Below are 57,671 nucleotides of genomic sequence, written 5' to 3' on the forward strand. Positions count from 1 at the left end.
GGGCAAGATCGATGCCGTTGGCCTCATTTTCCCCTTCACTTCACATCCGTTAAGCAATTCAGCCTTTGTCGAAATGGTGGGCTGTATCACCCGCGAACTCGCGAAATATGAAATTGATCTGCTGCTGGTGCCGGATGAACTGGGCACGTTTTCGTGGCGACGCCTGATTGAAAGTAAACGCGTGGACGCCATGCTGGTCGCCCATACGCTGGATGATGATCCGCGCCTGCTGGATTTGCAGCAGCGCAACTTTCCGTTTCTGGCGCTCGGGCGCAGCCGTTGCCTGACGCAGGATTACGCCTGGTTCGATTTCGATAACCGCGCAGGCATGCAAATGGCGGTCGATCACCTCGCCGCGCTTGGGCATCAGCGCATCGCGTTTCTCGGCGAAAATAATCAGCAGTCGTTTATCGGCCAGCGTCATCAGGGCTATCTCGACGGGCTTCTGGCCCACAAACTGCCGCTTTACGACGGGTACGTGAACAAAGTCAGCCCAAGCCGCCGGGCCGGGTATCAGGCAACGCAGGCGTTGCTGGCCCTGCCGCTGCCGCCGACGGCGATTGTCTGTGACTGCAATATGCACGGTGAAGGCGCGGCGCTGGCGTTGTACGAAGCCGGATTGCTGCTCAACGGCGGCGTATCACTGATTATTTATGACGGATTACCCTCTGACAGCCTGCCAGACGTGGCGGTCACCGCTATCCGTCAGGGCACGCGAGAAGCGGTCGGCCTGCAAATCGCCGGCATGACAATGGCCCTGATCCGTAACGAACCGGTGAGCGGTTTGCAGGTGCTCTGGCAACCAGAATTACAGGCGGGCGTCACCGCACATCCACCGCGTCAATAATTCCCCTTTCGGTTATTTTTCCACCCTATATCACAAATTTGCACCATCACATTTCCCATCCGAAACGTTTCGGATCAATAGTTACTCCACCAGATAGCGTTTTATCGCTGCAAATTACCCTGTGGAGTAGTGACACTATGGAAAACCCGATCGTCCATTTAACCAGCGAACACAGCAGCCTGATCGTCCGTTGTGCGCCGTTCGCTGAAATCCTCTACTGGGGAAACCGCCTGAGCCAGTTTTCGGCAGACGACGTCATTTCCCTCGCCCGCGCCGTACCCAATGGCCGTATTGATGTGGAAGCACCGGTGAATTTCAGCGCCGATTCAGGCCGGGGCTCGTTTGGTACGCCGGGCGTGGAAGGCCACCGCGACGGGCTGGACTGGTCGCCGGTATTCGATACCACGGACGTGAAACAGCAGGGAAATCAGCTGATCATTACCACCGAAGACGCCATCGCTGGTTTGCAATTTCGCAGCGAACTGCGCCTCGGTGACAGCGGCGTGTTGCAGATGCGCAATGCGCTGACCAGCCTGAAACCCGGCACCTATCAGGTGACGCGGCTGGCCGTCACGCTGCCGCTGCCGGAGCGCGCCGCCGAAGTGATGGCGTTTCATGGCCGCTGGATCAAAGAGTTCCAGCCGCACCGCACGCTGCTCGATCACGGCGGCATCATTCAGGAGAACCGCCGCGGGAAAACCTCTTCCGAATATTTCCCGGCGATGATGATCGGTCATCCGGGGTTTAGCGAGGAACAGGGCGAAGTCTGGGGAATGCATCTCGGCTGGAGCGGTAACCACCGCCTGCGTGCCGACATCAAAATCGACGGTCGCCGACTGGTTCAGGCCGAAGCGCTGTATCTGCCGGGCGAACAGCGTCTTGAACAGGGTGAAACGCTGGAAACGCCGTGGTTGTACGCCAGCTATTCTGCTGCCGGGCTGAACCGCATGAGTCAGCAGTTTCACCGCTTCGTGCGTGAAGATATTTTGCGTTTCCCCGGCGACAAACCGCGGCCGGTGCACCTCAATACCTGGGAAGGGATTTATTTCGATCACGATCCCGACTACATCATGCAGATGGCGACACAATCCGCCGCGTTGGGCGTTGAACGCTTCATTATCGACGACGGCTGGTTCAAAGGGCGTGACCACGACCGCGCCGCGCTGGGTGACTGGTATCTCGATGAGAAGAAATACCCGAACGGCCTGAAACCGGTGATCGACCACGTCAAACAACTCGGCATGGAATTTGGTATCTGGGTCGAGCCGGAGATGATTAACCCGGATTCCGATTTATACCGCGCCCATCCCGACTGGCTGCTGGCCTTGCCGGGGTATCAGCAACCGAGCGGACGCCATCAGTTCGTGCTCGATCTGAACAATCCGCAGGTCTTTGATTATCTGGTGGAACGCATGAGTTGGCTGCTCGGTGAACACGCTGTGGATTACGTGAAGTGGGATATGAACCGAGAAATCGTTCAGCCGGGCCACGAAGGCCGCGCAGCGCTGACCACGCAAACCCGGCAGTTCTACCGCCTGCTCGACGTGCTGGGCGAACGTTTCCCGCAGATTGAATTTGAATCCTGCGCGTCCGGCGGTGGCCGCATTGATTTTGAAGTGCTCAAACGCAGCCACCGTTTCTGGACATCCGACAACAACGATGCGCTGGAACGGCAGAAAATTCAGCGCGGCATGAGCTATTTCTTCCCGCCGGAAGTGATGGGCTCGCACATCGGCAACAAACTGTGCCATGCCACGTCGCGCCAGCACAGCATTGAATTCCGCGGCCTGACGGCGCTGTTTGGCCACATGGGCATTGAGCTGGATCCGGTGAAAGAAGGCGAAGCCGAACGCGCCGGTTTTGCGAAATACACCCGTCTTCATCAGCAGCTTCGCCCGTTACTGCACAGCGGCGACGTCTACCGCGTGGATACGCAGGATGAAACGGTGCTGATTAACGGCGTGGTCAGCGAAAACAAAGATCGCGCCGTGTTTCTGGTCAGCCAGCTGGCGATGCCGACCTGGTCATTACCCGGTGTGTTACGCGTGCCGGGGCTGAAAACCGATGCCCGCTATCGCGTGACGGTGCTGGACGAACCGGCGCTGCTGGCGGGTGGCGGCAGCGGTCACACCATGCGGGTGCAACCGGCGTGGTTGCATGCCTCTGTGGCATTGAGCGGTGAATGGCTGGCGAATGCCGGGCTGACGCTGCCGGTGCTGGATCCGGAAAGCGCCCTGCTTCTGGGCTTCGAAGAAATCAGATAACAACAAAAAAACGCCGGTACGACAGTGCCGGTTTTCATGGTTTCGGCAAGGAAATCACTATGAACCCTACACAAACTTCCGATCGTTGCTTCTATAAAAAAAATACTAACTTCTGGATATTTGGCAGCTATTTCTTCCTCTACTTCTTCATTATGGCGACCTGTTATCCGTTTTTACCGATCTGGCTGTCAGACGTTATCGGCCTGAGTAAAACGGAAACCGGCATCGTGTTTTCCAGCATGTCGCTGTTTGCCATTCTGTTTCAGCCGTTCTTCGGCATCATTTCTGACAAACTTGGCCTGAAAAAACATCTGTTGTGGATCATCGCCGTCCTGCTGTTTCTGTTTGCTCCGTTCTTCATTTACGTGTTTGCGCCTCTGCTGAAAATCAATATTGTGCTGGGCGCAATCCTGGGCGGTGCGTACATCGGCTTCGTCTTCGCGGGCGGTTCAGGGGCTACCGAGGCCTATATCGAAAGGGTCAGCCGCAGCAGTGCTTTCGAATATGGCAAAGCGCGTATGTTCGGTTGTTTCGGCTGGGGGATTTGCGCTTCCACCGCTGGCGTATTATTTAACATCAACCCGGATATCGTGTTCTGGATGGGCTCCGGCGCGGCAGTTATTCTGATGGTATTGCTGCTGATTTCCCGCCCGCAGGAAAACAAAAATGCGCAGGTGATGGACAAACTCGGGGCCAATCAGCCGCAATTCTCGCTGAAAACGGCGGCATTGCTGCTGAAAGAACGCAAACTGTGGATGTTGATTTTGTACGTGGTCGGTGTTGCCTGCGTTTACGACGTGTTTGATCAGCAGTTCGCCACCTTCTTCAAAACCTTCTTCTCCTCGCCGCAGCAGGGCACGGAAATGTTCGGCTACGTGACCACCGCCGGGGAATTGTGCAACGCGCTGATCATGTTCTGCTCACCCTGGATCATCAACCGCATTGGCGCGAAAAATACGCTGCTGCTGGCGGGGACGATCATGTCGATTCGCATCGTCGGCTCTTCGTTTGCCACCACGGCTGCCGAAGTGATTGTGCTGAAAATGCTGCATGCGCTGGAAGTGCCGTTCCTGCTGGTCGGCGTGTTCAAATACATCACCCAGATTTTTGATGTCCGGTTCTCGGCGACCATTTATCTGATTGGGTTTAACTTTGCCAAACAGCTGGCGGCGATTTTCCTTTCTGCTTTCGCAGGCAGCCTGTATGACCGCATCGGGTTCAGCGATACCTATCTGATCCTCGGCGGTATCGCCTTTGCGGTGACGATCATATCCGCCTTTACGCTCAGCAGCAGACCGAAGCCTCAGGCGGTTTCGGCCGTGCGCACGGCCGAAGGTTTGCGCTGACTTGCGGTTACAGCCTTTCGACACTCTGTGCTAGTCTCCGTGGAATATGCATGAGGGGAGAAAGGTTGTGAGCAAAAAACAGGAACCGGGCGCGGCGGTTCGCGCTACGATACGTGACGTTGCCAGTGCAGCAAAAACCGGTAAAACCAGCGTTTCACGTTATCTCAACGGTGAAAAACACCTGCTGTCCGATGATCTCAAAGAGCGCATCGGACGGGCGATCTCCCTGCTGGATTATCAGCCCAGCCAGATGGCCCGCAGCCTGAAAAGCGGCCATACACGTCTGATCGGGCTGATCCTCGCCGATATCACGAATCCATATTCTGTCGATGTGATGCGCGGCGTCGAAGCCGCCTGCCGTCAGGAAGGGCTGACGTTGCTGGTCTGCAACACCAATAACGAGCTCGATCAGGAAAAGCATTACCTGCAGTTACTCAGCAGTTACCGCGTGGATGGCATGGTGGTCAACGCCGTCGGTATGCGTGAAGCGGCGATCTCTACGCTGCAACAGGCCAATTTACCGATGGTGCTGATTGACCGCAAAGTCGCCGATTTTGCCTGTGACGTGATTGCATTGAACAACGTCGAAGCCACGCAGATGATGACCGATCATCTTCTGCAACAAGGCTTTGAAGCCGTGCTTTTCGTCACCGAACCCGCCAACGTCAATACCCGCCTGGATCGCCTGCGCGCCTTTTTGCAGCGCATGCAGCAATCGCCAGAATGTATCGCCGAACAGGGCGAAATCGAGCTGAGCAACACGGACGGGCTGGAGACGTTGCTGCGCGATTTTGTCGCACGCCATCCAGACAAACATAAAGCGGTGATGTGTGTGAACGGAGCGCTGACGTTACAGGTGGCACGCGCCCTGCGCAGGCTGGATATCACCTGGGGGCCGGACATCGGTCTGTCAGGTTTTGACGAACTGGTGTGGGCAGATCTTGCCGGCGTTGGGATCACCACGTTCAGGCAGCCGACCTATGAAATGGGCGTCGCAGCACTCGGCCAGCTGGTGACGCGCATTCAGGGCAGCACCGCACCGGTCAAAGACCTCGAATTCTCCGGCGAGCTGATTGCACGCGCCTCCACTGCACGCCGCTGATCGCTTTCTTCTCCCCTTTTCTCTCCCGTTCTTCGTGAGCGGGATCATGTTTCTGACCTTCGGGTCTTTTGATTGGAACCGGTTCCAATTAGGTTATATAAAGCGAAACAAATTATTAACAAGAACACGCAGCGCCATTTGTTCCACTAAGATAATGTCTTCTAAACGCTCGCTGGCACCGCATTCCGGTGCGTTTTAACAGGACAAAGAGTCATGCAAAGAGAGATCGTCATCGTTACTGCCGCTTACGGTAACAGCGTCGTCCGCGCCCTTGGCGGGCAGTCAGAACTGCTGCCGGTCATCGCTGCCGCGAAGGCCGACGGCGTGGAAATCCGCCGTGAACTCTTCACCGGCGAAGAGCTTAACGCCCTGGCGCAACTTGCTGAAAAGATTAAACAGAACGGGCTGTTCGCGGTGTATTCCGTGCCCTTCGCGCTGTTTAACACCGGCGGCAAGCTGAACCCTGACGCGGAACAGTATTTCGATGAGGCCCATACTTTAGGTGCCCGCACCATCAAGTTCTCACTCGGCGAGTTTGAGCCGGGCGCGGACCTGACGCCGCTGAAAGTGCTGCTGGCAGCGAAGCCCGTGAAGCTGGTGGTGGAAAATGACCAGTCTAGCGAATGCGGGATACTTTCGCGCATTAATGCCTTTATGTTTGCGGCTGAATCCCTGCACCTGCCGCTGGATATGACGTTCGACATGGCGAACTGGCTGTGGGTGGGACAGGATCCGGCAACGGCAGCTGAACGGCTGGCGCGTCACGTCGGTTACGTCCATGTCAAAGCGGCAGAAAAGCGTGGCGGAAAATGGCACGCCGTGGCGCTCGATGACAGCGATGGCAGCTGGATCCCGTTACTGAAAGCCCTGCCTCAGGATGTGCCGCGCGGCATTGAATTCCCGCTCGAAGGGGAAGATTTGGTCGCCGTGACACGGTATTACGTCGAGCTGTTGCGTAAAACTTACTGAGGATCCATCAGGAGAAACCGTTATGAACCAGTCCAGGATTGCACCGCGTCGCTGGTGGTACATCATGCCGATCGTGTTCATCACTTACAGTCTGGCTTATGTCGACCGCTCGAACTTCAGCTTCGCGTCGGCGGCCGGTATCAATGATGATCTCGGCATCACCAAAGGGATGTCGTCCCTGCTGGGCGCACTGTTTTTCCTGGGTTATTTCTTTTTCCAAATCCCCGGCACCATTTACGCCGAAAGGCGCAGCGTTAAGAAACTGATTTTCTGGTGCTTATTGCTGTGGGGCGGGTTTGCCTCTCTGACCGGCGTGGTGAACAACATTCCCATGCTGGCCGCCATCCGCTTTGCGCTCGGCGTGGTCGAAGCCGCGGTGATGCCCGCGATGCTGGTGTACATCAGCAACTGGTTCACCAAGTCAGAGCGCTCCCGCGCCAACACGTTTCTGATCCTGGGTAATCCGGTCACGGTGCTGTGGATGTCGGTACTTTCCGGCTATCTGATCGAATCGTTTGGCTGGCGGGAAATGTTTATCTTCGAAGGTATTCCGGCTGTGATCTGGGCGATTATCTGGTGGTTTACCGTCAAAGATAAACCCGAAGACGTCGGCTGGCTAAGCGCGCAGGAGAAAAAAGCCCTGAGCGAGCAGCTGGCAAAAGAGCAAAAAGAGATCCAGGCGGTGGGCGGTTATCGCGAAGCTTTCCGCTCGCGCAGCGTCATTCTTTTGTGTCTGCAGTATTTCTTCTGGAGCATTGGGGTCTACGGCTTTGTGCTGTGGCTGCCATCGATCCTGCACGACGGTAAAGAGATGGGCATGGTCGAGGCGGGCTGGTTATCCTCCGCCCCTTATCTGGCCGCCACGCTCGCCATGATCCTGGTGTCGTGGGCCTCGGACAAAATGCAAAACCGCAAACTGTTTGTCTGGCCGCTGCTGCTCGTCGGTGCGCTGGCGTTCTTCGGCTCCTGGGCGACCGGCAGCCACAACTTCTGGCTGTCTTACGGTTTACTGGTCATCGCCGCGGCCGCTATGTACGCACCTTACGGCCCGTTCTTCGCCATCATTCCTGAAATGCTGCCTAAAAACGTCGCCGGTGGCGCGATGGCGCTGATCAACAGCCTTGGCGCGCTGGGCTCTTTCTTTGGTTCGTGGTTTGTTGGTTATCTGAACGGGAATACCGGCAGCCCTTCCGCCTCTTTTATTTTTATGGCCGTGTCGTTGCTGGTCTCCGCAGGCCTGACCCTGCTGGTGAAACCGCAGCAGGCCGCAACAAAACCTGAAGATGTTTCCTTAACCCAAGGGAGTAATAATTGATGAAGCCGTCTATTGTCCTGTACAAAAAACTGCCCGCCGATCTGCATCAACGTCTCGAACAGCACTTTTCTATCACTGAGGTGGATGGCATCACCGATGAAAACCGCGCTGCGGTGTTTGATGCGCTGCAAAATGCCGAAGGGTTACTGGGGTCTGGCGGCAAGATTGATAAAGAGCTGTTTGACCACGCGCCGCGCCTGCGTGCGGTATCCACCATTTCCGTGGGATACGACAATTTCGACGTGGCAGAGCTGACCCGCCGCGAAATTCCGATGATGCATACCCCGACCGCACTGACCGACACCGTGGCAGATACGGTCATGGCGCTGGTGCTTTCCACTGCGCGCCGCGTGGTGAATGTCGCCGAACGCGTGAAAGCCGGTGAATGGACAGACAACGTCGGCCCTGACTGGTTCGGCACCGACGTACACCATAAAACCATGGGCATCGTCGGCATGGGCCGCATCGGCCTGGCTCTGGCGCAGCGCGCACATTTCGGCTTCGACATGCCGATTCTGTATAACGCCCGCAGTCAGCATAAAGAAGCGGAAGAGAAGTTTGGCGCGCGCAAATGCGAACTGGATGAGCTGCTGAAAACCGCTGATTTCGTCTGTATTCTGCTGCCGATGACCGAACAAACCTTCCATCTGATTGGCAAAGAAGAGCTGGGGAAAATGAAATCCAGCGCGATCCTGATCAGTGCCGGTCGCGGCCCGGTTATCGATGAACCAGCTCTGATTGAAGCCCTGAAAGCCGGGACGATTTATGGCGCAGGGATGGATGTGTTCGAGACAGAACCGCTGCCAAAAGACTCACCGTTGCTGAGCCTGCCAAACGTGGTGGCGCTGCCACACATCGGCTCTGCCACGCATGAAACTCGTTACGACATGGCCGCCTGTGCCGTCGATAACCTGATCGCCGCCCTGACCGGCGAGGTGAAAGAGTTCTGCGTTAACCCGGAAGTGTTGAAGAAGTAAGTTTCATCGCCCCGCAGTCATCCTCCCCTTCCGGCACGTCCGGGAGAGGAGGACATTTCAAAACCCGGTGGTCCGATTGCACTGCTTTGCCGCAGGCGTTATTGTGGACATCACATTTCGATAACATACAAAGCTTTCTATGACGTTTTCTGCTTTCGGTGACAAATTTACCCGTTTTTCAGGCATCACCCGCCTGATGGGCGACATGAATGACGGTTTACGCACGCCCGGCGCGGTGATGCTCGGCGGCGGTAATCCGGCGCAAATTCCTGAGATGCAGGATTATTTCCAGACGTTGCTCAGCGAAATGCTGGCCACTGGCAAGCTGACTGAAGCCTTGTGTAATTACGATGGCCCGCAGGGCAAAGACGTTCTGCGCCATGCGCTGGCAGAAATGTTACAGAAAGAGCTGGGCTGGCAGCTGGATGCGCAAAATATTGCGCTGACCAACGGCAGCCAGAGCGCCTTCTTCTATTTGTTCAATCTGTTCGCCGGACGTCGCGCCGACGGCAGCATGTCTAAAGTGTTGTTCCCGCTGGCACCGGAATATCTGGGATATGCCGATGCCGGGCTGGATGAAAACCTGTTTGTCTCGGCCAAGCCGAACATCGAATTGCTGCCGGAAGGCCAGTTCAAATATCACGTCGATTTCGATCATCTGAACATTTCCGATGACATTGGCCTTATCTGCGTCTCACGCCCGACCAACCCGACCGGCAACGTCATCACCGACGAAGAGCTGATCCGCCTCGACGCACTGGCACAGCAAAAGAATATTCCACTGTTAATCGATAACGCCTATGGCGTGCCGTTCCCCGGCATCGTCTTTACCGACGCCACGCCGCTGTGGAATCCAAACATCATTCTGTGCATGAGCCTGTCGAAACTCGGCCTGCCAGGATCGCGCTGCGGTATCGTGATCGCCGATGAGAAAATCATTAAAGCGATCAGCAACATGAACGGCATTATCAGCCTGTCTCCGGGCAGCGTCGGCCCGGCCATCGCTCATGAGATGATTGCGCGCGGTGATTTGCTGCGTCTTTCCGAAGAGGTGATCAAACCCTTCTATTCCCAGCGCGTGCAGGAAACTATTGCCACGCTGCGCCGTTATCTGCCGGAAGAACGTTGCCTGATCCATAAACCGGAAGGGGCGATTTTCCTGTGGCTATGGTTTAAAGATTTACCGATCACCACCGAAGTGCTGTATCAGCGCCTGAAACAGCGCGGCGTGCTGATGGTGCCAGGCGATTACTTCTTCCCCGGCCTTGAGCATCCGTGGGCGCATACGCATCAGTGCATGCGCATGAATTACGTGCCGGACGCCGAGCAAATCGAGCGCGGCGTGCAGATTCTGGCGGAAGAGGTGGAAAAAGCGCACGCGGAAACGCAGGCACTCTGAGCCGATTTGCAGGCATAAAAAAACCGGGGTTCATCACCCCGGTTTTCTGTTTACGCTCAATGTTCAGGTCTTATGACGGCTGGTTTTCCAGCGCAGGTTTTTCACTGCCGATCGCGATTTTCTGCGGTTGCAGCGCTTCCGGTACATCACGCACCAGGCTGATGTGCAGCAAACCGTTGACGAACTCGGCTGCTGACACATGCATATGCTCAGCCAGCGTGAAACTCAGGGTAAAAGGTTTGATGACCAGGCCCTGATGCAGGTATTCCACCTTCGTGTCCGCCTGTTCCGGCGTACCGCTGACGGTTAAACGCGGCCCTTCCACTTCTATATTCAGGTCACTTTGTTTAAAACCGGCCAGTGCCAGCGAGATGCGATAATGGTTATCGTCTGACTTCTCGATGTTATACGGCGGAAATGCCTGATCAGAACCCTGCATTGAACTGGCTAATTTATCGAAACCAATCCACTGACGCAGTAACGGGGAAATATCATAATTACGCATGGTGTAACTCCTTCTTTGAAGCGAGATTAACAATTCCGTCCTCCATTTTGGATGTGACGGTTCAGCTCCCTGACGGCGAGCCTAAACTTTTTCATTTTCTGACGGTCAATATCCTGATTAACGGGATAGCGACCGTTGAATTAACGAATGTCGATACGGCGCGGTTTTGATGATTCAGGAACAATACGTTCCAGATCGATATACAACAGGCCATTGGACAAATTAGCGGCTTTTATTTGGATATGCTCTGCCAGCTGGAATTTGCGTTCGAAATTACGCTCAGCAATGCCCTGATATAAATAAGTGCGGTCGGTTTCTGTCGGCGCATGCGCACCTTTAACCACCAGCATGTTGTCGTGAGCCGTGATGTCCAGCTCGGATTCTGCGAAACCGGCTACCGCGATAGCAATCCGGTAATGGTTTTCGTCAACCAGCTCGACATTATAAGGGGGATATCCGCCACCCTGATTCTGACCCGATTCGATGAGATTAAATAAACGGTCAAAACCAATGGCAGAACGGTACAACGGGGATAAATCAAAATTACGCATTCTTACTTCTCCTGATATTCAGCGAGTGTTTGTTTTTAGCCCTCCGGTCGGACAGGCTGCAACGCATTCCTTCATAACAAACGGTCATGAGAAAAGATCCCTTACGGCGTATCTTTCTGCGTCTCCCTTTAAAAATGGAGACGAAAGGAATATTTTCAAGCGGGGAAAAACAAAAAAATTTCGTTTTCGTTGAACCGGAATAGCCCAAATACAGCACAACGACAGGCGAAAAATCAGGGACAGCAGGCAGTTTCCTGCAGGATTTCAAATAGTAATTACACTTAATGGGATCGCAGCCACAGAGCTACAGCTTGCTTTGTTAATTTTTTGTGTTGAGTGTTATAAGTCACCTTGACTTAAAAGCTCAGCCTGACAGCATAAGATGAGTTCTAACATGATGAAATTTGCATTAACGCCGCTGATGACAGGATGTGTTTTTTTAGCGACGAGCGGTTGCTCCAGCGTGATGAGCCATACAGGGGGTGACACCGGATATTATTCGGGCGCCCGTGCTGATGTGAATATGATAAAAAGCGATGACACCAGCTGGGCCATGACGCCGCTGCTGTTGATCGATTTACCGTTCAGTGCCGCGCTGGATACGCTGCTGCTGCCTTATGATTATTATCGCAGCGGGAAAGTGACGACGCGCGATCGCGTCAAAGCCAGCGAAGAACGCAATATCGCGCTGAGTAACGGGGTCGATATCGATCACATCCCGCCAATGACCACCTCCGATCGCGGTCACAAATCTTCTGCACATAAAAAGTAAACCCATGAAACCGGCCAGAACAGGCCGGTTTTAACAAACGTTAATCACTGTCTGCCACGCAAATCTGCGCATATCCTTCGAACTGACGCATAAACGCCACTTTACGGCCATCCGGTGAATACACGACCGCGTCAGCGCACGGCGCAATATCCGATCGTGGCGTTAACCGCTGCATCTCTCCGCTTTGTACATCCAGACGCATCACGCTGTTATCGCAGATCAGCGCCAGGGATTTTCCGTCCGGGCGCCAGCTGAACGCAGACTGAATTCCCTGAACACCATGGCTGATTTGCACCGGCTCGCCGCCGTTAGGGGAAACCGTCCACACCTGTACCACCGCGTTATGATCTTTCATCAGAAAGGCTATCTGTGTGCCGTCCGGCGACGCACGCAGCCAGTGGCGCGGCTGGGTGGCGATGCCGTTTTCGGTAAACGTGATTCGCCGCTGCTTTACCCCCGCCGGTGGCGCTGGCAGCGTTTCCGGCGTGCCCTGCAAGGGTTTATCACCGGCCTTGCGGTAATCCGCATCATTTTCCGGCAAATCCACCACAAAGATTTCCGGGTGCTTTTCGCCCTCGGCTGAAAGCGTGTCGCCGATAAAAGCCAGTGCCCGGCGCTGACGGGAACCATCGGCTTTCACATAGCCTTCCTGTCCGATCCAGCCTTCTTCATAAGCGCGGTTGATGTCATCGCTGCCGGGCTGAGGAGCAGGCGTGGTGTTGCTGACCAGCACACTGAAATGGCTGCCGTCGTATTCGCGGGGATGCTGTTTTGCTGAGGTCACCGGAGAACCGGCAAGGGCGATGCCGACATTACGCAGATCAAGCACCGGATCGTGCTCATGCAAAACGTGGTCGTTATAGGTGAAACTCAGACGGGAGCCGTCCGGGCTGAAAACATGAACGTGCGTCCCCCCGCGCAACGCGCCGGGAGTGTAAGGCGCGGTGATGTCCAGGGCATCCAGCGTGACGGCCTGTTCACGCGCAGGTTCAGAGACGATGACTCCGCGACGATGATGGAAATCATACTGCCACAGGGCATCGGGATTTTCCGGGCCATGAATAAACGCGTAACGGGCGGGCTCATCCGGGCTGACCGTCACCACACCCACGTGTGCGCCGTCCTTCGCCTGATAAAGCACCTGAGTTTCACCGGTTTCAACATTCACCCGCTCAATGGTTGAGCCGGTAAAAGAACCGCCATGCGGACGCACGTCATACACCAGCCACTGGCTGTCCGGCGTCCAGACATTGATATTGGTGAGCTGATGCCCGCGGGCATCTGTAGTGAGTTGTTTTTCGGTCATGCGTTCAGGTGTGCCCTGCCGTTCAAGGAGTGCCTAAGAATAGGGGACTCAAACGGCAGTGGCAATCTTCAGCAATCGCCGACACCTTTCACTTCCCCGACCAGGAAGAGATAAGACAACGCGCCCATAATGCACCGGGGAAGAAAACAGGCCGCAACTATCAGAGAGGATCAGTGGCCCAGTACGAACTTATTCACGGCAAACGCCACACCGTCTTCGGTGTTGGTTTTAGTGACGAACTGGCTGACGGCTTTCACGCTGTCGAGCGCGTTCCCCATCGCGACGCCAATGCCCGCAAACTCCAGCATAGCAATGTCGTTTTCCTGATCGCCCAGCGTCATTACGTTTTCGCGCGCGATGCCCAGTTTTTCTGTCAGTGTCTTCACGCCTTCGCCTTTATTGACGCGCTTATCCAGGATTTCGAGGAAGTACGGCGAACTTTTCATGATGGTATAGCGCTCTTTGGCTTGCGCCGGAAGCTGGCTGATGGCGCGATCCAGCAGTTCAGGATCGTCAATCATCATGATTTTTGGGAAGGTCAGCGACGGATCCATTTCCTCAGCCGGACAGAATTGCAACGGTATACCGGTGGTGAACGACTCATGCACGGTATAGCGGCTGACGTGGCGGTTGGCAGTGAACAGATCGGTTTTGGTCAGCGCATGGAAATGCACGCCCAGCTCCCGCGCGAGTTTCTCAAAGTAGTGATAATCGTCAATTTCGAGGGCTATTTCGGCAATCACGCTGCCATCTTTCGCATTATGCACCAGCGCGCCATTGTTGGTGATGCAGTAACAACCGTCCTGCTGCAAATCCAGTTCCTGCAAATAACGCTGCACGCCAATGAAAGGACGCCCGGTCGCCAGAACGATTTGCACGCCTTTGGCACGCGCATCGGAGAGCGCTTTTTTTACCGCAGGCGTGACTTCGTGCTGCGGATTGAGCAAGGTTCCGTCCATATCAATTGCAATCAATTCAATAGCCATAGCATCCTCAGAGTTTGATTAATCTTTCTCAATGCTAACGCGATCACCCGCTGTAAAGCCAGTCAGAATGCGGGCTGCGTCAGACGAAAAAAAAGTCCGAAGCGGTTTCCCGGTTCGGACTCTTTATCAGCTTATGCCACTATCAGATATCGATATTGGCCGCTTTCAGGGCGTTCTCTTCGATGAAGGCACGGCGCGGTTCAACTGCATCGCCCATCAGAGTCGTGAACAACTGATCAGCCGCAATGGCATCTTTCACGGTCACGCGCAGCATGCGACGTTGTGTTGGATCCATTGTGGTTTCCCACAGTTGCTCAGGGTTCATTTCGCCCAGACCTTTATAACGCTGAATCGACAGACCGCGACGCGACTCTTTCACCAGCCATTCCAGCGCCTGCTCAAAGCTGGTCACTGGCTGACGGCGTTCGCCACGTTCGATGTAAGCGTCTTCTTCGATCAGGCCGCGCAGTTTTTCACCCAGCGTACAGATTTTGCGGTATTCGCCGCCCTGAATGAAGTCTGCATCCAGATCGTAATCGGTATCCACACCGTGAGTACGAATACGCAGGATTGGCTCGAACAGCTGGTGTTCAAGATTTTCACGCACAATCGCACTGTAGCTGCTGCCGTGCTGCTCTTTTTCGTTGAGCAGGGACACCAGCGTTTCGATCCATTCCTTCACTTTCGCTTCGTCAGCGAGCTCAGCACCGGCTAAGGTTGGCTGATAGATCAGGTTGTTCAGCAGAGCACGCGGATAACGACGTTCCATACGGCCAATCATTTTCTGCACGCTGTGATGTTCAGCGACCAGTTTCTCCAGCGGTTCACCCGCCAGGGCTGGTGCATGGGCATTGGCGTGTAACGTTGCCCCGTCCATCGCAATGGAGATCTGATACTGATCCATCGCTTCGTCATCTTTAATGTACTGTTCCTGCTTGCCTTTTTTCACTTTGTACAACGGCGGCTGTGCGATAAACACGTGACCACGTTCCACAATTTCAGGCATCTGACGGTAGAAGAAGGTCAGCAGCAGGGTACGGATGTGTGAACCATCGACGTCGGCATCGGTCATGATGATGATGCTGTGATAGCGCAGTTTGTCCGGGTTGTATTCGTCACGGCCAATGCCACAACCGAGCGCAGTAATCAGCGTCGCCACTTCCTGAGAAGAGAGCATTTTGTCGAAGCGCGCTTTCTCAACGTTGAGGATTTTACCTTTCAACGGCAGAATCGCCTGGTTCTTACGGTTACGGCCTTGTTTTGCAGAGCCGCCCGCTGAGTCCCCTTCCACTAAATACAGTTCGGAATGAGCCGGGTCACGTTCCTGACAGTCAGCCAGTTTGCCTGGCAAACCAGCCAGATCCAGCGCGCCCTTACGACGGGTCATTTCACGTGCTTTACGGGCTGCTTCACGCGCACGGGCTGCATCAATGATTTTCCCGACAACGATTTTCGCATCCGCCGGGTTTTCCATCAGATAATCCACCAGCTTCTCGTTCATCAGTGACTCAACGGCTGTCTTCACTTCGGAAGAAACCAGTTTGTCTTTGGTCTGAGAAGAGAACTTAGGATCCGGCACTTTCACCGAAACCACGGCAATCAGACCTTCACGGGCATCGTCGCCGGTGGCACTGATTTTGGATTTTTTGCTGTAGCCTTCTTTATCCATATACGCGTTCAGCGTACGGGTCATCGCAGAACGGAAGCCCACCAGATGGGTGCCGCCATCGCGCTGTGGGATATTGTTGGTAAAGCAGTAAATATTTTCCTGGAAACCGTCATTCCACTGCAACGCCACTTCCACACCGATATCGTCTTTCACGGTTGAGAAATAGAACACCGTCGGGTGAATTGGGGTTTTGTTTTTATTCAGGTATTCCACAAAGGCTTTGATACCGCCTTCATAATGGAAGTGATCGTTCTTGCCGTCGCGCTTATCCAGCAAGCGGATCGCCACACCCGAGTTCAGGAACGACAGTTCACGCAGGCGTTTCGCCAGAATGTCGTACTCGAATTCAGTATGATTGGTAAAGGTGTTAAAGCTCGGCCAGAAACGCACGGTGGTACCGGTGACGTCGGTATCGCCCACGACTTTCAAGGGTTCCTGTGGCTCACCGTGCACGTAAGTCTGGGTGTGCACTTTGCCTTCACGACGGATAACCAGCTCCAGTTTTTCCGACAGGGCGTTAACGACGGAAACACCCACGCCATGCAAACCGCCGGACACTTTGTACGAGTTATCGTCAAATTTACCACCGGCATGAAGTACGGTCATGATGACCTGAGCAGCTGAAACGCCCTCTTCTTCGTGAATGCCGGTTGGAATACCACGACCATCATCCTGCACGGAAACAGAGTTATCCGCATGGATCGTGACCTGAATCTCTTTACAGTGGCCCGCGAGGGCTTCGTCGATAGCGTTGTCCACAACCTCGAATACCATGTGGTGCAGACCAGTGCCGTCATCGGTATCGCCGATATACATGCCCGGGCGCTTACGCACCGCGTCCAGCCCTTTTAATACCTTGATACTTGAGGAGTCATAAGAATTCGACATCAACGTTTCTCGCTCATTTTTAGTCCTGTGATAGAACGGCTATTTTACCTTGTTCCACGCGGAACATCTTGCCCTTTTCACCCATCATGTCGGTCACTTGCTCAGCGCTTATCGCACTGACAAAAACCTGTGCCTGGGTGGCTTTCAGGCGATCGGCCAGCAACCGACGTCGGTCGGCGTCCAGCTCGGAGGCAAAATCGTCAAGAAGATACAGGCAACGCCGCCCGCTCTGTCGGGTGAGAAACTCACCCTGCGCTAATCGGAGCGCACACATCAGTAATTTCAGCTGCCCACGGGACAGCAAATCTTCCACCGGCGTGCCGTCGGCACGAATGCGGAAATCCGCTTTGTGCGGACCTGACGCGGTATACGTTAAGGCTCTGTCGCGTTCAAAATTACGCTCCAGCAACTCGCCGTACTCGGTTTCCTTGTCCCATCCACGCTGGAAAGAAAAACTGAGGGCGAATTCGGGCAGGAATTGCGCGCAGGTCGCGCTGATATCAGCCGCGATCGCTTCGCTGTATGCTGCCCGCCATTCGCTAATGCGCTCGGCTAACGGGATCAATTCCTGATCCCAGGCACGAATTTGCGCATAACGACTCACCTGTCGCAGCGCGGCGTTGCGCTGCTTGAGTAACCGTCGCAGGTTGCTCCAGGCGATAAAAAAACCGGGATCGTGGTGGAAACAACCCCAGTCGATAAAGGCCCGCCGGTACTTCGGCCCGCCATTAAGCAGGGTGAAACCTTCGGGGGTGATAAGTTGCATGGGCAGCATCTGGGCCAGTTCAGACACTTTGTGCCCGTCCGTGCCATCAATGCGCACTTTGCTGTCGCCCTGACGGCTTTTACTCAGACCGATCGACACTTCGCGATCACCGCCATCATCCACACGCGCATGGAGAACAAACTCCGGCTGATCGTGACGGATAACGCGCCCGGCCTGCAAACTGCGAAAAGCGCGGCCATGCCCCAGGGTATACACCGCTTCGAGCACACTGGTTTTACCGCTGCCGTTGGGACCGACCAGAAAGTTAAAACCAGGCGACGGATCTAAATCCGCCGCCTCAATGTTGCGGAAATCTTTTATCAGTAAGCGCGTTAAGGCCATTAATTCAGACTAGAGCCTCATAGGCATGACAACATACGCGGCCGACTGGCTGGCAGCGTCTTCGATCTGCACGCTGGAGACGGAGTCCGTCAGCAGCAGATTAACGTCTTCGCACTTGAGCGCATTCAGCACATCGAGCACGTAACTGACGTTAAAGCCGATTTCCATTTCGGTACCTTCGTAACCGACATCCAGAATTTCTTCTGCTTCTTCCTGTTCCGGGTTATTCGCGGTGATTTTCAGCTGGTTATGGCTGACATACAAACGCACACCGCGGAATTTTTCATTGGACAGGATCGCTGCACGGGCAAACGCCTGTTTCAGCAAATCGCACCCGGCCTGCAGCGTTTTGTCCGGATTTTTCGGCAATACGCGGCGATAGTCAGGGAAACGACCGTCGACCAGTTTAGACGTAAAGATAAAGTCGCCGACGTGAGCACGGATATTGTTGCTGCCAATTTGCAGCTGCAATGTCGTGTCACCGCCGTCGAGCAGACGCACCAGTTCCATCACACCTTTACGAGGCACGATCACCGAATGCGACGGCAAAGACTGGCCGATAGGCATTGAACACACGGCCAGACGGTGGCCGTCGGTCGCGACGGTACGCAGTTCTTCACCTTCGGTTTCGAACAGCATGCCGTTTAAATAGTAACGAACGTCCTGATGCGCCATAGAGAACTGCGTGGCTTCGATCAGACGTTTCAACGTGGCCTGCGGCAGGGTGAATTCTACTTCGCTTTGCCAGTCGTCGAGATTAGGGAAATCTGTGGCCGGCAAGGTCGACAGCGAGAAACGGCTGCGGCCTGATTTTACCAGCATGCGGTCGCCGTCGAGAGCGACGGAAATTTCCGCGCCTTCCGGCAATCCACGGCAGATATCAAAGAATTTACGCGCCGGTACCGTGGTGGCACCCGCTTCATGTGGCTGAGACAGCGCGACTTTCGCCACCATCTCCATTTCCAGATCCGTCCCGGTCAGCGACAGCGCGCCATCCGTCACCTGTAATAGCAGGTTACCCAGAATAGGCAGCGTTGGTCGTCCACCCAGCGGGCTACTGACCTGTTGCAGTGGTTTCAGTAAATGCTCACGTTCAACAATAAATTTCATAGCGCTAGGAAGATAATGTTCTGATTAAGTTGGAGAAATCTTCTTTGATGTCGTGACTTTCTTCACGCAACTGCTCGATTTTACGGCAGGCGTGCAACACCGTGGTATGGTCCCGACCACCGAACGCATCGCCGATTTCTGGCAGGCTGTGGTTGGTCAGCTCTTTCGCCAACGCCATCGCCATCTGGCGTGGGCGGGCTACCGAACGGGAGCGCCGTTTGGAAAGCAGGTCAGCGACCTTGATTTTATAATATTCGGCCACTGTTTTCTGAATATTATCGATAGTGACCAGCTTCTCCTGCAGCGCTAACAAATCACGCAGCGCTTCACGCACGAAGTCGATGGTGATCGCACGGCCGGTAAAGTTGGCGTTCGCGATCACGCGGTTCAGTGCGCCTTCAAGCTCACGCACATTAGAACGCAGACGTTTGGCAATAAAGAAGGCCACTTCACCCGGCAGACGGATATCATTCTCGTCAGCCTTTTTCATCAGGATCGCCACGCGGGTTTCTAACTCAGGCGGCTCGATCGCGACCGTCAGACCCCAGCCGAAACGGGATTTCAGACGATCTTCCACACCGTTGATCTCTTTTGGATAACGATCTGAAGTCAGGATGATCTGCTGATTGCCTTCCAGCAGGGCATTAAAGGTGTGGAAAAACTCTTCCTGTGAACGTTCTTTATTTGCAAAGAATTGAATGTCATCGATGAGCAACGCATCGACGGAGCGATAGTAGCGTTTGAACTCTTCGATGGCGTTGTTTTGCAGCGCTTTGACCATGTCCTGCACAAAACGCTCGGAGTGCATGTACACCACTTTTGCATTGGCTTTACGCGCCATAATGCCGTTGCCGACCGCGTGCAATAAGTGGGTTTTACCCAAGCCGGTGCCGCCATAAAGGAAAAGCGGGTTGTACGCGCCACCCGGGTTATCTGCCACCTGACGCGCCGCCGCGCGGGCCAGTTGGTTAGACTTACCTTCTACGAAGTTGTCGAAAGTGTGTTTTGGGTTGACGTTAGAACGGTAAGACAACTCAGGTTGTACCGGCGAGCTGTCCCAGCTTGGACGGGAAGGTGCGAGGCGCGGAATAGCCGGTGCCGCCTGCGAACTGACGCTGGTAGCTACGGGCTGGCTGACGCGCTGAATCAACGGCTTACTGCCCACTTCAAAACGCAGCAACGGGGCATTCGCTCCACAGAAATCGTTAAGCAAGCCGTTAATATTATTTAAGTATTTGTCGCGAACCCAATCCAGGACAAAACGATTCGGAGCGTAAAGCGCCAGCGTATTGTCGTTGAGTTCCGCCTGTAGGGGGCGTATCCACATACTGAATTCTGTGGCAGGTAGTTCATCCTGCAAACGGGCAAGACATTGCTGCCAAAGCGAAAGTGACACGGCGGACTCCACTCGAACAAGATCAAAAAAGAAAAGGATCAGGATATTTTTTAAATCATGATTTTTGACACACGCTCCGCCCGTTGAATGGGGGAAATTTCTTTCACCACCCTGTCAGTGGCGTAAAGTCACGTGCGAACCGCTTTTTGCGGTTTTTGTCGACGGCATCCCGGCTGGGATCGCGATCGGAATGGCGGATCATAACGCAATCCGACACAGAGATCCTCCCCTTCCTGACAGTTTAGATCCTTTTTATCCACAGGCAGCGGTCGGCAAGTGGGTAAGCTTAGCCGATCCTTTTATAATTAGACGATGTAATCATCACTCTGGTGAAAAAATAGGACTCCGCTGAGGCATTTTTCATCAGTTTGCGCACAAGATCTCAGCCCTGTGGATAAGGATCGCCCGAGGATCCTTGCGATTTATATCAGAGTCCGTATAATTCTCAGCCCTATGTGTCAAGCCTGTGTTCCTGATGGTCATAACCAGATGGATTTGCGGTGTGACCACAGGCCATTCTGGTAAACATTTGGACCCTTTCTGGCAATCTAAATTGACTCAGGACTGTACAGTTATTACAATCCCGCTTCTTTATATGTTGCGACAAGGGCATCGGTCGTATTTTCGCCGACATGTCTTCGCGTTTACTGATCAGTAATAATTTAAGTTTAGGTAGAAATCGCTATGAAACGCACTTTCCAACCGTCCGTATTGAAGCGCAACCGCACCCACGGTTTCCGTGCTCGTATGGCAACCAAAAATGGTCGTCTGGTTCTGGCCCGCCGTCGTGCGAAAGGCCGTACTCGTCTGTCAGCTGCTTCCAAGTAATAAAAGCTAATCGAATTAGTGGTTAAGCTCGCTTTTCCCAGGGAGTTACGTTTGTTAACTCCCCGTCATTTCACTTTCGTCTTCCAGCAGCCACAACGGGCTGGCACGCCGCAAATTACGATACTCGGCCGCCTGAACGAGCTGGGGCATCCCCGCATCGGTCTTACCGTCGCAAAAAAACACGTCAAACGCGCTCATGAACGCAATCGGATCAAACGCCTTACCCGCGAGAGTTTCCGACTGAATCAGCATGCGTTGCCGGCGATGGATTTTGTGGTAGTAGCCAAGAAGGGTGTCGCCGATTTAGACAATCGCGCGCTGACGGAAGCGTTGGAGAAATTATGGCGTCGACATTGCCGACAGGCACCCGCATCCTGATTAAACTGATACGTGGTTATCAGTTGTTCATCAGTCCCTTGCTCGGGCCGCATTGCCGCTTTCGACCAACCTGCTCTCAATACGGTATTGAAGCAATTGGTCGTTTTGGCGTGTTAAAAGGCAGTTGGTTGACTTTGAAACGCGTATTAAAATGCCATCCTTTGAACCCAGGTGGTGATGACCCCGTACCGCCGAAAACCGACAATAACAGAGAACTCTAACGATGGATTCGCAACGCAATCTTTTCCTCATCGCTCTGCTGTTCGTGTCTTTCATGATCTGGCAGGCATGGCAAACGGACCACGCTCCGCAACCGGCCAACCAGACCACGCAACAGACTGCGAACACTGCAAACGGTGATGCTGCTAACCAGGCTGTTCCTGGTAGCGGACAGGGCAAATTAATTACAGTTAACAGTGATGTGCTGTCATTAACAATCAACACCCGTGGTGGCGACATTGAGCAGGCTCTGCTGAAGGCTTACCCTACGACGTTGGGTTCTGACCAGCCATTCCAGTTGCTGGAAACCACTCCTAATTTCATCTATCAGGCACAAAGCGGTCTGACAGGTAAAAACGGTCCAGATAATCCGGCGAACGGCGAACGTCCTCTGTTCCAGACCAGCTCGGATACCTTCACGATGACCGAAGGTCAGTCTGAACTGCGCATTCCGATGACTTACACGGCGGCAAACGGGGCGATTTACACCAAAACCTTCGTGATCAAACGCGGTTCTTATGCGGTTAACGTTGAATACAACATCAACAACACCACATCTACCCCGCTTGATCTGACGATGTTTGGTCAGCTGAAACAAACCACCGATTTGCCTAAGCACCGTGATACCGGAAGCAATAACTTTGCTCTGCACACGTTCCGCGGCGCGGCATACTCCTCAAGCGATGACAAATATCAGAAATACGCGTTCGATAAGAGCGAAGTGCTGAATGTCACCACTCAGGGCGGTTGGGTTGCAATGCTGCAGCAGTACTTTGCGACTGCATGGATCCCGTCTGCGAAAGACACCAATACCTTCTTCACCACCACCAACAACGGTATCTCAACGATTGGCTTTAAAGGCACGCCGTTTACCGTTGCACCAGGTGCGCAGCAACAAGTTGCTTCCATCTTGTGGGTTGGCCCGGAAATTCAGGACAAAATGGCGGCTATCGCGCCTCACCTGGATCTGACGGTTGACTACGGTTGGTTATGGTTCATCTCTCAGCCACTGTTCAAACTGTTGAAATTCATTCAAGGGTTTGTCGGTAACTGGGGCTTCTCGATCATCGTAATCACCTTTATTGTCCGCGGTATCATGTACCCACTGACCCGCGCACAGTACACGTCGATGGCGAAAATGCGTATGCTGCAGCCGAAACTGGCCGCCATGCGTGAACGTATCGGTGATGACAAACAGCGCATGAGTCAGGAAATGATGGCGCTGTATAAGTCTGAGAAAGTGAACCCGCTGGGCGGTTGTCTGCCGCTGGTTATTCAGATGCCTATCTTCCTGGCACTGTATTACATGCTGTCTGGTTCCATTGAATTGCGTCATGCGCCGTTCATCCTGTGGATCCATGACCTGTCAGCGCAAGACCCGTACTACATTCTGCCGGTTCTGATGGGTATCACGATGTTCTTCATTCAGAAGATGTCGCCGACCACCGTCACTGACCCGATGCAGCAGAAGATCATGACCTTCATGCCGGTCATCTTCACCGTGTTCTTCCTGTGGTTCCCGTCTGGTCTGGTGGTGTACTACATCGTCAGTAACCTGGTTACCATTCTCCAGCAGCAGCTGATTTATCGCGGGCTGGAAAAACGTGGTCTGCACAGCCGCGACAAGAAAAAGTCATAAGTTAATGTCAGGGCGGGTTTCGTCCTGACAGCTAAACTTGGTGATAAAAAGACAAAGGCGGTCATTTGACCGCCTTTTGCATATCCGTAAAAAGACCAACAGAGAAAATTGCTATGAGCACCTCAGATACCATTATTGCCCAGGCAACGCCCCCCGGCCGCGGTGGTGTGGGCATTTTGCGCATTTCCGGCCGTGCGGCGCGTGATGTGGCACAGGCTGTCTTAGGTAAATTGCCAAAGCCGCGTTATGCCGATTATCTGCCGTTTCAGGATGCAGACGGCAGCACGCTGGATCAGGGCATCGCGCTGTGGTTCCCCGGCCCAAATTCCTTTACCGGCGAAGACGTGCTGGAACTGCAAGGCCACGGCGGGCCGGTCATTCTCGATTTGCTGCTCAGACGCATCATCGCGCTGGAAAACGTGCGTATTGCGCGTCCGGGCGAATTCTCTGAACGCGCTTTCCTCAACGATAAGCTCGATCTGGCACAGGCCGAAGCGATTGCCGATCTGATTGATGCCAGTTCAGAGCAGGCCGCGCGTTCAGCGGTGAACTCGCTTCAGGGCGCATTCTCTAACCGTATTCATCATCTGGTGGAAGCACTCACTCACCTGCGGATCTTTGTCGAAGCGGCTATCGACTTCCCGGATGAGGAAATCGACTTCCTGTCCGACGGTAAAATTGAAGCCAAACTCAATACGGTGATGGGAGATCTGGACGCGGTGCGCGCCGAAGCGCGTCAGGGCAGCCTGCTGCGTGAAGGGATGAAAGTGGTAATAGCCGGGCGTCCGAACGCCGGAAAATCCAGCCTGCTGAATGCCTTAGCTGGCCGCGAAGCGGCGATCGTGACCGATATTGCCGGGACGACCCGCGATGTGCTGCGCGAACATATTCATCTGGATGGGATGCCATTACATATCATCGATACCGCCGGTCTGCGTGAAGCCAGTGACGAAGTAGAGCGCATTGGTATCGAACGTGCCTGGAATGAGATCGAACAGGCTGACTTAGTGCTGTTTATGGTCGATGGCACGACAACAGCCGCCACTGAACCTGCGGATATCTGGCCGGAGTTTATGGCCCGCCTGCCAGCCACATTGCCTATCGTGGTGGTGCGTAATAAAGCCGATATCACCGGCGAAGCGCTGGGGCAAACAGAAGTGAATGGTCACTCACTGATTCGCCTTTCCGCCCGTACCGGGGATGGCGTCGATTTGCTGCGCGATCATCTGAAACAGGTCATGGGCTTTAATCACAACATGGAAGGCGGATTCCTTGCCCGCCGCCGTCATCTGCACGCACTGGAAGACGCCGCACAACACCTGGTTCAGGGCAAAGATCAGCTGTTAGGCGCCTGGGCGGGGGAATTGCTGGCGGAAGAACTGCGGCTGGCACAGCAGTCGCTGAGTGAAATCACTGGCGAATTCACCTCCGACGATTTGCTGGGCCGTATTTTCTCGAGTTTCTGTATCGGTAAGTGATTTCTTCTTCGCCGGAACACAAAAAACCCACATTGCAAAATGTGGGTTTTTTATTGTCTTCAGTGCGACGCGGATTACCACACTTTATAAACGCGGCCTGTCTGGGCACCTTCGACACTGCGTCGGTAGGCTTTTGCCACTCGTGCGGCCGGTGCGGCGTCGAAGCCGGGGAAAAACGGGCCGTAACTTTTCAGCGATTCTTCGACAACCGTCGGGCTGACGACGTTGATACGGATCCCGCGCGGCAATTCGATGGCAGCGCCGCGCACGAAACCTTCCACAGCAGCATTCACCGTGGTGGCGTTGGCACCCTGACGGATCGGTTCCTCGGCGATAATGCCGCTGGTCAGGGTGATCGAGCCGCCATCATGCAGGAAGTGCTGGCCGATCAGACCGATGCGCACCTGCCCCAGCAGTTTGTCCTGCAGACCGGTGTTGAACTGTTCAGCCGTCATTTCGGTCAACGGGCCAAAATGCAGACTGCCGGTGGTCGCGATGATCGCATCCAGTTTACCGGTATGGTTGAAAAGCGCTTTGACGCTACTTTCATCGGTGATATCCACCTGAAAATCCCCGTGAGTCTTCCCCGCTGTGATCACGTCATGATTTGTCTCAAGCTCGCTGACCACGGCTTTGCCTAATGTTCCCGTCCCGCCAATCACTAAAATTTCCATCATGTGCTCCTCAGTTGGTGACAGGAACATCATTGACCAAACTTCAGGTTAGATATATAGAACGATTCTTCACTCTGAACTAACCACAGGTTAGCAATATGGATAAATTACGGAATATGGAAGTCTTCGTCACCGTGGCTGAAACCGGAAATTTCAGCGCGGCGGCGGAGAAGCTGGGGATTTCTGCCGTGATGGTCGGCAAACATATTCAGCAACTGGAACGGCATCTGAGTACGCGTCTGGTGCAGCGAACCACGCGTAAGCAGAACCTGACCGAAGCGGGCGCTGTTTTCTACGAGAACAGTAAACGCGTCCTGGAGCAGGTGAAATGGGCAGAAAGTACCGTGGAAGGGCTGCAAACCGCCCCCAGCGGGCTGCTGCGCATCAGCGCGCCGGTGTCGCTGGGGGCAAACGTGGTATCGCCTTTACTTGCGCGCTATCTGGAGGCATTTCCGCATGTGCAGGTCGAACTGACACTGAGCAACGCCCGTGTGGATTTGATTGAGGAAGGGTATGACGCGGCGATCCGCATCGGGCCTGTGGGTGATGACCGGCTGGTCGCGCGGCCAATGAAGCCTTATGAAATGGTGATTTGTGCCACGCCCGCCTACTTAAAAAAATATGGAACACCCGCCACGCCGGAAGAACTGAAAAATCACTCATGTCTGATCCATGCCGTCTGGAATCACAGCGACGGCTGGAAGCTGACCAACACAGACGGCAGCACCTCGAAATGGCCGCTGTCCGGCCGCTATATCTCCAATGACGGAAACGCTCTGCGCTGCGCCGCCTTGCAGGATGCCGGACTGCTGTTGCAACCAAAGGTGTTACTGGCCGACGATCTGGCTTGCGGACGGATGGTGTCGGTGATGGAGGATTTTGTCCCCGTTCCCAGACCCATCAGTCTGGTCTATCTGCCCGATTTCAGGCCGCGCCCGAAGCTGACCAGTCTGATCACCTTCTTTGCGGAACAGGCAGATTACTGACCGCTCTGGCCTGATGTCGTGGTGAGTTTGCGCATCGCTTTCACCTGCGCGGCGCTGACCGCTCCGGCCTGGTTTCCCCAGCCATGACGGATAAAGGTCACCACGTCGGCAATCTCCCGATCGTCCAGCCCGGCAGAAAAGCCCGGCATTTTAGCCGCTTTCGTGTCGAACTGCGTCGCCGGTGCCGGTGAACCGTTCAGGACAAGATTGATAAGCGAGGAGGGATCGTCGCTGACCACCACCGGATTTTGCGCCAGCTGCGGATAACGGCCACGTTCGCCCTGCCCGCTGGAAAGATGGCAATCAAGGCAGTTATCCAGATAAACCCTGGCGCCAGGCACCGTGCTGTCTTCTGCCTCCAGCGCGATGGTCGTCGCATTATCATTAACCTGCGCGCGATAATTTCCGTCAGCCGGCAGTGATTTCAGGTAAACCGCAATCGCCTGGCGGTCAGTATCGCTGAGATATTGCGTGCTGTTGTGGATAACCTCAGCCATTGAACCGAACGCCGTCGCCCTGTCGGTGTGCCCGAGTTTCAGAAACTGGCTGATTTCCGCTTCGTTCCATTGCCCGAGCCCGGTTGTCGCATCTGCCCGTAAATTGGGTGCATGCCAGCCATCCACCGTCCCGCCGGAAAGATAATCCTGCGAAGTCTGATCCAGCGCCTTCTCCTGATACCCCATACCGCGCGGCGTATGGCAGCTGCCGCAGTGTCCTAACCCCTGCACCAGATAAGCACCTCGGTTCCAGTCTGCGGTTTTTTGCGGATCGGAATACCCGATTTGCTGCACGGTAAACAGACTGTCCCATACCGCCAGCGGGAAGCGCACGCTCAGGGGGAAAGGGATGTCGCTGGCGCGATTTTTCTGGCTGACAGCCGCCACCTGATAGTGGAAAAAGGCATATAAATCAGCCATATCTGCGTCAGTGATTTTACTGAAAGAAGGATAAGGCATCGCCGGATACACATGATGGCCATCCCGGGCAATGCCCTGACGTAATGCGCGACTGAAGTCTTCTTCTGAATAGCTGCCAATACCGGTGGTGACGTCCGGGGTAATATTGGTGGTGTAAATGGCCCCCAGCGGCGTCAGCATTTTCAGGCCGCCGGCAAAAGGTTTACCGCCAGGTGCGGTATGGCAGGCGGCACAATCTCCGGCACGCGACAGGTATTCGCCCCGTTTGATTTGCGCAGGATCCGGGCTGGCTGCTGCATGAGCGCCGGTAAACATCAGGCAGATCACCATGATAAATCCGCCCTGTATCGCTTTCATTCATCTTCTCCCGCCGTGCCAGTGCGTTAAGTGTGCGACGGTTCCGGCCAGATTGCCGGATATATCGCGAAAAATTAAAAAAGCCCGGCAGTAAAATGCCGGGCTGAAGGGGTCAGCGCAAAAATCAGCGGATCCTGCGTTAGAGGATCACAACTTAAAACCGGCAACCACGGTTTGCAGCTGAACGGTTTGATCCTGCATCGCCTGTGCGGCGGCTGATACCTGTTCCACCAGCGCAGCGTTTTGCTGGGTGGCGTTGTCGAGCTGGGTGATCGCGACGTTCACCTGCCCTATACCGAGGCTTTGCTCCTGACTTGACGACATAATTTCATTCATCAGCGTCGCCACGTTATTCACACCGCCCATCACTTCATCCATGGTGGAGCCCGCCGTCGCCACCAGCTGGCTGCCGGTGGCAATATCCGCCACCGAGTCTTCGATGAGTTTTTTAATTTCGCGGGCAGAGGTGGCTGAACGCTGCGCAAGGCTGCGCACTTCGGACGCCACGACCGCAAAACCACGCCCCTGCTCACCGGCACGGGCCGCTTCCACCGCCGCATTCAGCGCCAGAATATTGGTCTGGAAGGCGATGCCGTCAATCACGCTGATGATATCGACGATTTTGTGTGAAGAACGGGTGATCGACCCCATTGTTTCAACCACCTGTTTCACCACTTCCGAGCCTTTTTCAGCAACGGCAGAGGCTTCGCGCGCCAGCTGGTTGGCCCCTTCCGCGTTTGCGGCATTCTGTTTCACCGTGCTGGTCAGCTCTTCCATTGATGCGGCCGTTTCAACAATTGAACTGGCCTGCTCCTCGGTACGCGCGGAGAGATCGAGATTTCCGCTGGCGATCTGCCGTGATGCAGAGGTAATGGCCAGACTGCTGTCGCCGACCTGACGGAGGATCGTTTGCAGGAACGACAGGAAACTGTTGAAGCTCTGATTGATGTCATTGAATTCCGGGCTGCGGCTTTCCGGTAAGCGACGGGTAAGATCCGCGCCCCCCGCAGAAAGCTGGCTGATATTTTTATGCAGCGCAGCAAGCTGACGCATGAACATCTTGATGACCACAATCAGTACAATCAGTAACAGCAATACCATCGGGATTTGCACCATGCCAAGGCTGGCAAGAATACTGTGCGTGCGCGTCAGTAACTGGCTGGTCGGCATGTCCGTGACGATGTACCACGGTCCCTGAATTTTGCTCATGAACATTGTGTGAGATGTGCCGTCGCTGTCGTAATCAGTCATCAGTTCGGGCTGGTTATCAATCTGGTCAAAGCTCTGACGGATTTGTGCCACCAGCGCTGACTGTTCGCCTAATGAAGCCAGCTTTGGCAGTTTTTCATCGCTGGCGTGGCTGGTGCCAACGATGGTGCCGTCTTTCTCAACGATATAAATCTTACCGTTAACCTTCTTCTCCATCGCGATCACCAGCTGGTTAAAGAAGCCCAGCGTGACGTCAATGGTGGCAACGCCCCATTGCTTGTCGCCTTTATAAATCGGCATGGCGCAGTTAGTGCGCGGCTGCGTGCTGGCATCATCGAAATACGCCGGTGCCCAGACACACTGTCCTTTTTGGCCTTTTGACGCCGCCAGATACCAGGACTGATCAAAGTAGTTAGGTGATTCAGCGCTGTTCCAGAAAGTGTTAACCGTCAGGAGATTATTATTATTGCGTGCAAAAAAGGTACTGAATTTGATTTTTGCGGGATCGCGCTGATTCGGCAACGGCCAGATGCCGCCGCCAAAGACAGCAGAATCACCGTACTGATCGACCAGCGCGGGCAGCAGGCGATCGATACTGTCGCTGTCCATTTGTGCGACAGTTTGCGTGATGGTACGGACCTGTGATTCCACTTTATTCAGGCGATCGTTAATCGCGATCGCCACATCCGCCACCTGACTGGCAACCAGCTTACTCTCGGTTTGTTTCAGTTGGGGTGCGATAAAGACCTGGATAACAATGAGCGTAACGATGATCAGCACAATAAAAAACAAGCTGATCAATGCGATAAAGCGAGATTGTGTTGTTTTTAACATTTTAGGGTACTCACCGGCAAAGCAGCGAGATCGCTGCTTAAGTACTAACGGCATTTTCTGATGTTTCTTTATGTTGCTATAGTAGATATATCTGGTGGTCAGATCATCCGGGTGAAAAACCAGAACATCGTGTTGATGAGATCTCTTCTCACCATGAGGGTAAATACGTGATAGCGCTCACTAAAGCGTTATGAAAATCTTTCTGAAAAGTAAAATAAGTGTGGTGTGCCGCGGGTTTTAATCAGTTTTTAATGATTTCTCTTAATGTTATTCTTATCTGATATTGAGAAAATATGGTCGAACCATTAATCATGGAGTGAACAATGGCGTGCCATTTTGCAAGATGGGCAGTAACGGATGCAGAACCTGATACTCACCGGGTGCCCAAAGACATCGTATTATCCGCAAGAAACCTTTCCGAAAAACAGCGCCGTCGCTTTCTGAACGGACGCGTTCTGCTCGCAGAAATGATTTTCTATCTCTACGGCATCCCCGAACTGCCCAACGTCATTACCTTGCCCAGCGGTCGCCCAAGTTTCGAATCTCCTGATCTTCCCGATTTCAGCCTGGCCTATGCCGGGAGTACGGTCGGCGTATTGATCAGCAGCGAAGGCAAAGTGGGGCTGGATCTGGAAATCATTCACGCCCGCAGTGCGCTGGTTAATCCTCAGCAGCAGGAGCAGTTGTCCGCCGTCGAGAAAACCTGGATTGCCATGCAGTCCGATCCCATCGAGTCTTCATTGCAGTTGTGGTGCATCCGTCAGAGCATGTTGAAAATGTCCGGGATGAATGAGCAGAATCCGCTGACGCTGAGTCTGAATCCTGCCTCGGGGCGATTGCGCTCGACCGTGACGCCGGAGGCGCAGGTGATGAGCGACATCGAAGGGCCGATCACCTGGGCGTGCGCGCAGTCGCCGTCGATAATTCGTTTGCAGTGCTGGCGTTATGAACCGGAAAATGGCTTTACCCGCACGCAAACCCTGTCTGTCGATCAGCAATCCGAATCACCGCATTACATGAAATTCATCAGCCTGCCGCCTGCTAAATAAAACTTCACCTATGTTTTCATTAACCTTATATATCGCCATGTCGTTTTTCGTTTAAGGTAGAACCCAAACGTTATCCATAACAGGAGTTAACCATGTCAGCTCAGCCACTGAAGTTTGTCACACTGTTAGGTAGTCTTCGTAAAGGGTCTTATAACGCGATGGTCGCCCGCTCGCTGCCGAAAGTTGCGCCAGCCGGTGTCACGATTGAAGCGCTGCCGTCGATAGGGTCTGTGCCGCTTTACGATGCGGATATTCAGCAGGAAGACGGGTTCCCGGCCGATATCGAGGCCATTGCGGAACAAATCCGTCAGGCCGACGGGGTGATCATTGTGACGCCGGAATATAACTACTCGGTGCCCGGTGGTCTGAAAAACGCTATCGACTGGATTTCACGCCTGCCTGACCAGCCTTTAGCCGGTAAACCGGTACTGATCCAGACCAGCTCAATGGGACCGGTAGGCGGAGCACGTTGCCAGTATCATCTGCGTCAGATTCTGGTTTTCCTGGATGCGATGGTGATGAACAAACCTGAGTTCATGGGCGGCGTGATCCAAAGCAAAGTTGATGAGCAGACCGGTGAAGTGATTGATCAGGGGACGCTGGATTTCCTCAAAGGCCAGCTCACTGCCTTTGCGGATTACACGCACCGCGTCAGTAAATAATTCCCTGTCTCAGAAATGCAAACAGCCCGCAAATGCGGGCTGTTTTTTTATCGTGATAAAAATCAGTGTGCGTCGACAAACGCGATTTTCAGCACGAACAGTAAGGCCACCACAACCACGCACGGGCTGATTTCTCTCCAGCGGCCGGTGCCCAGTTTCATCACCACGTAAGAGATGAAGCCCAGCGCGATACCTTCGGTGATTGAGAAGCTGAACGGCATCATCACCGCGGTCACGAACGCCGGAACCGCTTCGGTCAGGTCATCCCATGACACGCGCGCCAGACTTGACGTCATCAGCACGCCGACATAAATCAGTGCACCGGCGGCCGCGTATTCCGGCACCATACCCGCCAGCGGGGAAATGAAGATCACCAGCAGGAACAGTAAACCAGTCACCACTGCCGTCAGGCCGGTACGCCCGCCCACAGACACGCCAGAGGTGCTTTCGATGTAAGCCCCTACCGAAGATGTGCCGATGAACGCGCCAGCCACAGAGGCCACGCTGTCAACGTACAGCGCCTGCTTCATCTGCGGGAATTTGCCCTGCGCATCCGCCAGACCGGCTTTGTCGGTGACACCGATAAGCGTACCGGAGGAGTCAAACAGGTTCACCAGCATGAAGGAGAAAATGACGCCCGCCAGACCGATGTTCAGCGCACCTTTCAGATCCACCTGACCGACAACGGTGGTGATACTTGGCGGCATCGACCAGAATCCGTTGTAGTGCACATCGCCAATCATCAGGCCAATGCCGGTGGTAACAATGATCGACACCAGCACAGAGGCGTGGAAATTACGCGACGCCAGCACGGCGATAATAAAGAAGCCCAACACACCCAGCAGGACGTTGTGTGAGGTCAGGTTACCAATGGTCACAATGGTGTCCGGGTTCGGCACAATAATTCCGGCATTTTTCAGCCCCATCATGCCGATGAACAACCCGATACCGGCGGTGATCCCCACACGCAGGCTGACCGGAATATTGGCTATCATCCAGTAACGGATACGGAAAATGGTCAGCAACAGCAAACCCACCGCGCCCCAGAAAATCGCGCCCATCCCGACCTGCCAGGAAACGCCCATCGCGCCCACCACCACAAATGCAAAGAACGCATTCAGCCCCATTGCCGGTGCCAGCGCGACAGGCAGATTAGCAATCACGCCCATCAGGATGCTGCCGAAGGCGGCAATCAGACAGGTGGTCACAAAGACGGCCTGTTTATCCATGCCCGCGACACCCAGAATCTGCGGGTTCACGAAAACGATGTAGACCATGGTCAGGAAGGTGGTTAAACCGGCGATAGTTTCAGTGCGAACCGTCGTACCGTGCTGGGTCAGTTTAAACAGACGCTCAGCCAGTCCTTTACCACCGGTCGCATTGCTGTGTGGTGTGCTCATGTGTGAGTTCCAAAATGGGGGAAAAACAATCGGGGGGTATCCTAAGGATTTTAGCGGAAAAGCGCCAGCACTGGATGGGGAGGATTACATCACTCGTTCGAGCCGGATTCCATAACTCACATCAATGTATTCAGAATAAAGACGCAACCATCTGAATAAGTTTTACCCTTTGCCGTTCAGGCACTGCATAAACCCGGCACAGGTCGTCAACCCGGGGACCTGCGCGCCAGAATGACCGCCAATATGTCACGTCCGCAATGACATATTGGCGATGAATCAGTCTTCGGAGGTGATCTGATGATAAGCCTGCATGCGTTTTTCCAGCTCGGTGAGCGAGCGCAGGCCATCCGCCAGCGGCAGGATTTTATCGTTGAAGATTTCCAGTGACCACGGCCCGCTGAAGCCTTTTTGATTCAGCGTACTGACAAAATCCACCAGCGGTAAATCGCCTTGTCCGGGATAGCAGCGGTAGCTGCGGCTCCATTGCTGTACGTTCATGTCTTTGAAGGGCGCGTCGGCCAGTTGCAGGAAGCTGATTTTATCCAGCGGAACCTCGTCCAGCCGGTCGAGATTATCGCCGACGGCCAGCACGTGAAAGCTGTCCAGGACAATGCCCAGCGCCGGATGATTGACCTCACGCACGCGATCCCAGGCCTGCAGATAGCGGTTAACGTGTTTCCCCCACGCCAGCGCTTCGTAGCCGATGCGGATAGCGTACGGCTGCGCCATGTCGGCCAGGGCAGCCAGATCGGCAATCTGTACCTCGCGTTCGGCAGAGCTGTCGGCGTCGGTGTTGCTGCACACCAGCAGATGATCGCAGCCCAGTTCGCTCATGAGATCAAACTGACGCCGGGCGCTGGCGAGTTTTTCAGGCCGTTTTTCCGGCGCGACGCCTTCAAAATCGCGAAAAGGTTGCAGCAGGAAGATACGCAACCCCAGAGAATCCGCCAGATTGCGGATAGCGACCGGCTTGACCGGGTTTTTCAGTAAATCATCTTCAAAAATTTCCACACCATCAAACCCGGCAGCGGCAATCGCCTTCAGTTTTTCAGGCAGGGTGCCGGGCACAGAAACCGTCGCAATGGAACGTAATCGGGAAGTTGCAGGCAAAATAGCGTCCTTTTTATCAGGTTTCGGTTCTTACAGTAGTGGACCCTGAACCCTCGTTCGTCAAGTGTTGCGGGCAGGTACGCACGGATTGTCGCCAGGCTGATTGTAACCGGGCGAATCAATGGTTAATCTCTGGAGCGTAAATGTGGTTAACGATGAGGGTAAGACGCTGAGCAGCCAAAGTTCCCCGGCGCCGGGACGTAAAAATGATCCGATAGGCCTGAAACAGCGCATTTTCGACAGCGCACTGGCTGAGTTCGCCGAATCGGGCCTGATGGGCGCGCGCATGGAAAATATCGCCGCCAACGCCAACACCACAAAACGCATGGTGGTCTATCACTATAAGACCAAAGAAGCGCTGTATTTGCTGGTGCTGGAGCACGTGTACCGTGAGATCCGCCAGCATGAACTGGCGCTGGATTTATCGGCGTTTCCGCCGGCGGAAGCCATCGTGAAGCTGGTGGAAGCCAGTTTTGATTTCCACGTCTCACATCCGGAATTTATCCGTATTGTCTCCACCGAGAACATGCTGCGCGGGCGTTTTATCCGTCAGTCCACCAGCATTCGTGAGATCAATAAATCCGCGTTAACCTTGCTGGAAGATATTCTGGAACGGGGAAAGCAGAGCCATCTGTTTAAAGATGATGCGCAGGCGCGCGATGTCCACCGGCTGATCAGCAGTTTGTGTGTTCACCAGGTGGCTAACCAGTACACCTTTGGCGCGTTATTTGAAAATCCTGATGAAGTGGATTTACAGGTCGCGCATTATCGCCAGCTGGCGGTCATGGTGGCACTGCGATACGTCATGAAATAACCCGCTGATCGGACAGCAAAAAGGCCTCAACGGAGGCCTTTTTCATTGGGACTGTGTCACCGACCGGTTACTCTTTTTTCTCTTTGCTGTCGGTCAGTAATTTATCCAGGGCATCACCGCCGACGTGACGGAAATCCTGACCTTTCACGAAGTAGAAGATGAACTCACAAATGTTCTGACAACGGTCGCCGATACGCTCTATCGAGCGGGCGCAGAACAGCGCAGTCAGCACACTCGGAATCGTGCGTGGATCTTCCATCATGTAGGTCATCAACTGACGCACGATGCCTTCATATTCCTGATCCACTTTTTTGTCTTCGCGGTAAATACGCACGGCTTCGTCGAGATCCATGCGCGCAAACGCATCGAGCACGTCATGCAACATCTGCACGGTGTGGCGGCCCAGCGACTCCAGGCTGACCAGCAATGGCTGATGCAGATGCGAGAATTTTTCCAGCGCGGTACGGCAGATTTTATCCGCCACGTCACCGATGCGTTCCAGCTCGGAAATGGTTTTGATGATCGCCATCACTAAGCGCAGATCGCTGGCGGTCGGCTGGCGCTTGGCAATAATGCGCACGCAAGCTTCGTCGATCGCCACTTCCATCATGTTCACTTTGTCATCACCTTTGATGACCTGCTGCGCCAGCTCCGCGTCCTGATTGTGCATCGCGGTGATAGCGTCCGTCAGTTGCTGCTCAACCAGCCCGCCCATTGCCAGCACCTGAGTGCGGATGTGTTCAAGCTCTGCATTGAACTGGCCGGAAATATGTTTATTTAAGTTCAGGTTATCCATTTTTCTTACCTCAACCGTAACGGCCAGTAATGTAATCTTCGGTCTGTTTACGCGCTGGCGAAGTGAACAGCGAGTCAGTGTCGCTGTATTCGATCAGTTCGCCCAGATACATAAACGCAGTGCGGTCTGAACAACGCGCAGCCTGCTGCATGTTGTGCGTCACAATCACTACCGTGTAATCGGATTTTAATTCGGTAATGAGCTCTTCGATACGGCCCGTGGAAATCGGATCCAGCGCCGAGCAAGGTTCATCAAGCAGCAACACATCAGGGCGGATCGCAATACCGCGCGCGATACACAAACGCTGTTGCTGGCCGCCGGACAGGCTGTAACCGCTCTGGTGCAGCTTGTCTTTGGATTCATTCCACAATGCCGCTTTGGTCAGCGCCCACTGCACGCGCTCGTCCATATCGGTACGGGAAAGTTTCTCAAACAGACGCACACCAAAGGCGATGTTGTCATAAATCGACATCGGGAACGGCGTCGGTTTCTGGAACACCATGCCGACTTTGGCGCGCAGCAGGGCGATATCTTGCTTGTCGACCAGAATGTTTTCGCCGTCGAGCAGGATTTCGCCTTCCGCGTGTTGTTCAGGATACAGCTGATACATTTTATTGAACGTGCGCAGCAGCGTGGATTTCCCACAGCCTGACGGGCCGATGAAGGCGGTGACTTCGTTCTTGGCAATATCCAGGGAAATATTTTTCAACGCGTGGAATTTGCCGTAATAAAAGTTCAGATCGCGAACCTGAATCTTGCTGTTGGATGCGTCAGTCATTCTCAGACATCTCTCTTATTCGTGCGCCGCATCGCGACGCAGGGAAAACAGTGAGGCCAGCCGACATCGCCTGCCCTCAATAATGAATTATTGTTTCTTCTGCGCGAAAATCACACGCGCCAGAATATTCAGCAACAGCACGCACAGCGTAATCAGCAGCACGCCCGCCCACGCAAGTTGTTGCCATTCACCGAACGGGCTCATCGCGAACTTAAAGATGGTCACCGGCAGGTTGGCAATCGGCTGCATCATGTCGGTGCTCCAGAACTGGTTGGAGAGCGACGTGAACAGCAGCGGCGCGGTTTCACCGGCAATACGGGCAATCGCCAGCAAGATACCGGTGATAATGCCGGAAACCGATGCTTTCAGCGTGATGGCCGAAATCATCTTCCACTTTGGTGTACCCAGTGCGTAAGCCGCTTCGCGCAGGCTGTCCGGCACCAGTTTGAGCATGTTTTCGGTGGTACGAATCACAATCGGGATTTGCAGCAGCGCCAGCGCCAGAACGCCCGCCCAGCCGGAGAAGTGCCCCATTTTCGCCACCATAATGGTGTACACAAACAGACCGACGACGATAGATGGCGCAGAAAGCAGAATGTCGTTGATGAAACGAATAAACTCCGCCAGCCAGGATTTACGGCCATATTCGGCCAGATAAATTCCCGCCATCACGCCCAGCGGCGTACCGATCACGGTCGCCCACAGAATAAGTAATCCGCTGCCTGCGATGGCGTTCGCCAGACCGCCGCCCGCGGTATTCGGAGGCGGGGTGTTTTCGGTAAAGAGCGCCAGCGACATGCCGTCTACGCCTTTGACTACGGTCGTAAACAGGATCCACACCAGCCAGAACAGACCGAATGCCATGGTCATCATCGACACCATCAGCGCCAGACGGTTCTTCTGGCGACGCCATGCCTGGCGTTTACGGCGCGATTCCAGCAGTTCAGGTGTGCTTTGCATTTCGAGTGTCGTCATCTTAACGGCCCTCTTTCTTAGCCAGGCGCAGAATCATCACTTTCGACAGCGCCAGAACAATAAAGGTGATAACAAACAGGATGAGGCCGAGTTCCATCAGCGCGGCAGTATGCAGACCGGCTTCCGCTTCAGCGAATTCGTTGGCCAGCGCCGAGGTAATACTGTTGCCCGGCATATACAGCGAGACGCTGTCGAGCTGGTAGGTGTTACCGATGATAAAGGTCACCGCCATGGTTTCACCCAACGCGCGGCCAAGGCCTAACATCACACCGCCAATCACGCCATTTTTGGTGAACGGCAGCACGATGCGCCAGATCACTTCCCACGTCGTACAGCCAATGCCGTATGCAGACTCTTTCATCATCACCGGTGTTTGTTCAAACACGTCACGCATCACAGAGGCGATGTAAGGGATGATCATGATGGCAAGGATCACACCGGCGGCCAGAATACCGATACCGAAACCGGGGCCGGCGAACAAGGCGCCGACGATCGGAATGCCGGAGAGCACGTCACCGACAGGGGTCTGGAAATACTGCGCAAACAGCGGTGCAAAGACGAACAGCCCCCACATGCCGTAAACAATACTGGGGATCGCCGCCAGCAGTTCGATTGCAATACCCAGCGGGCGCTTCATCCAGTTAGGGGCAAGTTCGGTGAGGAATAATGCGATACCAAAGCTGACCGGTACGGCAATCAGCAAGGCGATAATCGAGGTCACCACGGTGCCGTAAATCGGTACCAGTGCGCCGAATTGTTCGTTCGGGGCATCCCAGGTTTTAGTCCACAGGAAGGATAAACCAAACTTTTCGATGCTTGGAAGGGAAGCAATAAACAGCGAGACGATAATACCGCCCAGCATTAATAACACGATCAGCGCAGCCAGTTTGACCAGCGCGCCGAAGATGATGTCACCGTTTTTGCTTGGTGCCTTAATAGCCGGCTTGTATTCAGCCATACCACTCTCTTTTAATTCAGATTTAATTCCCTCCCCGGCCGGAGAGGGAATGAAGCAGAAGACTTGTACTCTATATCAGACGTAAGGTCAGATCCTAGTACAGTGCTTTACCGCTGGAATCTTTAATGTTGGTTTTCCAGGCTGCGCGGATCTGTTCAACAACAGAGTCAGGCAGTGCGGCGTAATCCAGATCGGTCGTCAGTTTGTTGCCGTTTTTGTAAGCCCAGTCGAAGAACTTCAGCACTTCAGTGCCTTTCGCTGCATCGGCCTGGTCTTTGTAAATCAGGATGAAGGTGGTGGAGCTGATTGGCCAGGCGTTATCACCTTTCTGATTCGTCAGATCCTGAGCGAAGGTTTTCTTCCAGTCAGCGCCTTTGGCTGCTGCGCTGAAGGATTCTTCCGTCGGGGAAATCGCTTTACCGTCAGCATCAACCAGTTTGGTGTATGCCAGGTTGTTCTGTTTAGCGTAAGCGTATTCTACATAGCCGATGGAGCCTGGCAGACGCTGTACGAAGGCCGCGACGCCGTCGTTACCTTTACCGCCCAGACCGGTAGGCCAGTTAACGGTAGAACCTGAACCGATTTTCTCTTTCCACTCGTTGTTCACTTTCGCCAGATAGCTGGTGAACACGAAAGAGGTGCCTGAGCCATCAGCACGGCGAACGACCGCGATGTTGGTGTCTGGCAGTTTCACGCCCGGGTTCAGCTTAGTGATCGCCGCGTCGTTCCACTTTTTGATTTTGCCGAGGTAGATATCACCCAGCGTTGCGCCGTCCAGCGTCAGCTGACCGGATGTGATCCCAGGGATGTTTACCGCCAGTACCACACCACCGATTACGGTTGGGAACTGGAACAGGCCGTTTTTGTTCAGATCTTCTTCTTTCATCGGCGCATCAGAGGCACCGAAATCGACAGTCTTGGCGATAATTTGTTTCACGCCGCCGGAAGAACCGATGCCCTGATAGTTCACCTGGTTACCGGTTTCTTTCTGGTAAGCATCCGCCCACTTGGCGTAAACAGGGGCAGGGAAGGTACCGCCAGCACCAGTCAGATTACTGGCAGCGAAAGCAGACATTGCTGTGAGGGAAAAAGTCGCTGCTACAAAACCGGCGACGGTGTTACGCATCAATTTCATGTTCCACTCCTGGTGGTTTTAAACTTCCCGACTTAATGTCGACGTTAATTAAAGTGTTTGGCACAGGAGGAAAATAGGACAATTAGGTGACAGTAAAATGTACGTTATATGACAGTTTTATGACAGTGGTCACAATTGGACCGAAGTGGGCAATCCAGAGGAAACAGGGGATGCTTTTGGGGGTAAAACGGGCTTTCAGGGCGATTATTGATCGGAAACCGAATGTTCGATACGCCTGAACAACTCACTCCGCTCCTCGCCGGTTAACTCGCGCGATTCCCCCGGCGGCAGCGCGGCAAGATGGATATTCATGATCCGCACGCGCTCAAGCCGTGTGACTTCATAGCCAAAATATTTCGCCATGCGGCGGATCTGACGGTTAAGCCCCTGCACCAGAGTAATACGAAAGACATCATCTGATTCTTTGATCACTTTACAGGCTTTCGTTACGGTTCCCAAAATCGGGACGCCGGCGCTCAGACCGAGAATCAATGCGTCGGTCACCGGTTTGTTAACGGTCACCACGTACTCTTTTTCGTGATCATTACCGGCGCGCAGGATCTTATTCACTACATCGCCGTTATTGGTCAGCAGAATCAGCCCGTGCGAATCTTTATCCAGACGCCCGACGGGAAAAATGCGCTGGCTGTGACGGATGAGCAAACCGATGTTATCCGCCAGACCCTCATCCATTGTGGTAATGATCCCCACCGGTTTGTTCAGGGCGATCAGCACCAGGTCATCCTGGTCGCGCAGCCCGATCTGTTGACCATTCACGTTCACCACATCACCCGGAAATACTGGCGCGCCAAATCCCGCCTGCTTATCGTTGATAAAGACCAGCCCCTGCCCGACGTAACGATCGGCGTCACGGCGCGAACACATGCCGCTATCGCTTATGTATTTGTTAATTCGAACGGAAGGAGTGGTCAGCATTCAGCAGTGCCTTTCAGTTAAAGGCGGACTATACCCTGTTGCTGCTCAGAAATAAAAAAAGCGCCCGCAAGGGGCGCTCAGCAACGGAAGGAGCAGAGTCTTATTCTACCGTGACGGACTTCGCCAGGTTACGTGGCTGGTCTACGTCAGTCCCTTTAATCAGCGCGACATAATAGGACAGCAGCTGTAGCGGAACGGTGTAGAAAATCGGTGCAACAATCTCTTCAACGTGAGGCAACTGGATGATTTTCATGCCTTCGCTGTCGGTGAAACCGGCATTCTGATCGGCGAAGACATACAGCAGGCCACCACGGGCGCGCACTTCCTCGATATTCGACTTCAGTTTTTCCAGCAGTTCATTATTTGGCGCAATCACGATCACCGGCATATCGGCGTCAATCAGCGCCAGCGGGCCATGTTTCAGCTCGCCAGCTGCATAGGCTTCTGCATGAATGTAAGAGATCTCTTTGAGCTTCAGCGCACCTTCCATCGCGATCGGGTATTGATCGCCACGACCGAGGAACAGGGCGTGATGCTTGTCAGAGAAACCTTCTGCCAGAGATTCGATGGTTTTATCAAGCGATAACATCTGTTCAATACGCGCTGGCAATGCCTGAAGTGCGTGAACAATATCGTGCTCGACCTGAGGCGCCATGCCTTTCAGACGGCCCATACGCGCCACCAGCATCAGCAGAACGGTAAGCTGAGTGGTGAACGCTTTGGTGGAAGCCACGCCGATCTCAGTGCCCGCTTTGGTCATCAGCGCCAGATCGGATTCACGCACCAGCGAGGAACCGGCAACGTTACAGACAGCCAGAGAACCAAGATAACCCAGTTCCTTAGACAGGCGCAGTGCAGCCAGCGTATCAGCCGTTTCCCCGGACTGAGACAGCGTGATGATAAGGCTCCCCGGACGCACGGCGGATTTGCGATAGCGGAATTCAGAGGCGATTTCCACATCACACGGCATGCCGGCCAGCGCTTCGAACCAGTAACGCGCGACCATGCCTGAGTTATATGACGTCCCGCAGGCGATAATCTGAATGTGCTGAACGCGTGACAGAATATCGTCAGCTTTTTCACCCAGTTCGCTCAGGTTCACTTCACCGTGGCTGAAACGTCCTTCCAGGGTGTTTTTGATTGCCAGCGGCTGTTCGTAAATCTCTTTTTGCATGTAGTGACGGTAAACACCTTTATCACCGGCGTCATACTGCACTTTAGATTCAATTTCTTCGCGCTCAACGGCATGACCGTTTTTGTCATACACGCTGACAGAGCGACGTTTAACTTCTGCCACATCACCCTCTTCCAGGAACAGGAAGCGGCGGGTAACAGGCAGCAGCGCCAGCTGGTCTGAAGCGATGAAGTTTTCACCTACGCCACGGCCAATCACCAGCGGGCTGCCGGAGCGCGCAGCGACCAGAACGGACGGGTCGCGTCTGTCCATCACGACGGTGCCGTATGCGCCACGCAGTTGTGGGATAACACGCTGAACCACTTCCAGCAGCGTGCCGCCCTGAAGCTGTTCCCAATGCACCAGATGCGCGATCACTTCGGTATCCGTTTCAGAATCAAAACGGTAACCGCGCTCGATCAGCAATTCACGCAAAGGCTCGTGGTTTTCGATGATGCCGTTATGCACAACCGCAATATAATCAGATACATGAGGATGGGCATTCGCTTCTGAAGGTTCGCCGTGCGTTGCCCAGCGGGTGTGAGCAATACCGGTGCCGCCGTGCAAAGGATGTTGATCCAGTGCATCAGCCAGCATCTGTACTTTGCCGACACGACGTAAACGCCCCATCTTCCCTTCCGCATCAATCACAGCCAGACCGGCTGAGTCATAACCGCGGTATTCGAGACGGCGTAAACCTTCTAACAGAATTTCAGCAATATCGCGTTGCGCTACTGCGCCTACAATTCCACACATCAGTTTTATTCCTATTGAAGGTCTTTCGGACCTTTTTTGATGCCTGACCTGATTTATCCGCGAGCCCCGTTTTCCGGTGTACCTGCGGTTCCCCGAGCCTTGTAGAAGTTGGGGATTATTATGTAATGCTTATTATTTCTTCACCGGTTTTTGCCAGTCAGGTTTATGCACCTGAGGCACCCGGCTTAACAGTAAACCGTTGTCGGGAACATCGCGCGTGACTGTAGTGCCCGCCGCGATGGTCACGTTGTTACCGATACTCACCGGCGCCACCAGCTGGGTGTCAGAACCGACGAAAACATCGTTACCAATAATCGTTTTGCTCTTGTTCACGCCATCGTAGTTACACGTGATGGTGCCCGCGCCGATATTCACGTTATCGCCGATATCAGCATCGCCGAGATAGGAAAGATGGCCGGCTTTAGAGCCTTTGCCTAAACGTGATTTTTTGATTTCAACGAAATTGCCGACGTGGGAATTTTCAGCCAGCTCAGCGCCGGGACGCAGACGGGCAAATGGCCCGACCGTGCAGCCGCTTTCCAGCACGGCATCTTCGAATACGCTGTAAGGGCTGATTTCGCAGTCATCGCCGATCACGCAATTTTTCAGCAAGCAGCCAGCGCCGATTTTGACGCGGTCGCCCAGTTTTACGTGGCCTTCGATAATCACGTTTGTGTCGATCAGCACGTCGATACCGTGAGACAGTTCGCCACGCAGATCAAAACGCGCCGGATCCATCAGCATGACGCCTTCCAGCAGCAGACGCTCGGCCTGTTCGCTCTGATATACGCGCTCGAGACGCGAAAGTTGCAAACGGTTATTTACGCCATCCACTTCGCTGTTGCGCGCGGGGTGAACGGTAGCGATCTGGTGACCTTCAGCATGCGCCATCGCAATAATATCTGTGATGTAGTATTCACCCTGCGCATTGTTGTTGTTCAGTTTGCTCAGCCAGCGTTTCAAAGAGGCACCGTTAGCCACCAGAATGCCGGTATTGATTTCCTGAATTTTAAGCTGTTCTTCGCTGGCATCTTTCTGTTCGATAATCCCGGTCACCGTGGCGTTTTCACGCACAATCCGGCCATAACCGGTGGGGTCTTCGAGCACAACGGTCAGTAAGCCAATGCCACCTTCCGGTTTCGCTTTGAGCAATTTTTCAAGCGTATCGACCGAAATTAACGGGACATCGCCGTACAGCATCAGCACATCTTCATCATCGGCAAAGAAAGGCGCTGCCTGTTGCATCGCGTGGCCGGTGCCCAACTGCTCCGCCTGCAATACCCAGTTCAGATCACTGCCTGCCAGATTTTTCTTCAGCAAGTCGCCACCATGGCCATAAACCAGGTGCACGTTTTTCGCCCCTACCTGAGTGGCCGCGTCAATAACGTGTTGCACCATTGGCTTGCCCGCCAATGAATGAAGAACTTTAGGAAGGTTGGAGTACATGCGTGTCCCCTTGCCTGCGGCAAGGATCACGACACTCAGTGCGCTGTTCGACATAGGTAACCTGACAAATCCAATTTGAGTGACAAAAGTAACCCGTTCAATGGTCGGATTACTACATATTTCGCTTCAAAAACCACCCGCAGGCCGCAGCCTGTAAGGGTTGTACACGCTATAGACTACAGCAAAAAATCTGAGGGTAAAACGCCCACTTATCCGGCAAGTATTCCATTAAAAGCCCTGTTTCGCTTTCGGACAAATGCTAGAAAGTGGCTTATTTAAAGGCAAAAAAAAAGCGACCCAAAGGTCGCCTTTTAAACTGATGTCTTTACATCGCTTTCCTGGTCAGTTCGATAACGCGAAGTTTCGCGATCGCCTTGGCCAGTTCTGCTGACGCCTGAGCGTAGTCAACGTCGCCGTGAGAACTATTGATATGTTCTTCCGCTTTGCGCTTAGCTTCAAGCGCGCGCGCTTCGTCGAGGTCTTGCCCACGGATTGCAGTATCAGCCAACACGGTTGTTGCATTCGGCTGCACCTCAAGGATGCCGCCGGAAAGATAGATATACTCTTCTTCCCCGTGTTCTTTAACAATGCGCACCATGCCAGGCTTGATGGCGGTGAGCAGCGGAGCATGCCCCGGGAAAATACCCAGTTCGCCTTCGCTACCCGTCACCTGGATCTTTTGTACCATGCCGGCAAACATACGTTTTTCCGCACTGACAACATCCAGATGGTAAGCTTTTTCAGCCATGTCATCCTCTCTCAATACCACAACAAACTAGCGTTACAGTTTCTTGGCTTTTTCCACTGCTTCTTCAATGGTGCCAACCATGTAGAACGCTTGTTCCGGCAGGTGATCGTAGTCGCCGTCCATAATGCCTTTGAAACCACGAATGGTATCTTTCAGCGATACGAACTTGCCCGGAGAACCGGTAAAGACTTCGGCCACGAAGAATGGCTGGGACAGGAAACGCTGAATCTTACGCGCACGGGATACAACCAGTTTGTCATCTTCTGACAACTCGTCCATACCCAGGATCGCGATGATGTCTTTCAGTTCCTGGTAACGTTGCAGAATGGACTGCACGCCACGAGCCACATCATAGTGTTCCTGACCAACAACCAGTGGATCCAGCTGACGGCTGGTGGAATCCAGTGGGTCAACCGCCGGGTAAATACCCAGAGACGCGATCTGACGGCTCAGTACCACGGTCGCATCTAAGTGAGCGAAGGTGGTGGCTGGAGATGGGTCAGTCAAGTCATCCGCAGGGACGTAAACGGCCTGTACGGAGGTGATAGAACCACTTTTAGTTGAGGTGATACGTTCTTGCAGAACGCCCATCTCTTCCGCCAGCGTTGGCTGATAACCTACCGCAGAAGGCATACGGCCCAGAAGTGCGGACACTTCAGTACCGGCCAGGGTGTAACGGTAGATGTTATCGATGAACAGCAGGACGTCACGACCTTCATCACGGAATTTCTCCGCCATGGTCAGGCCGGTCAGTGCCACACGCAGACGGTTGCCTGGTGGCTCATTCATCTGGCCATAGACCAGGGAAACTTTGTCGATAACGTTGGAGTCGGTCATTTCGTGGTAGAAGTCGTTACCCTCACGAGTACGTTCACCCACGCCAGCAAACACTGAATAACCGGAGTGCTCGATCGCGATGTTACGGATCAGCTCCATCATGTTTACCGTTTTACCTACACCCGCACCACCGAACAGACCGACTTTACCGCCCTTAGCGAACGGGCACATCAGGTCCATAACTTTGATACCGGTTTCCAGCAATTCCTGGGAGTTCGCCAGCTCTTCATAAGAAGGGGCCGGACGGTGAATTGAACGACGTTCTTCTTCGCCGATTTCACCTTTCATGTCGATTGGTTCACCCAATACGTTCATGATGCGCCCCAGAGTCGCTACACCAACCGGAACTTCAATTGGGTGTTCCAGGTTGTTCACTTTCAGATTGCGACGCAGGCCATCTGATGTACCCATTGCGATACAACGAACAACGCCGCCACCCAACTGCTGCTGAACTTCCAGCACCAGTTTGGAGGTACCGTTTTCTACCTCAAGAGCATTGTACACATTCGGTACTGCATCCTGAGGGAACTCGACGTCCACCACGGCGCCGATTACCTGGATAATCTTTCCAGTAGCCATCTTGAATCCTCTACGTAATTCGTAAACCTAGCTTAAACCGCGGAGGCTCCCCCGACGATCTCGGTGAGTTCCTGAGTGATGCTGGCCTGACGAGCTTTGTTGTATACCAACTGCAGCTCTTTGATCAGGCTGCCGCCGTTATCGGTTGCGGCTTTCATCGCTACCATTCGCGCGGCCTGTTCGCTGGCCAGGTTTTCTACGACGCCCTGATAAACCTGGGATTCCACATAGCGACGCAGGAGGGTATCCAGCAGTGCTTTAGGGTCCGGCTCATACAGGTAATCCCAGGATTTTTTCGCCAGTGCGCCGTCTTCTGCCGGTGGCAGAGGCAACAGCTGTACGATGCGTGGTTCCTGAGACATGGTATTGACGAATTTATTGCTGACAACGCATAACTTGTCTAAACGACCTTCGTCGAAAGCCTGCAGCATCACTTTTACCGGTCCGATCAGTTCTGACAGAGAAGGGTTATCCCCCATGCCAGTGACCTGAGCAACAACGTTGCCACCCACGGAGCCGAAGAAAGAGGCTGCTTTGGAACCGATCAGGGCGAGATCAACTTCGACACCTTTTTCGGACCAGCCTTTCATCTCTGCCAGCAGCCTTTTGAACAAGTTAATGTTCAGACCACCACAAAGACCACGGTCGGTAGACACCACCAGATACCCGACGCGCTTAATTTCACGCTCATCCAGGTAAGGGTGCTTATATTCCAGATTACCTAACGCAAGGTGACCAATCACTTCACGAATGGTTTCTGCATAAGGACGGCTGGCCGCCATACGTTCCTGCGTTTTACGCATTTTGGAGGCGGCGACCATTTCCATCGCTTTAGTGATCTTTTGCGTGTTTTGCACGCTGCTGATCTTACTACGTATCTCTTTTCCGCCGGCCATCTCTGCTTCTCCTCATGACCAAACGGCCTGCTGCTTATCTGCCTTAAGCAGGGCAGCAAGGCCGCTTAGTGTTACCAGGACTGGGTTGCTTTGAAGGTATCGAGGATATTTTTGAATTTACCCTCGATCTCATCGTTATACGCACCAGTTTGGTTGATTTGCTGCAGAAGCTCGCCGTGCTCACGGTCGGCAAACGCCAACAGTGCCGCTTCGAAGCTACCGACTTTGGACAACTCAACGTCTTCCAGATAACCACGTTCTGCTGCGAAGATGATCAGAGACTGCGCCACGATTGACATCGGTGCGTATTGTTTCTGTTTCAGCAACTCAGTCACTTTCTGACCGTGATTCAGCTGTTTACGGGTTGCCTCATCCAGATCGGAAGCGAACTGGGAGAACGCAGCCAGTTCACGATACTGTGCCAGTGCGGTACGAATACCACCGGACAGTTTTTTCATGATCTTGGTCTGAGCAGCACCACCAACACGAGATACCGAGATACCCGGGTTAACCGCAGGACGAATACCGGCGTTAAACAGGTTGGATTCCAGGAAGATCTGACCATCGGTAATCGAGATTACGTTGGTCGGAACAAACGCGGAAACGTCGCCCGCTTGCGTTTCGATGATCGGAAGCGCAGTCAGGGAACCGGTTTTGCCTTTCACTTCACCCTTAGTGAATGCTTCAACGTATTCGGCGTTCACACGCGCAGCACGTTCCAGCAGACGGGAGTGGAGATAGAAAACGTCGCCTGGGTAAGCTTCACGACCTGGTGGACGACGAAGCAACAGGGAAATCTGACGGTAAGCAACAGCCTGTTTAGACAGGTCATCATAAACGATCAGTGCGTCTTCGCCGCGGTCACGGAAGTATTCACCCATTGCGCAACCGGAGTACGGTGCCAGGTATTGCAGTGCAGCAGATTCTGATGCAGTCGCAACAACAACGATGGTGTTTTCCAGTGCGCCGTGCTCTTCCAGTTTACGTACCACGTTAGAAATGGTGGACGCTTTCTGGCCGATAGCCACATAGATACATTTGATGCCGGAATCGCGCTGGTTGATGATCGCATCGATCGCCAGAGCTGTTTTACCGGTTTGACGGTCACCGATGACCAGTTCACGCTGACCACGACCGATTGGGATCATGGCATCAACGGATTTGTAACCTGTCTGCACAGGCTGGTCTACGGATTGACGTTCGATAACGCCAGGTGCGATTGCTTCGACAGCTGAGAAGCCGTCATGCTCTACCGGACCTTTACCGTCGATAGGTGCACCCAGGGTGTTAACAACGCGACCTAACAGGCCACGGCCAACCGGAACTTCCAGGATACGACCTGTACATTTTACTTTCATCCCTTCGGCGAGGTCTGCGTAAGGGCCCATAACAACGGCACCTACAGAGTCACGCTCCAGGTTCAGGGCGATAGCGTAACGGTTACCCGGCAACGCAATCATTTCCCCTTGCATGACATCGGCCAGGCCGTGCACGCGGATGATCCCGTCACTGACGGAAACGATAGTACCTTCATTGTGAGCTTCGCTCACTACATTGAACTGAGCAATGCGCTGCTTTATCAGTTCGCTGATTTCGGTGGAATTCAGTTGCATGCTCCAGTCCCCTTAAGACTGCAAGACGTCTGCCAGGCGTTCTAGACGACTGCGAACGCTGCCATCAATCACCATATCACCTGCACGGATAATGACACCGGCAAGAACAGACTTGTCAATTTTGCAATTCAGCTTAACTTTGCGAGACAAACGTTTTTCCATAGCAGCAGCAATTTTTGCCTGCTGTTCTTCCGAAAGTGGACTTGCTGAAGTGACTTCAACCTCAGCACTAGCCTCTAGAGAGGCGCGCAGTTCGATGAACTGCTGCAACACTTCCGGAAGAACGCGTAAACGTCCATTTTCAGCCATCACCCTAATCAGGTTCTGGCCTGCGTCGTCGAGTTGTTCACCACATACAGCAATAAACGTCTTGGACAGCGTTTCTGGTGCAGTCGCACCGGAAAGAAGCTCTTCAATCATTTCATTGCGTGTGACTTCAGCCGTGAACGCTAACATAGACTGCCAGCGATCTAAGCTTTGGTGCTCAACGGCAAAGTCAAAAGCTGCTTTGGCGTAGGGGCGAGCTACAGTTACAAATTCAGACATCAGCCCCTCCCTCCTTACAGTTCAGCGACCAGTTTATCAACGATGTCGCTGTTAGCAGCTTCATCCACGGAACGTTCGATGATCTTCTCGGCGCCAGCAATGGCCAAAATCCCGACCTGTTTACGCAACTCTTCACGTGCACGTTGGCGTTCGGCGTCAATCTCTGCCTTAGCTTGCGCTACGATCTTGTTACGTTCCTGCTCGGCTTCGGTCTTCGCTTCGTCGACGATCTGTGCTTTACGCTTGTTCGCCTGGTCGATGATTACCTGAGCTTCAGCTTTGGCTTTCTTCAGTTGGTCGGTCGCATCGGCTTGCGCTAAGTCCAGCTCTTTTTTGGCACGTTCAGCAGAAGACAAACCTTCAGAAATTTCTTTCTGACGTTTTTCGATGGCAGCCATAATTGGCGGCCACACGTACTTCATACAGAACAGGACAAACAGGACAAACGCGATAGCCTGGCCGAGGATTGTTGCGTTAAGATTCACAGCACAATGCCTCTTTCAAAGTGAAATATTTGATGTAGTTCGTTTAACCGTGAGCAAGCTCAGTGTTAAGCGACAGCAAACATCACGTACAGACCCAGACCAACAGCAATCATTGGGATTGCATCGACCAGACCCATAACGATAAAGAACTGTGTACGCAACAGAGGGATCAGGTCAGGCTGACGTGCAGCACCTTCCAAAAATTTACCACCCAAGATGCCGATACCGATTGCAGCACCGATTGCCGCCAGGCCCATCATCACAGCGGCAGCCATGTACAGCAGATCCATACTCAGGTTTTCCATGACAGTCTCCAGTTTGTTTCAGTTAAAACGCAGTAGTGTTGAAAGAAAAATCAGTGTTTTTCAGATGCCATCGAGAGATAGACAATCGTCAGAACCATGAAGATAAAAGCTTGCAGCGTAATGATCAGGATGTGGAAAATGGCCCAAGGCACACTCAGAATCCACTGTGACCACCACGGCAGCAGGCCAGCAATAAGGATGAAGATCAACTCACCCGCATACATATTGCCAAACAGTCGCAGACCCAGTGAAACTGGTTTAGACAGCAGGCTGACACCCTCAAGAATCAGGTTAATCGGAATGAAAACCGGATGATTGAATGGCTGCATTGTCAGTTCTTTAACGAAACCGCCAACGCCTTTCATCTTAATGCTATAGAAAAGAATCAGAATGAATACGCCAAGTGCCATGGACAACGTGATGTTCACGTCAGCCGTAGGAACCACACGCAACGCTGACAGACCAAAGATGTGCTCGCCGATGAAGGGCAGCAAATCGATTGGCAGCAAATCCATCATGTTCATCATGAACACCCAGACGAAGACAGTCAGAGCTAAAGGCGCAATGACTTTGCTTTTGCCGTGATACATGTCACGCACGTTGCTATCGACGAAGCCGACAACCAGCTCGATGGCCGTTTGCAGTTTCCCCGGAACACCACTGGTGGCATTTTTAGCGACGCGATGGAAGATAACCAGAAAGAGTACTCCGAGGAACACGGAGAAAAACATCGAATCGATGTTAATCGACCAGAATCCCGTCCCTATCTGAAGCTGAGTCAGATGGTGACCGATATACTCTTGTGGAGTAGAGATTTCTCCTGATGCAGACATGATGCCTCTTACCCTTTAGTAGTTAAGTACGGTAACTGTTAATGACGGCCGGTGCCAAAATCTGAGTCATCAACACCGATAAATAGGCCAACCCCAACGGAGCGAAAGCCGCCTTGAACAGGCCAAGAGCAATAATCATGAAGATTATCGTCACCAGGACCTTCAGCGCTTCTCCGATAGCAAAGGACCAGGCAACCCGTCCAGAGACCGTTGTTTGCGCCTGATGGCGCCATGCAAACAGCATGAACAGTACATTTGGTACCCAGGCGGCCAACCCACCCATAAGAGAGGAAAGGGTCCATTCCAGGCTTTTGAAACCAAATACTGCACTGAGCAGAACAAAGGTCAATAACTGCAGTACTAACAGCTTTCTGGCAACCTTCACACTTTGCGTACTGTGTAAAATACCGGATACAGACATGACGTTTGTTCTCTCCGTATCAAGTACCTAGCTGGAGGTATGCTGAATGCCGTATATCACTGCCTTTACTGTTTTGAGTCAAGCAGCAAAAACCGAGCAAATTATACGGTGCACAGGAACGAATTCAATGGATAAGTAGCGAAAAGGTGAACAATTATTTAAATTTTCCTCTTCATCACTATTTTGATAACGAAACTATAGCTGAATTTGCCCTTTTTACTTTGCTTCGGTTATTTCATCACCCGACAAAGAAGCGTGCACTGGATCACATAATTAACCGGAGCCCTTTTATATACCCTGGGCGTCCGGATTGTCTTTAGCTAAACCGGCTTTTTAAAGATGTTATAAATCATAATGTTAAGAAATTTGCGATTGAGAAAACATCTTATTTAAAAATAGACACCCTTCATTGATACATCTACCCAACAAATAACAACATTTTCATTACAAGTTGAATATCAGTCGTTCAATGCCGAATAAATTTCACAAGTGACTATCTCGGTACGGATTAAAATAAAACGTCGCAAAAATGCTATCAGTGTGTAAAAAACCGGTGATTTGTAGAAAGTCACCGCTATTTAATTAGCCTGCTCATTTTTACTCTGATAACACACACATTTTTTAAGGATTAATTGATAATTCTCAACTTTAGTTTGCATTAAGAATTATCAGATGCCGTTCTCCGTCAAGTTCCGGTACCTGCAGTTTCACCACACTTTCCAGTGTGATACCGGCGGGTAAGGCGGCGAGCTCATCATCCGGGCACACGCCCTTCAGCGCATAGAAACGCCCCTGCCCTTTCTTCGGTAAATGGTGGCACCAGGACAACATATCCTGCAACGAGGCGAAGGCACGGCTTATGACGCCATCGAATGGAGGTTCAGGATCAAACTCTTCAACCCGGCTTTGGACCGGTGTGATGTTCTGCAGCCCCAGTTCATGCTGAACCTGCCGCAGGAAGCGTACGCGCTTACCCAGGCTGTCCAGCAGCGTAAAGTGTGAATTAGGGCGAACGATGGCGAGAGGAATGCCTGGCAGGCCCGGGCCTGTGCCGACATCAATAAAACGGCTGCCCTGTAAATGCTCGTTCACCACAATGCTGTCCAGAATATGTCGCACCAGCATTTGCATCGGATCACGCACGGATGTCAGGTTGTAGGCTTTGTTCCACTTATGCAGCAGTTCAACATAGGCAATCAGTTGGTGTTTTTGCTGATCGGGTAACGCTATTCCTGCCGCAGCAAGCAGCGAGTCCAGTTTCTTTTGCACAGTGAAAATCCTCTGACAGAGTCGGTATTCCGGGAACAACCCGGTGGGGGAATGATAAAGCAGCCAGAAAGGCGGGAAAAGCAGGATTTAACCGCCCGTTAGAGCAACAGGGCGGTTATCAGAGAGGTGACTCAGGCGCTGCGACGCAGCAAGCCTTGTTTTTTCAGCCAGATCAGCAAAATCGAGATTGCAGCCGGGGTAATACCGGAGATCCGCGAAGCCTGACCGATCGATGTCGGCTTGTGATCGTTAAGCTTGGCGATCACCTCGTTAGACAGACTGTTCACCTGACGGTAATCGAGATCGGCAGGCAACACCGTATTCTCATTACGCAGCTGTTTGTTGATCTCTTCCTGCTGACGGGCAATGTAACCTTCGTACTTGATCTGAATCTCAACCTGCTCAGCGGCTTCGGCATCAGGGACAGATGGTGCAAAGGGGGACAGCGTTGTGATCAGCGAATAAGTCATTTCCGGACGACGCAGCAGTTCTTCCGCGCTGGCTTCTTTTGAGAGAGGAGCTGACAAGTGTGCATTGATCTCTTCCACCTGCGCGTGATGAGGATTTACCCAGATACCACGCAGACGCTGACGTTCTTGTTCGATCATTTCTAGTTTTTGGTTAAAGCGAGCCCAACGCACATCGTCGACCAGGCCCAGTTCACGGCCTTTTTCCGTCAGACGTAAATCAGCGTTGTCTTCACGCAGCATCAGACGGTATTCAGCACGTGAGGTAAACATGCGGTACGGTTCTTTAGTGCCCAGCGTACACAGATCATCGACCAGAACCCCCAGGTACGCCTGATCGCGGCGTGGGGCCCAGCCTTCATCTTCAGTAGCGCTGCGTGCTGCGTTCATACCTGCCAGCAGGCCCTGGGCTGCTGCTTCTTCGTAGCCTGTGGTGCCGTTGATTTGTCCGGCAAAGAACAGGCCTGCGATGAATTTGCTTTCCAGCGTCGGTTTCAAATCACGCGGATCAAAGAAATCGTACTCAATGGCGTAGCCAGGACGAACGATCACCGCATTTTCCATACCCTGCATGGAACGTACGATCTGCATCTGAACATCGAAAGGCAGGCTGGTTGAAATTCCGTTCGGATAAACTTCGTTGCTGGTCAGGCCTTCCGGTTCAAGGAAGATCTGATGAGAATTACGATCGGCAAAACGCATGACTTTATCTTCGATCGACGGGCAGTAACGCGGGCCGATCCCTTCGATGATTCCGGCATACATCGGGCTGCGATCCAAATTATTACGGATCACGTCATGGGTTTTTTCGTTGGTATAGGTCATGTAGCACGGGATCTGGCGCGGATGTTGCGACGCGTTGCCCATGAAAGAGAATACCGGTGCCGGATTATCACCGTGCTGTTGAGCCAGTACGCTGAAATCAATTGAGCGAGCATCGATACGCGGAGGTGTCCCGGTTTTAAGGCGGTTTACGCGTAACGGTAATTCACGCAGGCGCTGAGAAAGGGAGATCGCAGGAGGATCCCCGGCACGGCCACCGCTGTAGTTTTCCAGACCGATGTGGATCTTGCCATCAAGGAATGTTCCGACGGTCAGTACGACAGTTTTCGCGCGGAATTTCAGACCCATTTTAGTCACGGCGCCAACCACGCGATCGTTTTCCACAATGAGATCTTCGACGGACTGTTGGAAGATCATCAGGTTTGGCTGATTCTCTAATGCCGTACGTACTGCCTGGCGATATAACACACGGTCAGCCTGGGCACGTGTTGCCCTGACGGCCGGGCCTTTGCTCGCGTTTAGTATCCTAAACTGAATACCCGCATGGTCGATCGCTGTGGCCATCAACCCGCCGAGAGCGTCCACTTCTTTAACCAGATGTCCCTTCCCGATCCCGCCAATTGCCGGGTTACACGACATCTGTCCCAGCGTGTCGATATTGTGGGTTAACAACAAGGTCTGGCGTCCCATTCGTGCAGAAGCCATGGCAGCTTCAGTACCTGCATGACCTCCACCGATGATAATGACGTCAAATTGATCCGGATAAAACATGCGACTGCACCTCAGCGTTCAAGCGAACTTTCTTTGTATGGCGTTGGGAGGAGGGATTCTACTCAAGTTTAGAGCTTCCACAAGCCCCGGAGGATCTTCCCTAATTAAAAGAAGATCTTTTTTATTTAAAGATCTCTTATTAATACTTCTATTAGGATCGCGATCCTCTGTGCATAAGTCATTTTTGTCTATGAATATCAGTATGCTAAGAAGGATCGAATGCTGTGAATGATCGGTGATCCTGGACAGTATAAGCTGGGATCAGAATTGAGAGTTATGCACAGCCTGAAAAGCGTACAGCAGTTGTTAGAAGGATAACTACGGGTTTTACACTGCTTTAAAGCATAGTTATCCACATCTGATCGCCTGAAATTTACACTTATTTGAGTAAATTAATCCAATTGATCACCCAAACCTCTGCGGGATCCTCAGGAATTTCATGCTGAGTCACGTCGATCTCAAGACGATCGCCGATCCGTTTTGCCCCTAATGACGTCAGTTTCTGATCCAGCGCGTTGATCGCACCGCAAAAGGTATCGTATTCGCTGCTGCCCAAACCTAAGGCACCAAAACGAACATTCGACAGATCCGGTTGCTGATCTTCCAGCTGTTCCATGAAGGGTTGCAGGTTATCCGGTAACTCACCGGCTCCGTGCGTAGAGCACACTACCAGCCAGATCCCTTCTGAAGGCACTTCATACAGCTCCGGGCCATGAAACGTCTGTGTGGAGAAACCGGCTTCTTCCAGCTTCTCTGCCACGTGTTCGGCAACATATTCGGCACTGCCAAGCGTACTGCCACTGATCAGGGTTATGTCAGCCATAGAACTCTCACCCGAGAAAAGGAAGACATTGTACGCTGTGAATGAGCTGGGATCTACCTGTGGATAATAGGGGGATAGAAATCAGTGATCAGGGCTGGATGGTACGTGTGATGGGGTTTTGCAGGGAGATCAGTGTCTCAGTAGACTGGATCTCGTCTATTGTCTGGATCTTGTTGATAAGTACGTGTTGCAGGGAATCAATGGAACGGCACATGATCTTTATGAAGATACTGTAGTGACCGGTGGTGTAATACGCTTCGACCACTTCTTCGATGCTTTCCAGCTTTTTGAGGGCTGAAGGATAGTCCTTGGCACTCTTCAATATAATGCCGATAAAGCAGCACACGTCGTAGCCGAGCTGTTTGGGGTTCACGGTGATATGCGCGCCGGTAATAATGCCCGCCTGCTTCATCTTCTCAACGCGTACGTGGATGGTTCCCGGACTGACGGTGAAGACCTTTGCCAGTTCGGCGTAAGGCGTCCTGGCGTTGTCCATCAATGCATTAAGGATCCCGCGATCCAGCTCATCGAGCTGATAGATTTCTGACATGGTTATCTTTCTCTTTAAGGTGAGTTTCTTTGCCAGCGGCGCTGCACGCGGCTTTTAACGCCGGTATCAAAGCGCCAGATATGATCGAAGATACGCAAGATCCCGGGCTTTCCATAATGTGACATCGCTAAGGCGTGGAAACGATGCTGCTTTTCCTTTTGCAGCATTTTGACTTTCTTTTGCACTTCGTCAGGCAGCCGCTGGGCGATGAAATCTGAGATCACAATAGCATCTGCATCGTGCCATTGCGGCGAGGCTAGCTTGTCCAATGTGGCACTCAGGCATGCCGCCAGATCGGTACCGCCGCGAAAATGCTGACCGAGAAAACGCAGTGCCTGATCCAGTCCGCCGCTTGACGTCAGTTCATAGTGGATCACTTCACTGGCAAACAACATGATGTAACAGCGACGGTTATCCGCAAGAGCAATTCTCAGCAGCGCCAGGCAAAAAGCTTTCGCACACTGTTCATTGAAGCCGCCCATAGAACCGGAAGTGTCCACGCACACCACAAACGGGCCACGCGGTTGTGGTTCCTGTTGCTGATGCACCACCGGGCGCTTTACCACTTTCTCGCGCCAGACGTCGCCTTGCAGGCGGTAAGTCATCAGGCGTTTTTCCAGCAAACGGCGATAAAATTCGAACTCCAGTTCGGGGATCCCCAGCGTGCCCAGTTCGGTGGGCATCAGTCGCAAGATATCATCGCTCTGATGGATGCCATTCACTTCTTCCGGCACCGTGGCGGGTTCGCGCACCATCAGCCGGTGCGTCTCCATTTTAGCATCTTCATGTGGACTGGTTTTGACCGTCTGGCTGCGTCCGAGTTGTTCGGCCAGACGCATCAGTTCCGGCTGCTGTTGCAGGAACGCACCGAAGCGTGCCAGTGACTGAATGTCACCGCGCAGGCGCTTTCCTTTACTCATGTCCCACAGACGGCCTGCCGCGGTATCGTTCTCCGCTAATAAAGGAGACAGCTCGCTGCTGAGTTCCAGCCGTTGCAATAATTCTTCCTGCAATTTCTCCTGTTCCTGTTCCAGTAACTGATGATGAACGTTCACCGTCTGGAAGGTCAGGTTCAGGCGCCAGCGCTGAAGAAACAGCGTTTGAAAACTGTTACCGGTCTGCGCCGTACGCGAGGCTTCATTGTTTTCCTGTAACGTGCGGGCTTCAGTGGTGAAAGGCGAATTGAGGCGGATTAACTCATCAATAAGTGCCGGTAGCCCGGTCTGGAAGGTGGTGACATCCCTCTGCTGACAGTGCTGATAAAGGTAGAATTCTTTCGCCAGATCCGGCGGTACGGGCGTTTCGTGGATCCTCTGACGCAGCCGTAACTTCCATTCAGGAAGATCTTTGGTCAGTGCGCGCTTCAGCCGGGGAAACTTCTCGAAAAACACCGACAGCGCAGGCGCGGCCAGAAGCCCCACAATAAGTTCTTCGATGATTTCCGTTTCGCTGATAGCCAGCAGCAGATCCAGAGATTCCAGGCTGAACATGGTTAGTGTCCGCTGAACGTCTGTTGCTGATGGCGTAACTGCTCGGTGACCTGCAACAGACTGGCTTCGATTTTTGCCATCCATTCTGCCGGTACAAACAGACAGTTTTGCTGCTGGCTGAATTCCTGCCGCTGCCGGGTCAGTTTTGCCGTCAGATCGCTCAGCGTATTCTTCATTTCGTCAGGCACGGCGATATGTTCATTGCCCGGCAACGTCAGCGGCGTGCTTTGACGGCTG

General features: G+C 53.3%; 52 protein-coding genes and 2 pseudogenes (2 of these 54 running past the window's edge). 18 read left to right on the forward strand and 36 right to left on the reverse strand.

Annotation, left to right across the window (positions count from 1 at the left end):
• From ABSH60_RS09425 to ABSH60_RS09460, 8 genes are all read left to right on the forward strand, one after another.
• Positions 1 to 847 carry the 3' portion of a LacI family DNA-binding transcriptional regulator gene (locus tag ABSH60_RS09425; RefSeq protein ID WP_136376748.1) on the forward strand. It extends 164 nt beyond the left edge of the window, so only the last 847 of its 1,011 coding nucleotides appear in the window; the start codon falls outside the window, past its left edge; it ends in the stop codon at positions 845 to 847.
• 137 nt (positions 848 to 984) lie between these two features.
• Entirely contained in the window at positions 985 to 3,111 is a 2,127-nt protein-coding gene (locus ABSH60_RS09430; RefSeq protein ID WP_390973720.1) for an alpha-galactosidase, read from the forward strand.
• Between the two features lie 59 nt (positions 3,112 to 3,170).
• A complete protein-coding gene (locus tag ABSH60_RS09435) occupies positions 3,171 to 4,457 on the forward strand; it encodes an MFS transporter (protein WP_122097144.1) in 1,287 nt (428 codons plus the stop codon).
• Positions 4,458 to 4,503: 46 nt separating this feature from the next.
• Complete coding sequence (locus ABSH60_RS09440) at positions 4,504 to 5,559, forward strand: substrate-binding domain-containing protein (RefSeq protein WP_390973722.1); 1,056 nt, start codon at positions 4,504 to 4,506, stop codon at positions 5,557 to 5,559.
• Positions 5,560 to 5,772: 213 nt separating this feature from the next.
• Complete coding sequence (locus ABSH60_RS09445) at positions 5,773 to 6,528, forward strand: sugar phosphate isomerase/epimerase (protein ID WP_122097142.1); 756 nt, start codon at positions 5,773 to 5,775, stop codon at positions 6,526 to 6,528.
• Between the two features lie 22 nt (positions 6,529 to 6,550).
• A complete protein-coding gene (locus ABSH60_RS09450; RefSeq protein ID WP_136375954.1) occupies positions 6,551 to 7,843 on the forward strand; it encodes an MFS transporter in 1,293 nt (430 codons plus the stop codon).
• Positions 7,843 to 8,820: a glyoxylate/hydroxypyruvate reductase GhrB gene (gene ghrB / locus ABSH60_RS09455; RefSeq protein WP_056775900.1), complete on the forward strand. Its 978-nt coding sequence runs from the start codon at positions 7,843 to 7,845 to the stop codon at positions 8,818 to 8,820. Before ABSH60_RS09450 ends, ghrB begins: the two co-directional genes overlap by 1 nt.
• A 139-nt stretch (positions 8,821 to 8,959) precedes the next feature.
• Positions 8,960 to 10,219 (forward strand): valine--pyruvate transaminase, encoded by a 1,260-nt coding sequence (locus ABSH60_RS09460; RefSeq protein ID WP_390973725.1) that lies wholly within the window; start codon positions 8,960 to 8,962, stop codon positions 10,217 to 10,219.
• A 70-nt stretch (positions 10,220 to 10,289) separates the two neighbouring features.
• Here ABSH60_RS09460 and ibpB read toward each other — a convergent pair whose 3' ends face one another.
• Both ibpB and ibpA read right to left on the reverse strand, forming a co-directional pair.
• Positions 10,290 to 10,724 (reverse strand): small heat shock chaperone IbpB, encoded by a 435-nt coding sequence (gene ibpB, locus ABSH60_RS09465; RefSeq protein ID WP_056775904.1) that lies wholly within the window; start codon positions 10,722 to 10,724, stop codon positions 10,290 to 10,292.
• Positions 10,725 to 10,864: 140 nt separating this feature from the next.
• Positions 10,865 to 11,275 (reverse strand): small heat shock chaperone IbpA, encoded by a 411-nt coding sequence (ibpA, locus tag ABSH60_RS09470; RefSeq protein ID WP_122097139.1) that lies wholly within the window; start codon positions 11,273 to 11,275, stop codon positions 10,865 to 10,867.
• A 394-nt stretch (positions 11,276 to 11,669) separates the two neighbouring features.
• Here ibpA and ABSH60_RS09475 point away from each other — a divergent pair, with 394 nt between their 5' ends.
• A complete protein-coding gene (locus tag ABSH60_RS09475) occupies positions 11,670 to 12,047 on the forward strand; it encodes a YceK/YidQ family lipoprotein (protein WP_056775908.1) in 378 nt (125 codons plus the stop codon).
• 40 nt (positions 12,048 to 12,087) lie between these two features.
• Here the strand turns inward: ABSH60_RS09475 and ABSH60_RS09480 are convergent, their stop codons facing one another.
• The 6 genes from ABSH60_RS09480 to dnaA all read right to left on the reverse strand — a co-directional run bounded on the left by ABSH60_RS09480 (position 12,088) and on the right by dnaA (position 20,510).
• Positions 12,088 to 13,353, reverse strand: coding sequence for a DUF3748 domain-containing protein (locus tag ABSH60_RS09480; RefSeq protein WP_390973728.1), 1,266 nt, complete (start codon positions 13,351 to 13,353; stop codon positions 12,088 to 12,090).
• A gap of 170 nt (positions 13,354 to 13,523) precedes the next feature.
• Positions 13,524 to 14,339 carry a sugar-phosphatase gene (yidA, locus tag ABSH60_RS09485; RefSeq protein WP_056775912.1) on the reverse strand — a complete coding sequence of 272 codons (816 nt, stop codon included), beginning with the start codon at positions 14,337 to 14,339 and terminating at the stop codon, positions 13,524 to 13,526.
• A gap of 142 nt (positions 14,340 to 14,481) precedes the next feature.
• Positions 14,482 to 16,896: a DNA topoisomerase (ATP-hydrolyzing) subunit B gene (gyrB, locus tag ABSH60_RS09490; RefSeq protein WP_122097136.1), complete on the reverse strand. Its 2,415-nt coding sequence runs from the start codon at positions 16,894 to 16,896 to the stop codon at positions 14,482 to 14,484.
• Positions 16,897 to 16,915: 19 nt separating this feature from the next.
• A complete protein-coding gene (recF, locus tag ABSH60_RS09495; RefSeq protein ID WP_056775916.1) occupies positions 16,916 to 18,004 on the reverse strand; it encodes a DNA replication/repair protein RecF in 1,089 nt (362 codons plus the stop codon).
• Positions 18,005 to 18,013: 9 nt separating this feature from the next.
• Entirely contained in the window at positions 18,014 to 19,114 is a 1,101-nt protein-coding gene (gene dnaN, locus ABSH60_RS09500; RefSeq protein ID WP_013573353.1) for a DNA polymerase III subunit beta, read from the reverse strand.
• A gap of 4 nt (positions 19,115 to 19,118) precedes the next feature.
• The gene (gene dnaA, locus ABSH60_RS09505) at positions 19,119 to 20,510 is read right to left on the reverse strand and encodes a chromosomal replication initiator protein DnaA (protein ID WP_056775918.1); all 1,392 of its coding nucleotides are present in this window, start codon (positions 20,508 to 20,510) and stop codon (positions 19,119 to 19,121) included.
• A gap of 684 nt (positions 20,511 to 21,194) precedes the next feature.
• Between dnaA and rpmH the strand changes: the two genes are divergently transcribed.
• The 5 genes from rpmH (at position 21,195) to mnmE (ending at position 25,052) form a co-directional block, all read left to right on the forward strand.
• Complete coding sequence (gene rpmH / locus ABSH60_RS09510; RefSeq protein WP_072158100.1) at positions 21,195 to 21,338, forward strand: 50S ribosomal protein L34; 144 nt, start codon at positions 21,195 to 21,197, stop codon at positions 21,336 to 21,338.
• An 18-nt stretch (positions 21,339 to 21,356) separates the two neighbouring features.
• Positions 21,357 to 21,716 carry a ribonuclease P protein component gene (gene rnpA / locus ABSH60_RS09515; protein ID WP_072158101.1) on the forward strand — a complete coding sequence of 120 codons (360 nt, stop codon included), beginning with the start codon at positions 21,357 to 21,359 and terminating at the stop codon, positions 21,714 to 21,716.
• Positions 21,680 to 21,937, forward strand: a complete 258-nt coding sequence (gene yidD / locus ABSH60_RS09520; protein ID WP_072158102.1) for a membrane protein insertion efficiency factor YidD — start codon at positions 21,680 to 21,682, stop codon at positions 21,935 to 21,937. Before rnpA ends, yidD begins: the two co-directional genes overlap by 37 nt.
• Before the next feature lie 2 nt (positions 21,938 to 21,939).
• Positions 21,940 to 23,574, forward strand: coding sequence for a membrane protein insertase YidC (gene yidC, locus ABSH60_RS09525; protein ID WP_056775922.1), 1,635 nt, complete (start codon positions 21,940 to 21,942; stop codon positions 23,572 to 23,574).
• Positions 23,575 to 23,687: 113 nt separating this feature from the next.
• Positions 23,688 to 25,052 (forward strand): tRNA uridine-5-carboxymethylaminomethyl(34) synthesis GTPase MnmE, encoded by a 1,365-nt coding sequence (gene mnmE / locus ABSH60_RS09530; protein ID WP_056775924.1) that lies wholly within the window; start codon positions 23,688 to 23,690, stop codon positions 25,050 to 25,052.
• Between the two features lie 74 nt (positions 25,053 to 25,126).
• Here mnmE and ABSH60_RS09535 read toward each other — a convergent pair whose 3' ends face one another.
• Positions 25,127 to 25,726 carry a short chain dehydrogenase gene (locus tag ABSH60_RS09535; protein WP_390975718.1) on the reverse strand — a complete coding sequence of 200 codons (600 nt, stop codon included), beginning with the start codon at positions 25,724 to 25,726 and terminating at the stop codon, positions 25,127 to 25,129.
• 98 nt (positions 25,727 to 25,824) lie between these two features.
• On the opposite strand from ABSH60_RS09535, the gene ABSH60_RS09540 reads away from it, so the two are divergent.
• Positions 25,825 to 26,712 (forward strand): LysR family transcriptional regulator, encoded by an 888-nt coding sequence (locus ABSH60_RS09540; RefSeq protein ID WP_217204190.1) that lies wholly within the window; start codon positions 25,825 to 25,827, stop codon positions 26,710 to 26,712.
• Here ABSH60_RS09540 and ABSH60_RS09545 read toward each other — a convergent pair.
• Together ABSH60_RS09545 and ABSH60_RS09550 are read right to left on the reverse strand one after the other, a co-directional pair.
• A complete protein-coding gene (locus ABSH60_RS09545) occupies positions 26,706 to 27,986 on the reverse strand; it encodes a c-type cytochrome (RefSeq protein ID WP_183849945.1) in 1,281 nt (426 codons plus the stop codon). The two genes, ABSH60_RS09540 and ABSH60_RS09545, sit on opposite strands and share 7 nt — an antisense overlap.
• Before the next feature lie 147 nt (positions 27,987 to 28,133).
• Positions 28,134 to 30,029: a methyl-accepting chemotaxis protein gene (locus ABSH60_RS09550; RefSeq protein WP_390973734.1), complete on the reverse strand. Its 1,896-nt coding sequence runs from the start codon at positions 30,027 to 30,029 to the stop codon at positions 28,134 to 28,136.
• Positions 30,030 to 30,352: 323 nt separating this feature from the next.
• Here ABSH60_RS09550 and ABSH60_RS09555 point away from each other — a divergent pair, with 323 nt between their 5' ends.
• Both ABSH60_RS09555 and ABSH60_RS09560 read left to right on the forward strand, forming a co-directional pair.
• Positions 30,353 to 31,078 carry a 4'-phosphopantetheinyl transferase family protein gene (locus ABSH60_RS09555; RefSeq protein ID WP_390973736.1) on the forward strand — a complete coding sequence of 242 codons (726 nt, stop codon included), beginning with the start codon at positions 30,353 to 30,355 and terminating at the stop codon, positions 31,076 to 31,078.
• 92 nt (positions 31,079 to 31,170) lie between these two features.
• Positions 31,171 to 31,740, forward strand: a complete 570-nt coding sequence (locus tag ABSH60_RS09560; RefSeq protein ID WP_136375916.1) for an NADPH-dependent FMN reductase — start codon at positions 31,171 to 31,173, stop codon at positions 31,738 to 31,740.
• Positions 31,741 to 31,802: 62 nt separating this feature from the next.
• Here ABSH60_RS09560 and ABSH60_RS09565 read toward each other — a convergent pair whose 3' ends face one another.
• Positions 31,803 to 33,140 carry an NCS2 family permease gene (locus ABSH60_RS09565; RefSeq protein ID WP_056775940.1) on the reverse strand — a complete coding sequence of 446 codons (1,338 nt, stop codon included), beginning with the start codon at positions 33,138 to 33,140 and terminating at the stop codon, positions 31,803 to 31,805.
• Between the two features lie 306 nt (positions 33,141 to 33,446).
• Positions 33,447 to 34,250: pseudogene (locus tag ABSH60_RS09570) on the reverse strand (sugar phosphate isomerase/epimerase family protein); the annotation flags it as partial.
• Positions 34,251 to 34,371: 121 nt separating this feature from the next.
• On the opposite strand from ABSH60_RS09570, the gene ABSH60_RS09575 reads away from it, so the two are divergent.
• Positions 34,372 to 35,064 carry a TetR family transcriptional regulator gene (locus ABSH60_RS09575; protein ID WP_122097128.1) on the forward strand — a complete coding sequence of 231 codons (693 nt, stop codon included), beginning with the start codon at positions 34,372 to 34,374 and terminating at the stop codon, positions 35,062 to 35,064.
• Positions 35,065 to 35,131: 67 nt separating this feature from the next.
• Here the strand turns inward: ABSH60_RS09575 and phoU are convergent, their stop codons facing one another.
• From phoU to ravA, 23 genes and pseudogenes are all read right to left on the reverse strand, one after another.
• Positions 35,132 to 35,860: a phosphate signaling complex protein PhoU gene (gene phoU / locus ABSH60_RS09580; protein ID WP_056775944.1), complete on the reverse strand. Its 729-nt coding sequence runs from the start codon at positions 35,858 to 35,860 to the stop codon at positions 35,132 to 35,134.
• 10 nt (positions 35,861 to 35,870) lie between these two features.
• On the reverse strand, positions 35,871 to 36,638 hold the full coding sequence (gene pstB / locus ABSH60_RS09585) for a phosphate ABC transporter ATP-binding protein PstB (protein ID WP_013577692.1): 768 nt from the start codon (positions 36,636 to 36,638) through the stop codon (positions 35,871 to 35,873).
• Positions 36,639 to 36,725: 87 nt separating this feature from the next.
• Positions 36,726 to 37,613: a phosphate ABC transporter permease PstA gene (gene pstA, locus ABSH60_RS09590; RefSeq protein WP_122097127.1), complete on the reverse strand. Its 888-nt coding sequence runs from the start codon at positions 37,611 to 37,613 to the stop codon at positions 36,726 to 36,728.
• Between the two features lies 1 nt (position 37,614).
• On the reverse strand, positions 37,615 to 38,571 hold the full coding sequence (gene pstC, locus ABSH60_RS09595) for a phosphate ABC transporter permease PstC (protein ID WP_056775946.1): 957 nt from the start codon (positions 38,569 to 38,571) through the stop codon (positions 37,615 to 37,617).
• Positions 38,572 to 38,665: 94 nt separating this feature from the next.
• Positions 38,666 to 39,706: a phosphate ABC transporter substrate-binding protein PstS gene (gene pstS, locus ABSH60_RS09600; RefSeq protein ID WP_122097126.1), complete on the reverse strand. Its 1,041-nt coding sequence runs from the start codon at positions 39,704 to 39,706 to the stop codon at positions 38,666 to 38,668.
• A gap of 210 nt (positions 39,707 to 39,916) precedes the next feature.
• Positions 39,917 to 40,642, reverse strand: a pseudogene (gene rluF, locus ABSH60_RS09605) (23S rRNA pseudouridine(2604) synthase RluF); the annotation flags it as partial.
• Between the two features lie 100 nt (positions 40,643 to 40,742).
• Positions 40,743 to 42,572 (reverse strand): glutamine--fructose-6-phosphate transaminase (isomerizing), encoded by a 1,830-nt coding sequence (gene glmS / locus ABSH60_RS09610; protein WP_122097124.1) that lies wholly within the window; start codon positions 42,570 to 42,572, stop codon positions 40,743 to 40,745.
• A gap of 132 nt (positions 42,573 to 42,704) precedes the next feature.
• Positions 42,705 to 44,072, reverse strand: a complete 1,368-nt coding sequence (gene glmU / locus ABSH60_RS09615; RefSeq protein ID WP_390973740.1) for a bifunctional UDP-N-acetylglucosamine diphosphorylase/glucosamine-1-phosphate N-acetyltransferase GlmU — start codon at positions 44,070 to 44,072, stop codon at positions 42,705 to 42,707.
• Between the two features lie 271 nt (positions 44,073 to 44,343).
• Positions 44,344 to 44,766, reverse strand: coding sequence for a F0F1 ATP synthase subunit epsilon (locus tag ABSH60_RS09620; RefSeq protein WP_056775953.1), 423 nt, complete (start codon positions 44,764 to 44,766; stop codon positions 44,344 to 44,346).
• Positions 44,767 to 44,799: 33 nt separating this feature from the next.
• Positions 44,800 to 46,182, reverse strand: a complete 1,383-nt coding sequence (atpD, locus tag ABSH60_RS09625) for a F0F1 ATP synthase subunit beta (RefSeq protein ID WP_056775954.1) — start codon at positions 46,180 to 46,182, stop codon at positions 44,800 to 44,802.
• A 32-nt stretch (positions 46,183 to 46,214) separates the two neighbouring features.
• Positions 46,215 to 47,078 carry a F0F1 ATP synthase subunit gamma gene (gene atpG, locus ABSH60_RS09630; protein WP_056775955.1) on the reverse strand — a complete coding sequence of 288 codons (864 nt, stop codon included), beginning with the start codon at positions 47,076 to 47,078 and terminating at the stop codon, positions 46,215 to 46,217.
• 71 nt (positions 47,079 to 47,149) lie between these two features.
• Positions 47,150 to 48,691 carry a F0F1 ATP synthase subunit alpha gene (gene atpA, locus ABSH60_RS09635; RefSeq protein ID WP_056775956.1) on the reverse strand — a complete coding sequence of 514 codons (1,542 nt, stop codon included), beginning with the start codon at positions 48,689 to 48,691 and terminating at the stop codon, positions 47,150 to 47,152.
• A gap of 12 nt (positions 48,692 to 48,703) precedes the next feature.
• Complete coding sequence (atpH, locus tag ABSH60_RS09640) at positions 48,704 to 49,237, reverse strand: F0F1 ATP synthase subunit delta (protein WP_056775957.1); 534 nt, start codon at positions 49,235 to 49,237, stop codon at positions 48,704 to 48,706.
• A 14-nt stretch (positions 49,238 to 49,251) separates the two neighbouring features.
• Positions 49,252 to 49,722: a F0F1 ATP synthase subunit B gene (gene atpF / locus ABSH60_RS09645; protein ID WP_056775959.1), complete on the reverse strand. Its 471-nt coding sequence runs from the start codon at positions 49,720 to 49,722 to the stop codon at positions 49,252 to 49,254.
• 65 nt (positions 49,723 to 49,787) lie between these two features.
• The gene (gene atpE / locus ABSH60_RS09650) at positions 49,788 to 50,027 is read right to left on the reverse strand and encodes a F0F1 ATP synthase subunit C (RefSeq protein WP_004093904.1); all 240 of its coding nucleotides are present in this window, start codon (positions 50,025 to 50,027) and stop codon (positions 49,788 to 49,790) included.
• Positions 50,028 to 50,077: 50 nt separating this feature from the next.
• Positions 50,078 to 50,860 (reverse strand): F0F1 ATP synthase subunit A, encoded by a 783-nt coding sequence (gene atpB, locus ABSH60_RS09655; protein ID WP_217204185.1) that lies wholly within the window; start codon positions 50,858 to 50,860, stop codon positions 50,078 to 50,080.
• A gap of 22 nt (positions 50,861 to 50,882) precedes the next feature.
• On the reverse strand, positions 50,883 to 51,281 hold the full coding sequence (gene atpI, locus ABSH60_RS09660; RefSeq protein WP_390973745.1) for a F0F1 ATP synthase subunit I: 399 nt from the start codon (positions 51,279 to 51,281) through the stop codon (positions 50,883 to 50,885).
• A gap of 648 nt (positions 51,282 to 51,929) precedes the next feature.
• Complete coding sequence (rsmG, locus tag ABSH60_RS09665) at positions 51,930 to 52,550, reverse strand: 16S rRNA (guanine(527)-N(7))-methyltransferase RsmG (RefSeq protein ID WP_390973747.1); 621 nt, start codon at positions 52,548 to 52,550, stop codon at positions 51,930 to 51,932.
• A gap of 131 nt (positions 52,551 to 52,681) precedes the next feature.
• Positions 52,682 to 54,571, reverse strand: coding sequence for a tRNA uridine-5-carboxymethylaminomethyl(34) synthesis enzyme MnmG (gene mnmG, locus ABSH60_RS09670; RefSeq protein WP_056775964.1), 1,890 nt, complete (start codon positions 54,569 to 54,571; stop codon positions 52,682 to 52,684).
• A 379-nt stretch (positions 54,572 to 54,950) separates the two neighbouring features.
• Positions 54,951 to 55,394 (reverse strand): FMN-binding protein MioC, encoded by a 444-nt coding sequence (mioC, locus tag ABSH60_RS09675; protein ID WP_056775965.1) that lies wholly within the window; start codon positions 55,392 to 55,394, stop codon positions 54,951 to 54,953.
• An 88-nt stretch (positions 55,395 to 55,482) separates the two neighbouring features.
• A complete protein-coding gene (gene asnC, locus ABSH60_RS09680; RefSeq protein ID WP_056775967.1) occupies positions 55,483 to 55,944 on the reverse strand; it encodes a transcriptional regulator AsnC in 462 nt (153 codons plus the stop codon).
• Between the two features lie 14 nt (positions 55,945 to 55,958).
• Positions 55,959 to 57,434 (reverse strand): ATPase RavA stimulator ViaA, encoded by a 1,476-nt coding sequence (gene viaA, locus ABSH60_RS09685; RefSeq protein WP_056775968.1) that lies wholly within the window; start codon positions 57,432 to 57,434, stop codon positions 55,959 to 55,961.
• Between the two features lie 2 nt (positions 57,435 to 57,436).
• Positions 57,437 to 57,671 carry the 3' end of an ATPase RavA gene (gene ravA / locus ABSH60_RS09690; protein WP_390973750.1) on the reverse strand. It continues 1,274 nt past the right edge of the window, so 235 of the gene's 1,509 nt are visible here — the last part of the coding sequence; the start codon falls outside the window, past its right edge; it ends in the stop codon at positions 57,437 to 57,439.

Source organism: Rahnella sp. R3(2024) (genome assembly GCF_042920125.1).
Taxonomy (GTDB): Bacteria; Pseudomonadota; Gammaproteobacteria; order Enterobacterales; family Enterobacteriaceae; genus Rahnella; species Rahnella rivi.

What these genes read in the sequence shown, in the direction of transcription:
- mnmE (WP_056775924.1), top strand. Translation starts at nt 23,688, where the DNA reads ATGAGCACCTCAGATACCATTATTGCCCAGGCAACGCCCCCCGGCCGC.
- ABSH60_RS09460 (WP_390973725.1), top strand. Translation starts at nt 8,960, where the DNA reads ATGACGTTTTCTGCTTTCGGTGACAAATTTACCCGTTTTTCAGGCATC.
- ibpB (WP_056775904.1), bottom strand. Translation starts at nt 10,724, where the DNA reads ATGCGTAATTATGATATTTCCCCGTTACTGCGTCAGTGGATTGGTTTC.
- ABSH60_RS09550 (WP_390973734.1), bottom strand. Translation starts at nt 30,029, where the DNA reads ATGTTAAAAACAACACAATCTCGCTTTATCGCATTGATCAGCTTGTTT.
- phoU (WP_056775944.1), bottom strand. Translation starts at nt 35,860, where the DNA reads ATGGATAACCTGAACTTAAATAAACATATTTCCGGCCAGTTCAATGCA.
- ABSH60_RS09445 (WP_122097142.1), top strand. Translation starts at nt 5,773, where the DNA reads ATGCAAAGAGAGATCGTCATCGTTACTGCCGCTTACGGTAACAGCGTC.
- ABSH60_RS09620 (WP_056775953.1), bottom strand. Translation starts at nt 44,766, where the DNA reads ATGGCTGAAAAAGCTTACCATCTGGATGTTGTCAGTGCGGAAAAACGT.
- ABSH60_RS09560 (WP_136375916.1), top strand. Translation starts at nt 31,171, where the DNA reads ATGTCAGCTCAGCCACTGAAGTTTGTCACACTGTTAGGTAGTCTTCGT.
- mnmG (WP_056775964.1), bottom strand. Translation starts at nt 54,571, where the DNA reads ATGTTTTATCCGGATCAATTTGACGTCATTATCATCGGTGGAGGTCAT.
- ABSH60_RS09450 (WP_136375954.1), top strand. Translation starts at nt 6,551, where the DNA reads ATGAACCAGTCCAGGATTGCACCGCGTCGCTGGTGGTACATCATGCCG.
- rpmH (WP_072158100.1), top strand. Translation starts at nt 21,195, where the DNA reads ATGAAACGCACTTTCCAACCGTCCGTATTGAAGCGCAACCGCACCCAC.
- yidC (WP_056775922.1), top strand. Translation starts at nt 21,940, where the DNA reads ATGGATTCGCAACGCAATCTTTTCCTCATCGCTCTGCTGTTCGTGTCT.
- atpA (WP_056775956.1), bottom strand. Translation starts at nt 48,691, where the DNA reads ATGCAACTGAATTCCACCGAAATCAGCGAACTGATAAAGCAGCGCATT.
- ABSH60_RS09440 (WP_390973722.1), top strand. Translation starts at nt 4,504, where the DNA reads ATGCATGAGGGGAGAAAGGTTGTGAGCAAAAAACAGGAACCGGGCGCG.
- ABSH60_RS09435 (WP_122097144.1), top strand. Translation starts at nt 3,171, where the DNA reads ATGAACCCTACACAAACTTCCGATCGTTGCTTCTATAAAAAAAATACT.
- ABSH60_RS09540 (WP_217204190.1), top strand. Translation starts at nt 25,825, where the DNA reads ATGGATAAATTACGGAATATGGAAGTCTTCGTCACCGTGGCTGAAACC.
- ghrB (WP_056775900.1), top strand. Translation starts at nt 7,843, where the DNA reads ATGAAGCCGTCTATTGTCCTGTACAAAAAACTGCCCGCCGATCTGCAT.
- pstC (WP_056775946.1), bottom strand. Translation starts at nt 38,571, where the DNA reads ATGGCTGAATACAAGCCGGCTATTAAGGCACCAAGCAAAAACGGTGAC.
- ABSH60_RS09555 (WP_390973736.1), top strand. Translation starts at nt 30,353, where the DNA reads ATGGCGTGCCATTTTGCAAGATGGGCAGTAACGGATGCAGAACCTGAT.
- atpH (WP_056775957.1), bottom strand. Translation starts at nt 49,237, where the DNA reads ATGTCTGAATTTGTAACTGTAGCTCGCCCCTACGCCAAAGCAGCTTTT.
- yidA (WP_056775912.1), bottom strand. Translation starts at nt 14,339, where the DNA reads ATGGCTATTGAATTGATTGCAATTGATATGGACGGAACCTTGCTCAAT.
- gyrB (WP_122097136.1), bottom strand. Translation starts at nt 16,896, where the DNA reads ATGTCGAATTCTTATGACTCCTCAAGTATCAAGGTATTAAAAGGGCTG.
- recF (WP_056775916.1), bottom strand. Translation starts at nt 18,004, where the DNA reads ATGGCCTTAACGCGCTTACTGATAAAAGATTTCCGCAACATTGAGGCG.
- atpE (WP_004093904.1), bottom strand. Translation starts at nt 50,027, where the DNA reads ATGGAAAACCTGAGTATGGATCTGCTGTACATGGCTGCCGCTGTGATG.
- atpI (WP_390973745.1), bottom strand. Translation starts at nt 51,281, where the DNA reads ATGTCTGTATCCGGTATTTTACACAGTACGCAAAGTGTGAAGGTTGCC.
- asnC (WP_056775967.1), bottom strand. Translation starts at nt 55,944, where the DNA reads ATGTCAGAAATCTATCAGCTCGATGAGCTGGATCGCGGGATCCTTAAT.
- pstB (WP_013577692.1), bottom strand. Translation starts at nt 36,638, where the DNA reads ATGACTGACGCATCCAACAGCAAGATTCAGGTTCGCGATCTGAACTTT.
- ABSH60_RS09575 (WP_122097128.1), top strand. Translation starts at nt 34,372, where the DNA reads ATGGTTAATCTCTGGAGCGTAAATGTGGTTAACGATGAGGGTAAGACG.
- ABSH60_RS09475 (WP_056775908.1), top strand. Translation starts at nt 11,670, where the DNA reads ATGATGAAATTTGCATTAACGCCGCTGATGACAGGATGTGTTTTTTTA.
- atpD (WP_056775954.1), bottom strand. Translation starts at nt 46,182, where the DNA reads ATGGCTACTGGAAAGATTATCCAGGTAATCGGCGCCGTGGTGGACGTC.
- pstS (WP_122097126.1), bottom strand. Translation starts at nt 39,706, where the DNA reads ATGAAATTGATGCGTAACACCGTCGCCGGTTTTGTAGCAGCGACTTTT.
- ABSH60_RS09565 (WP_056775940.1), bottom strand. Translation starts at nt 33,140, where the DNA reads ATGAGCACACCACACAGCAATGCGACCGGTGGTAAAGGACTGGCTGAG.
- atpB (WP_217204185.1), bottom strand. Translation starts at nt 50,860, where the DNA reads ATGTCTGCATCAGGAGAAATCTCTACTCCACAAGAGTATATCGGTCAC.
- viaA (WP_056775968.1), bottom strand. Translation starts at nt 57,434, where the DNA reads ATGTTCAGCCTGGAATCTCTGGATCTGCTGCTGGCTATCAGCGAAACG.
- dnaN (WP_013573353.1), bottom strand. Translation starts at nt 19,114, where the DNA reads ATGAAATTTATTGTTGAACGTGAGCATTTACTGAAACCACTGCAACAG.
- yidD (WP_072158102.1), top strand. Translation starts at nt 21,680, where the DNA reads ATGGCGTCGACATTGCCGACAGGCACCCGCATCCTGATTAAACTGATA.
- pstA (WP_122097127.1), bottom strand. Translation starts at nt 37,613, where the DNA reads ATGACGACACTCGAAATGCAAAGCACACCTGAACTGCTGGAATCGCGC.
- mioC (WP_056775965.1), bottom strand. Translation starts at nt 55,394, where the DNA reads ATGGCTGACATAACCCTGATCAGTGGCAGTACGCTTGGCAGTGCCGAA.
- ABSH60_RS09545 (WP_183849945.1), bottom strand. Translation starts at nt 27,986, where the DNA reads ATGAAAGCGATACAGGGCGGATTTATCATGGTGATCTGCCTGATGTTT.
- glmU (WP_390973740.1), bottom strand. Translation starts at nt 44,072, where the DNA reads ATGTCGAACAGCGCACTGAGTGTCGTGATCCTTGCCGCAGGCAAGGGG.
- ABSH60_RS09430 (WP_390973720.1), top strand. Translation starts at nt 985, where the DNA reads ATGGAAAACCCGATCGTCCATTTAACCAGCGAACACAGCAGCCTGATC.
- ABSH60_RS09535 (WP_390975718.1), bottom strand. Translation starts at nt 25,726, where the DNA reads ATGGAAATTTTAGTGATTGGCGGGACGGGAACATTAGGCAAAGCCGTG.
- atpG (WP_056775955.1), bottom strand. Translation starts at nt 47,078, where the DNA reads ATGGCCGGCGGAAAAGAGATACGTAGTAAGATCAGCAGCGTGCAAAAC.
- ibpA (WP_122097139.1), bottom strand. Translation starts at nt 11,275, where the DNA reads ATGCGTAATTTTGATTTATCCCCGTTGTACCGTTCTGCCATTGGTTTT.
- ABSH60_RS09480 (WP_390973728.1), bottom strand. Translation starts at nt 13,353, where the DNA reads ATGACCGAAAAACAACTCACTACAGATGCCCGCGGGCATCAGCTCACC.
- glmS (WP_122097124.1), bottom strand. Translation starts at nt 42,572, where the DNA reads ATGTGTGGAATTGTAGGCGCAGTAGCGCAACGCGATATTGCTGAAATT.